Genomic DNA, 57,671 nt, shown 5'->3' with positions numbered 1-57,671 from the left:
GCGTGGGGGAGTGCGGGCGGCTCATGTCGAGGCGCTTGATACCAGGAACGTTCCGTCCAGTTCGAGTCGTCCATGGTCCCCGGGCGGGGGGCCCGGTGGAATGAACGTTCCGTGCGCTCAGTGTGAGCCGCGTTCCAGCGTGCGGCGTGCCTCCTTGAGGATTTCGTCCTCGGAGAGCTGGTCGGTGCGAATCGCGGAGCGGTCCGCCTTCAGTTGCTGGACCTTCCCCTCGCGCAGGACGTGGAACTGGCCCGGCTTCTGGCTGGGGAGGCGGGTTTCGGCGTCGATGCGGGCCTCGGTGAACATGGGCTTGAGCTTCTTCAGGGCGTTGTCTTCCTTCACCCCGCCGACGAACCAGGTGCGCACGTTCTCCCGGCACTTGTAGTCCAGGTCTCCCGGGCTCTGCGTACCCAGCATGACGCCCACGCCCGCTGAGCGCGCGCGCTTGAGCAGGTTCTCCATCGGCTGCTTCGTCGCGGGCTTGCTCGTCGCGGGCAGATAGATGTCGGCTTCGTCGAAGAGCATGACAGCCTGGAGCTTGGATGCGGGGTGCTGGCTGGTCCAGCGGTTCGCCTCCAGCAGCAGTTGAGACACCCAGAAGCGGACGCGGCTGAGGTCTCCCAGGTACTTGGTGCTGATGATGCTCAGTCGCGTCTTGCCCGGTGTGCTCGCGGCGCCGAGCCCCAGCAGTTCGCTGATGTCCAGACGTTCTCCACCCGTTGCCAGCAGGGGGCGGAGGTCGAGCCGGAGCACTTCGAGGTCCTGGGCGAGCTTGGCGAACGTCTTGGTTGGCAGGCCCCCCGTTTCCTGCCGGAGCGACTCGTCCTGCTCCGCGACGAACTTCTGGACCATCTCCAGGGTCAATTCAGTGCCCGGAGGCCGCTGGACCAACAGGCGCAAGGCCTGCGTGAGCAGCGCCCGGGCTGCCTTGTCATTGGGGCTGGTCTTGTATTCGAGCATGCCCGCGATGGCGTCCGCGGCCTGCTGCACACCTTGCTCACGCTCCTCCGGCGACAGGCTTTCAAGGCCGCGTGGAATCACAGGGATGGCCAGCGGCCGTCCGTCGGAGCGGCCCGGCGTGTAGAGCGCGACCTCGACCCGCTCGCGCAGCAGGCGGCGGCGCTCGATGAGGGCGGGGTCGTCCAGATGTTCCTCCCAGGAGAGGTCCCGCGCGTACGCGGCGAGGTCCCCCTTCCGGTCGACGAGGATGGCGGGCACGCCGCGGAGGAGCAGCTGCTCCAGGACGTTGAGCGCCAGCGTCGTCTTGCCGCTCCCCGTGGTGCCCAGGAATGCGCTGTGGCGGGTCAGCTCGGAGGGGTCCACGGTCACCACCTGGCTGAACACACCTTCCGAGGCGCCAATCCGCAGCGGCCCTGTGAGTGTTTCCGAGGGCCGTGGGGAGGGCAGCGGGGCGGAGGGGCTCGCGTTGCCCCTGAAGCCGATGGGGGGCTTCATGCCCTGGGGCGGTGTCATGGTGCGGCCCGTCAGCATCGGCGATTCGATGGTGATGTCCTGCAACGGGTCATCCGAAAGGGATTGGGCCCGGCCTTGTCTGGCCCCCTGGGAGACGATGGGCTCGCGCGCGGAGCGCACGCTTCTCGCCTCCAGTGCGCGCGTTTCGGCATGGGCCGGAGGGGTGGACTTCGCTCCCGAGAGGACTTCGGCCGGGACAGGCGTTCCATAGGGCAACGTCGGTGGGCTGTTGAACAGCTCTGTCTGTGCCTTGGTTGCGGTGCTCCGGGCTCCGACATTGCCCATCGGGACACCGGTGCCACCCTTGGGCGGGGTCTCCGGTTTCTCCAGCCCCAGGATGTCGCTCACGGACTTGAGCCGGGTGATGGGGCGAGCCGTCCGGCTCCATTCCAGGAGGGCGGCTTCACCCGCATGCCTCTCACGGAAGGTGCGCAGGGCCATGAGGTCCCGAAGCTCCGTGTCTCCGACGACGACCCGGCGTCCGCCCTTGCGGAGCAGCGCGCCCAGTTGCTCGGCGACGACCCCTCCGGGGCGGGCCGGAGGGAAGTCGGTGGTCCGCACCACCACTGGTGTCTTTCCCGAGGCCTTCTTGAGGGCTTCGGTCATCTGCCTGCCGAGGCCGCCGCCACGCGAGTCCCGCTCACACAGCGCGACGAGGAGCTTGCTTCCCTCCGGGTGGACCTGGACGTCCAGCATCTCCTTGTCCTTGGGCTTGACGTCGAAGCGCTTCGCGTCTCCCAACTCCTTGCCGCCGGCTTCAATGGCCCAAGCCAGCAGTTCCGCGACACGCGCGGGCTCTTCGGGCGGGTCAATTCGCAGGGTGGCGCGGAAGTCCGTCCACAGCTGGTCCATATCCAGCTTGGAGCCTTGCGGCTGCTGCGCCACAGGTGGCGTCGCCACGCCCGGGTCCTGGGGACGTTGCAGCGGGAAGCTGGCGGGCAGCTTGCCGTCCTGGATGGCGCGGTCGCGGTAGCGGCGGCACTCATCCAGGACATCACGGGCGCGGTGTCCGCCCAGCACGTCGAAGCCGTTCGCTGGAATGGGCCAGGTCGGGTCCGCCGGGGAGACCGTGAAGCCTCGCTGTTCGAACAGGTCTTGAAGTCGCCGCGCCGCGAGGTCCCTGGCCGTTTCGGCCGTCACGGTCCGCTCCAGCGTCACGGGCTCGGGGTCGTTCTCGATGCGATCCACCGTTCCCTGGTTGAGCAGGGGCTTCATCTTCGCCCAGTAGTCGGCGAGGCAGCAGAAGACCACGACCGCGCGAGGCACCTTGCTCGCGATGGCAGCGAGGCTGTTCATCGCGCGCCGGAAGGAGTTCTCCATCTGCGGGCGCTGTTCGAAGTCGCTGACGTCCTCGACCTGGTCGACGCAGAGCACGAGCGCCTGGCCCAGGCCGCCCATCAGCCGTCCCAGGTGCTCCACCATCCGCGCCGGCGCATCGTCGGCGGTCCGCGGGATGAGGTTGCCAATGACGCGCTGGTCCGCCTCGGACAGTTCCTCGCAGCGCAGCCAGTGGAAGATGCGGCGGTTGAGCCGAGGGTCTCTTCGATGCAGATAGATGAGGGCGCGCAGCAGGTCGACTTCCACTTCCCGGAAGCGAGGGTCCAGCAGCAGCTCGTCCGCCACGGCCCGGATGGTGCCGTGCAGCTCCTCATCCTCCAGAATCTTCTCGTCCTGCAGGTGCAGCACGAACGCGCTGTTGCACTGGGCCATGAGCGCGTCCGACAGGTGCATCAGCCCGCTGTCGTCATCGCCTCCCGCCCGAATGAACGGCTTGTCCAGGGAGTCGATGAGGTTGGACAGGATGTAGCGGTCGTACTGGGTCGCATCGACGGTCATCGGCATGTAGCCGACGAAGCCCTTCCGCTGACCATGCGCGAGGTTGCGGAAGGCGCGCACCAGGTGCGTCTTGCCGCTGCCTGATTCGCCGAGCAGGAGCAGCAGCTTTCCGGCGCTCGGGGGCGTGTCTGAGGAAGCCTTGTCGAGCAGCCGCTTGAAGGCGCGGCGAGCCGGCGCGTTGAGGGCCTCCACGTCGAACGGGTCCGCCTGCCAGATGTGCTGGCCCTGTTCGACGCTGGTGAAGACCTCGCGAGAGTCATCAAGGAAGATATCGAGGCGGGGGTCGTTGGCCACGGGGCGCTCCTGGGGTCGGGCTAGACGACGACGAAGTGGAAGCTGGCGCCGAAGGACCGGACCTCGGACTCGGCGACGTCTTTCGGGTCCATGGCGGACACGAGGTCCGCGCGCGTCAGGGACAACAGGCGGGTTCGGTTGGCCTCCAGGAGCGCCGCGTCGAAGGCCTCACGGGTGCTCCACTCGGGCTGGAGGGCCTTCCACACGTGGGAGATGAAGACCTTGTTCTCGCCGAAGCGGCCCGTGGGAAGGGCGCGGGCGACCGACAGCACGCGCTCGGCGAAGGCGGCCGGAGCGGGAGGCGCCCCCGGATTCGTGGATGCACGGTCCGCCGGCGCGTCCTCGGAGGCGCCGGCGTCCTGCGCGACAGCCCACCGTCGCATCAGTGACAGGCGCACGGCCTCCGCATCCACGCGGGGGGCGCCCGCCGCACGGGCCGCGAGCTGCTCCACGCCCTTGCGCGGGTCCGTCGTTTTCGCGTCCAGCATCTGCCCGAGCAGGTGGGCCTGCACCGCGCCCAGGGTGAAGGGCCGGTCCGTCTCGACACCGAGCTGCCGCCACAACAACCGGTCCCGCGTCTGCGCCAGGGTGAGGCCTTCCTCGGTGTCCAGCCCATGCTGGCGCTGAAGCGCGGCGGCGCGCACGCCGTCGGCACCCTTCATCCTCGCCATCACCGCCTTCGATGGCCGCAGGTCCAAGCTGCGCGCCACCAGGTGCGTGGCCTTCAGCCTCTTCCACGTCAGCCCGCGCGGCGGCTGGTCCAACTGGAGGAAGCGCAGCACCTCTGTCCGGCCCTTGGGCGTCAGCTCCAAGCCGCTGCGCCCGCGTACCGCCACGGTTTCTCCGCCCAGCAGCGCCTCCATGAGCGCCTCGAAGCGGAGCTTCCATTCCGCACGGCTGAGCTGATGCTCCACGAAGGGCCGGAGCGCATCCTCCAATTCCTTGCGCGTACCGCGCCGCTCGCTGCGCGTCATGAGCCAGGACAAGGCAATGCCTGACAGCCGGTGGTCAGCGCTTCCCATTCGATGCTTCCTTCCCGGTGAGCTCACCCCTGCGGGTGGCAATCAACGTGTCGAGGGTTTCAAGAATCTCTTCCAGTCGCGTCACCACGTCGTCCGCGAGGAAGCGGACCACCCAGTAGCCCGAGCACTGGAGCGCAACGTCCTTGCGCCGGTCCCGGCGGAAGCCGTCGGGGCTGCGGAAGTGGAAGTAGCCGTCGATTTCCACAGCCAGCTTCAGCTCCGTGCAGAGCAGGTCCACTTCGAGCCTCCGGCCACCTCCGACCGGGTCCACATGGCCATTGAGGACGAAGAGGCCTCGAGTGGAGGCATGGTCCTGGAGCCGGGCGTGCAGGAACTTCTCCGCCTCGCTCCGGGCGCGGCCATTGGCGTCCCGGTAGGCCGAGGCGATGGTGCGCACCGCCGAGTCGTAGAGCGCGACGACCTGTTCGGATGAGCCTTCCTGCCGGAGCCGGACGCGCGTGGACGCCACCGCGGCCTCGGGGAGCCCGCGGGTGTCTTCGTCGAGCTCCGGCTCGGGCAGGTCCAGCCGGCCTTCCCGCAGCATGGCGAGGACGTGGGACTCCTCCCTCCGGAGGTGCTCGGCGAGTGCCTCGGCGGTGAGCACGCAGCCCGTCGTGAGCGCGGGGGCCGCGGTGCACAGGGCCGCGGCGGTGCGGAGCGCCCGGAAGTCAGAGGGGCCGGCCCGCACGCGCAGGGCCGGCGTGCTTCCGGCGGGGACCAATGCCATCAGCGTTTGGAGCGCCGGCAGCGGCGCGCGCGCAATGGCCTGGCTCACCGCGTCTGGAAGCACACCGGACGGCGGCGGGGCCGGGCTCTCCAGCAGGGCCCGGCACAGCTCCCAGGTGGCGGACTGTCCCTGCGGGGGCGTGAGGCCTTCCAGCAACACGCGCCGCTGGTGCGCCGTCTTGCCTTGGAACTGGAGCGTCCGTGCCGGGTTCTGAGGCTGGGAGCGAACGACGAACACCTCCGCGTCACCCAGCAGGTCCCGTTCCCTGGCGAGCGCCGCCGCCCACGCGGAGACGACGGCGCGCACGTCATCCCCATCCACGATGACGACACTCGAGCCCCGGCGCTGAATCCACTCCGTCCAGACGGTCAGCGCCCGCTCCGGCGGCCCGACGAGCGTGCTCAGCGTTGCAATGCCTTGCGCGCGTCTCCGGGCATGCCGGTCCAGTGAGCCGAGAAGCGCTGCATCCAATGGTGGGTGCAAGCCATTTCCCCCGAGGTCGCGCGATGGTCTGCCTTCGCGGAGGGTTGGAAGCCTGCTCCTCTCACGGACCTCGATGCAACCCCCTGGGGAGGTGTGGACAGCTGAGAGTGATTGTGCTTGGGCGAGTCAGGGATTGCATCCCGAGGTCTTCCTGACCCCGTGCTTGCAATGTCTGTCGTCTGTGCAACGGCTCACGCCTCTTCCACGCCCAGCGCCGCGCGCAGCTCGGGCATCCGGGCCAGGGGCACCGCGCCGAAGACGAAGCGGTCCGGCCGCACCACGGCCACGTCCGCGCCGTGCTCCCGGAACCACTCGGACAGCCTGCCGGTGTGGTCCTCCACGCTGTCGTCGCCCAGGCCCGGGACACCCGCGGAGCGCACGGTGACAGCGCGGGCACCCAGGGATTCGGCCAGCTCCCGGGCCACCTCCGTCCCTGGGCTGCCGCCCCGGCTCAGCACGGCGAAGCCGGAGCCCAGGCTGTCATCCAACAGGTGTTCCTCACCGGACGCACGACGCACGCGCGGTTGGGGAAGGTAGCTGCCTTCCGCGGCCTTCCGGCCCGAGCGGCGGCCGCCCAGCAGCCAGCCTTCCTCGATGGCGGGCGCCGGCTTGAAGCGGAATCCCTCCACGAAGCGGCGCGCGGCCGGAACGGCCTGGAGGCCCCGGAGCACGGTGTCGCGTACCCAGGCCATGGGCGTGCTGCGCGCGGTGAACACGGAGCCCAGCCGCGCGGTGGCTTCCAGCAAGGCGCGCACGTGCGGACGGCGCTCCACGGCGTAGGTGTCCAGCAGCGCCTCGGGGGCGCGGCCCTGGAGGACCCACGCCAGCTTCCACGCGAGGTTCGCCGCGTCGCGCAGCCCGGACACCAGCCCCTGACCCATGAAGGGTGGCAACAGGTGGGCCGCGTCTCCCGCCAGGAAGGTGCGGCCCACGCGCCAGCGCTGCGCCACCACCGAATGAAAGCTGTAGAGCTGCGCTCGCTCCACCGTCACCCGGTCTGGATTCACATAAGGCCCAATCAGGCGGCGAATCGTGCCCGGCTGTGTCATCTCCTCGCCCGTCTCGCCCAGCCGCAGGCGGAACTCCCAGCGGAACCGCCCCACGGGGCCGCGCCCGACGAAGCCGGGGCGGACCGGGTCGCAGACGACATGGCATTCGGCGGGGGCGTCTTCCTCCGCCACGGTGCCGGAGATGGCAATCCACGGCTCCTGGCCGCCGCGGCCTTCCATGGGGATGCCCAGCAGCGCGCGCACCGTGCTCCGCCCACCGTCACAGGCCACCAGGTAGCGGGCGCGCACCCCGTGCCGGACTCCAGACGTGTGGTACCGCACGGTGACGCCCGCGCCGTCCTGTTCCAGTGATTCCACCTCGGTGCCCGTGCGCAGCTCGGCGGCGGGGAAGCGTGAGAGGCCCTCGCGCAGCGCCTTCTCCAGGAGCGGCTGGTGGAAGAACCAGATGGGCGCGTGGCCGTAGCCGAGGTCCACCTGGCCCAGTTGGACCTGGGCAATGGGTTGGCCGCGCACGCCGGTGAAGGTGACGTGGCGGCCCTGGCGCAGGTCGGGCTTCAGCGCGTCGAGCAGCCCCGCGGCCTGATAGATGCGCAGGGCCTCGTCGTCACAAGAGAAGGCCCGGGGTTGGCCGTGCGGCGCGGCCTCCCGTTCGAGGACGAGCACGCGCACGCCCTGGAGTCCCAGGAGGTTGGCGGTGAGCACACCCACCGGCCCGCCTCCCGCGATGACCACATCCACTTCCTCGATGTCGGCCGACATGGACTTCCCCCCGGAAGCAGGTCCGCTGCGGGGAGAAGTCTAACGTCCCTGGCCCCCCGCAGGGAGGATGGGCGAGGATTCGCGGAAGATGCGCAGCGAGTCCGCCACGCTGTGGCGGTATTCGAAGCCCGTGGCGTCCAGGAAGCGGCGGTTGTCCACGACGATGGGGAAGCGCAGGTGGTCCAGCGCGCCCATTGACAGGCGGGGGAGGCCGGCCCGGCCCAGCAGCATCGATAGCAGCGGCGCGGGCAAAGGCACCGCCCTGCGCCCTGTCTCCCGGACGATGACGGACAGCGGAATCGGCGGAGGGCCCGCCACGTTGAAGAGGCCCCGGACCTGCTTCTCCAGCGCCAGCGTCAACGCCGTCACCACGTCTTCCTCCTGGAGGACGTGGAACAGGGGGTCGTACCCGAGCACCAGCGGCACGCGACGGCCCTTGAGGAAGGAGGACAGCGTGCCGGTACCGGGAGCCCCCAGGGTGTAGGGCAGCCGCAGCACGGCCGTCGTCATCTTCGGCAGGCGCCACAGCGCGGTGGCCGCGTACAGGTCGGCGGCCACCAGGTCCGCCAGCTCCGGAATGGCCTCCAGCGCGCGAGGCGGCTCGTCCTCGGAGTGGTACAGCGGCGAGTCCGGCGCCGCGCCGTAGAAGGTGTGCCGCCCCACGAAGAGCACCTGCTTCACGCCATGGGCCGCGCAGTGGTCGAACACCGCCTTGGTGCCGTCCAGGTTGATGCGCCCGCGCTCCTTGCCCGGCACCGTGAAGGCGGTGACGGTGGCCATGTGCACCACGGCTTCGGGACGCCAGCGGCGGAAGACGTCCTCCGCGGCGCGCTTGCGCACATCGCCCCGGTAGACCTGGATGCCGGCCTCCTTGGCCTCGGCCCAGGGGCGCGTGTCGATGCCCGCCACCTGATGCCCGCGCGCGTGCAGGTGCAGCGCGAGCTGGCGGGCAATGCCTCCGGAGATGCCTGGAATCAGCACCCTCATGGCAGCAGGTTCCTCCCAATCCGCCGGCTGTGCCGCTGCGCGCGGCCGCGCTCGATGAGCCCCGCGATGCGCTGCTTCACCTTCTCCACATAGCCCTCGATGACGTGGTCCTCTTCGTCCCCCGTGCCATGAAAGACGAGCGGCTCGCCGTAATGGATTTCCAACTGCACCGGCAACGGCAGCGGCAACAGGTAGGGCGTCAACGGGACGTAGGGCACGCCGAGCAGCTTCCCCAGCGTGTATGCGTTGAACACCGTGGGGACGGCCGAGCCGCCGCCCAGGAACGCGAAGGGGATGATGGGCGAGCGTGTCTGCAACGCCAGGCGGACGAAGCCGGTGCCGAAGTCCACCAGCGAGTAGCGCTCGTTGTAGAGCTTGGCCGTGCCTCGCGCGCCCTCGGGGAAGATCATCAACAGCCGGTCATCCTCCAGCAGGCGCTTGGCGTGCTCGGGCAGCCCGATGAACTGGCCGGTGCGGCTGGCCCACAGCGAGGACACGGGGAAGTTGTGGAGGAAGCGCTCCACCATGCCCTGCGCCAGCCGGGGCGGGTCCATCTCCAACATGGTGGACGTCAGCACCATGGCCCCGTCCACCGCCACGCCGCCGGAGTGGTTGCCCACCAGCATTCCGCGGCCCCGCGGGGGGATGTGCTCCACCCCGTAACAGCGCACGCGGAAGTAGTAGCGGTAGATGGCGCCAAAGACGCGCAGCGCATGTTTTACGTGAGACTTGGAGATGCCGTACGGGTCGACGCCGTATTCGTTGAAAGGCAGTTCCAGCCGGTCCACCCGGGCTTCCAATGAGTCGGTCAGGGCCACGGGGGCACCGTACCACCCCGACGTGCCCAGCCCCGCCGCTTTCCACACCGGGTTGGTTGGGCACCCGCCGGGTGTTGAGCGATACTCGCCCGCGCGCCCCCCAGCCCCCCATCCATGACACACCAGGACGAGCTCGCCATCGAGGTGAAGGGATTGGTCAAACGTTTCGGCGACGTCACCGCCGTGGACGGAATCGACCTGGACATCCGCCGTGGCGAATGCGTCGGCCTCCTGGGCCCCAACGGCGCGGGCAAGACGACGACCGTGGAAATCCTCGAGGGTCTCCAGACGGCCACCTCGGGGGAGGTGCGGCTCCTGGGTTTGCGCTGGGAGACGGACGCGCCGGTGCTGCGGGAGCGCATTGGCATGACGCTCCAGGAGACGCGGCTGGTGGACCAGCTCACGGTGGAGGAGATGGTGCGTTTGTTCACTTCCTTCTACCCACGCCCCCTGGAGGTCGAGGCGCTCATCGGGCTGGTGCAGTTGGGCGAGAAGCGCCATGCCCGGGTGGGCAAGCTGTCTGGCGGACAGAAGCAGCGGCTGGCCTTGGCGTTGGGGCTGGCGGGCGACCCGGACGTGCTCTTCCTGGACGAGCCCACCACCGGGTTGGACCCCCAGTCGCGCCGCGCCTTGTGGGACGTGGTGGCGCAGCTCAAGGCGCGCGGGCGCACCGTGGTGTTGACCACGCATTACATGGATGAGGCCGAGGTGCTGTGCGACCGGCTGGTCATCATCGACCGGGGCCGGGTGATTGCGCGCGGGACGCCGCGGGACATCATCACCACGCTGGGCGCGGAGCAGGTCATCGAGCTGGAGGCGGAGCCCTCGCCGGACCTGGAGCGGTTGCGCCCGCTGCCGTCGGTGGTGGCCGCCCAGCGGCACGCCGGCCGCATCACCCTGCGGGTGCGGGAGCTGCACCGGGCGCTGCCGGAGGTGCTGCGCGAGGTGGCGGCGGGGGGCGGCCAGTTGCTGCACCTGTCCACCCGGCGCCCCACGCTGGATGATGTCTTCATCGACATGACGGGCCGCTCCCTGCGCGAGTCCGCGGAAGAGAAGGCGGCCTGATGAACGCCCTGGGCCAACTGGTGTTGATGCGGCTGCGCATGTTGATGCGGCAGCCGGAGGTGCTGTTCTGGACGTTCATCTTCCCCGTCGTCACCTCGCTGTTCCTGGGGCTGGCGTTCCGGAATGACTCCTTGGGCCCGGTGCGTGTGGCCGTGGCGGAGGGGCCGGGCGCGCCGGCGCTGATGGCGAAGCTGGAGGGCGTGCCTGAGCTGTCCGCCGAGGTCGCGGACGAAGCGTCCGCCCGGCGGCGGCTGGCGCGCGGGCAGCTCTCCCTGGTGCTGCTGCCGGGCGTGGTGCCCGAAGCGCTGGTGGACCCCAGTCAGGCGGAGGGCCGCACCGCGCGGCTCCTGGTGGAGCAGGCGCTCGCCGCGCCGGAAGACGCCGCGCGTCCCGCCGTGGTGAAGGCCACGCCGGTGTCGGAGCCGGGAAACCGTTACGTCGACTTCCTCATCCCCGGTCTGCTGGGCCTGTCGTTGATGTCCAGCAGCCTGTGGGTGGTGGCGGGCTCGCTGGTGGCGATGCGCGGAGGCAAGCTGCTGAAGCGGCTGGCCGCGACGCCCATGCGGCGCTCCCAGTTCTTCGTGTCCTACATGCTGGCGCGCGCGGGGTTCGCGATGGCGGAGGTCTTCTTCTTCTGTGCCTTCGCGCGCTGGCTCTTCGGCGTGCCGATGTTCGGCAGCTACTTCACGTTGACGCTCGTGGGGCTCGCGGGTGCGCTGTGCTTCGCCGCGCTCGGCGTGCTCGTGGCCATCCGAGCGCGGACGGAGGAGGCGGTGGGCGGGCTCGTCAACCTCGTCTCGCTGCCGATGATGTTCGTCTCCGGCGTCTTCTTCGCGTCCGGGAACTTCCCCTCTTGGTTGCAGCCGGTCATCCGCGCCTTGCCGCTTACGGCCATCAATGACTCGCTGCGGGCTGTCATGCTGGAGGGCGCAAGCCTGGCTTCGCTGGGTGCGCCCATGTTGGTGCTGGCCGCGTGGACCGTGGTGCCACTGCTGCTGGCCCTTCGTTGGTTCCGCTGGACGTAAAGGAGCGCTGCTTCGTGTCACAGCCCGTTTCCGCGCCGTCCCCCGCCTTCGTTCAGCAGCTCAACTTCCACGCGCGAGACGCCAGCAACGAAGCAGCGGCGCTCCAGGCCGCCTTCGCGCTCGGCCTCTTCGGCCACCTTCCGGAGACGGGCTCGGGCGAGCCGGTGTCCTTGGAGGTGCTCGCGAAGCGGGTGGGCGGCACCTGGCGGGGGACGCGCTCCGTCGTCGAGCCGCTGGTCGCGTTGGGCTTCGTCCACCTGGAGGAGGGGCGGGGGTATTCGCTGCCTGCGTCGACCGCGGCCTTTCTCCGGGATGAGGCGTTCATCGCCGGGCTGCGGGAGGCGCGGCGGTGGTGGCATCCGCTGGCGCTGCTGCCCCAGGCCGTGCGCGCTGGCGGCCCCGTGGCGTGGGGCGGGGCGTCGTGGGACGTGCTCGGGTGGTACCGCGCGCTGTTCCTGTCGCCCGCGCCATCCACCCCGAGCGCCGAGGCCCGGGACTTCCATGACCGCTTCGCCCGCAACCCCGCGCGCACGCTGGCGCTGGTGACGGCCGCGGAGCTGGACGTGCTGGTGAAGCTGGTGCGCGGTCCTGTGACGCTGGACGCGCTGGCGCGGGAGGTGGGTGCGTCGGCGGAGGCGCTGGAGGTGCTCCTGGGCGCGCTGGCGGCAATGGGCATCGTCCAGGCACGGGAGGCAGGCTGGGGCTTCACGGAGGCGGCGGGCCGCGCGCTGGACGCCCAGAGCCTTCCGTACTTCCAGCGGGCGCTGCCGGCGACCATGGCCTACTGGGAGGCGCTGGGGCACCTGGACGAGGCGGTGCGCGAGCAGCGCTTCCGGTTGGACCTGCGTGACCCGGAGACGGCGCGGCGCATCTACCAGGAGAACGCTTCACGCATCTCCAGCATCTTCGCCTCGCACCTGCGGCTGAGCCGGCAGGCCGCGACGCTGGTGAAGTCGATGCGGCCATTGGCACAGGCGCGCGTGTTGGACGTGGGCACGGGCTCGGGCGTGTGGGGCGCGGCCTTCGGGTTGGCGGACCCCACCACGCACGTCACGTACCTGGATTCGCCGCACGTGCTGGACGCGGTGCGCCCCCACCTGGCGAAGCTGAAGCTGGAGGCCCGCTCCGAGCTGTGGGCGGGGGACTGCCTCTCGGTGGACTACGGCGAGTCCCGCTACGACGTCATCCTGCTGCCGCAAATCATCCCCGCGTTGCCGCCCTCGGAGCTCCCGAGCTTCTTCGCTCGGCTGGCTCGGGCGCTGCGTCCCGGCGGGCTGCTGCTCATCTCCGGCTACCTGCTGACAGACCGGCGCGACGGCCCGCTGGACGCGCTCTACTTCGCGCTGCGCCGGTACGTGACGAACGAGGGGGACGTGCTGTCCCTGCCGGAGTTCCGCGCGCTGCTGGGGCCGGTGGGCCTCACGGACGCCCGCGGCTTCGACATGCCCATTCAGCAGGTCGTCATCGCTCATCGGGGGGACGTCGCGTGGCCGGACGTCGCCCCCTCCGCCTGATTCCTTTTCGGGAGCATCATGGAACCGCTGCGCACCTTCTTCATGGAGGACTACCTGGAGGGCTCGCGCTTCACCGCGCGCTTCAACCTGGGGGAGTCCGGTGGACGCCCCGTCACCGTGGGCGAGCTGCTCCTCGGCTCGGGCGTCAGCGCCGAGCGCGCCGCCGAGGTGTTCCTCTCCACGCCCTTGAATGACAGCCCCAACTGGGGCCGCGCGGACCTGCGCGACGCGGTGGCGGCCATGCACCCGGGCGCCACGCGGGACAACGTCCTCATCACCACCGGCACCAGCGAGGCGTTGCTGCTGCTGTTCCGCCAGCTCCGCCCGCGCAAGGTGGCCCTGGCGTGGCCGGCGTTCCAGCTCCTCTACGAGCTGCCCCAGCGTCAGGGCGCGGAGGTGGTGCGGTTGCCCGTGACATGGGACGCGAACGGCGTGCCGTCCGTGGACGCGGACCTGTGGCTGGAGCGGCTGGAGCGCGAGCAGCCCGACACCGTCATCATCAACAACCCGCACAATCCCAGCGGCCTGGTGCTGACGGCGGAACTGCTGTCGGCGGTGGAGCGCTGGGCGGAGCGGACGGGCGCGACAGTGGTGGGGGACGAGCACTACCGCTTCCTGTCCTCGGAGACGTCCGTGCTGGGCGCGTCCGTGTACCGGCCGGGCTCGCGGCACTTCGTCACCGGCTCCTTCATCAAGTGCCTGGGCTGCCCAGGGCTGCGCATCGGCTGGACGGTGGGCGACACGGCCATGCTGTCGCGGATGCAGAACGAGAAGAACTACACGACGCACACCGTGAATCCGGTGACGGAGTGGGTGGCGCGCGAGGTGCTGCGGGACTTGGACAGTCCTGCGTTGCGCCGCGCTCGGGAGGACTGGCTGCGCAATCGCGCCACGCTCTCTGCCTTCCTGGAGCGCTCGCGCGGTGTCTATGGCGTCGCGCCCCAGGGAGGGCTCGTCACCTGCATCGGCCTGCGGGAGGCTCGGGACGACGCCAGCGCGGAGACGCTGCTCAAGGCCCTGTCGGACGCGGGCGTGTTCGTCCTTCCACTGAGCGCCATGGAGGCGGGCTCGCCGGACGGAGCGCATCCGCTGGAGCGCGGGCACGGTTTCCGATTGGGACTGGGCATCGCGCCGGAGCGCTTCTCCGAGGCGCTGGACGCCATCGAACGCGCCACCACGCGCTGAGCTACCGCGTCAGGGACGAGAAGGCGTGGTCGCGCGCGGCATAGTCCGCGTCGCGCAGCAGCAGCTGATGCACGCGCCCCTGGAAGGGCGTGGGCACCGCGGGAAAGAGGTGGTGCGTGAGGTGGTACTCGTCGTTGCGCGGGAAGACGAGCCGGTTGAGCCAGCCCCACGCGAAGACGTGATTGCGGGAGCGGTGGAACTCGTCCGCGGAGGAGATGATGCCCGCGTGGTCCACCGCGTCCGACCAGTAGCGGATGACCTGGTAGGCGACGAAGTAGGGGATGACGTAGGCGCGCAGGAACACGTCCCAGCCCACGACGAAGTGCGCCACGGCGAGCAGGCCGCCGATGAAGCTCCAGCGCAGCAGCGTCACCCAGACCGGGTCCTCGCGGTGGAACAACACCGGGCGGATGAAGGCGGGCAGGTGGACGAGCAGCAGGGGCCGCAGCAGGTGCGACTTCACGAAGGGCCGGTCCGGGTCCGCGAAGCCGAAGCGGCGGCGCGGCTGGAAGTCCAGGTCCTTCTCCGCGTCCCCCAGGTGGAGATGGTGGCTGAAGTGGTCCCTTCGATACGGGTCCAGGGCCGTCAGGTCGAGCACCGCCAGCAGGTGCCCCAGGTTCCGGTTGTGGCGCTTGCCGCGCACGAGCATGCCGTGACACGCCTCATGGAGCATGTTTCCCACCGCGCGAAAGCGCGTCGCGATGAGGAAGGCCATCAGCGGGTACAGGAGCCAGGCGGCGCGCGGCGCGTGTGGCAGCAGCAGCTCGAACGCCGCCGCCATGGCCACGGCCAGGCCCAGGTGCAGCGCCAGATGGGCCAGCGCGCCGGGCACGGAGTGCGCGTGGTAGCCGAGCGCGGCGACCTCTCGTGCGTATTCGGCGCGCAGCCTCGCGGCGACGGAGGTCGGGCGCACGCCACGCACGGGCCGGGCGGCCGGGGACGGCAGGGCGTCGCTGTCCTCCTGCGGCGCGGCGCTCACGGGAGACCTTTCGGGGCGAGGGGGGCGGACAGGGGGAACGCTAACCGGGCACCCTTCTCCGGGCAAGGCGAGGGGCCGGAGATGTATCGCGCTGTGTCAGACAGAAGGCGGCCGGGGCGGTGGGGCCAGCGCGGTGGGCAGGGCCACGCCGTCTCGCGCGGCGAACACCAGTTCCTGGGTGGGAAGGGGGATGCAGACGGACGTGGTGAGGCCCACGTCCGCGAGCAGCTTCGCGTACTCGGACGCGGACAGCAGGTCACCCTCGTTCGTCATGAAGCGACGGAAGCCGAAGTAGAGGTGGTCCAGGGGGCCGTCGCGGCGCTCGTTGAGCACGTACTCAGCGATGACGAGGATGCCGTCCGGACGCAGTGCCCGGGCCACGCGCGCGAAGATGTCCGGGACGTCCTTCGGGCTCAGCACGTTGAGCACCTGCGGGAGGATGATGACGTCGAAGTCCGCGGCGCCGAAGTCCTGGGTGAAGAGGTTCCCTGGCCAGAAGCGCGCCCGGTCCGCGACCTCCAGCTTCGCGACGTTGCGGCGCACCTGCTCCAGCACGATGGCCTGGTCGAAGTACGTGACGTGTGTGGAGGACGACGCGCGCGCGAAGGCCGCGCCCCACACGCCCGAGCCGGTGCCGATGTCCAGCACCGCGGCGCCCTCCAGCGGACGCACGCCCGCGAGCGTGGCCGCGGCGCGGCGGCTGAGTTGGAAGTGGGTGGCGAACACGGCGGTGATTTGCTGGGAGTTGTCCGCGTAGAAGCGCCCGCTCACCTCGGGGTCCTTCAGGTCGAGCACGTAGCGCTCGTGGCGCACCGTCTCGTCCAGGCGTCCGAGGGCCTCCCAGTACCGCGCGGACACGGACAGCGAGCGCACCAGGTAGGCCAGGGCCTTTCCTTCCAGCAGCGCCTTCGCCTCAGGTGTCAGCACCCACCCATCCTCCTGACGCCGCGTCATTCCCAGCACGGCCAGCGCTTCCAGCAGCACCCCGGGGGCACGCGTGGACGTGGACTCGCCCAGCGCCTGCTCCGTGCGGACGTCCTCGGCGAGCGCCGCCAACAACCCGCTCTGTCCCGCGGCCAGGAGAACCTGGGTACGCAGGCCGCTGCGGGTGAAGCGGTCGAAGAAGTCCTCGTGCGCGGGAGTGGCGAACGGCGTCGGCGCTACCAGTCGCTCGCGCAGGTGGCTGAGTACGTCCCAGCGCTGGCCCTCGAAGTCCACCGGCTCGCCGGACTTCACGGCGTCGGCCAGCATCCCCATGGGGCCCCACCAGGGGAGCTCGGCTTGAAGCTGCTGGCGGAAGGCCGCGTCGCCCAGGAGGGTGGCGGTGTGGGGCGCGAGGCTGAAGCGGCGCGCGTCGTCCATGCGGACGAAGTCCAGGCACACCAACAGCTCCAGCAGTGAGCGGAGTCCTCGCGCGGAACAGCCGAGCCGCTCCGCCAGCGTCTCCACTGGCAGTGGTTCACCACGGCCCTCCACGGTGAGTGCGTCGAAGAGCCCCACCCGGAGCGCTGTCTGGAAGAGGGCGGACTCGTTGGAGGCGTTGCGCGCCCAGAAGTGGAGTGACTGTGCGAGGGAGGCGGGCTCGTGGGGGGCGGCCATGGGCCCTCAGCTTGTTCCCACCCGTCCTCCGGGTGCAACCCGGCTCCCTCGCGGCAGGGCCAGGAGCGGCTCTGATACGCTTGAGACATGGAATCACGCGCGTCGATGGTGCAACTCGTCGAGGAGTTCTTGCGTGCGGAAGCGCGCGTCCGTGACGTCTGGGTGTCGCCCGAAGTGGCCTGGGTGGTGCCTCGGCGCGCGGTGCGAGCGGCTGAACTGGACGCACTGCTTCACGAGCGCCTGGGGCCGGCCGTGCCCGCCGTGGCGCTGGTGGATGCGCTGCCCCGGCTCGATTCCGGCGACGTGGATGCGGCGGCGCTGCGCCAGAGCATGCCGCCCGTGCCCGCGAGGCTTCAGGCCCTGGAGGACGCGCTCCGGCAGCAGGGCATCGAGGCGGTGGCGCTCGTGGGAGCCCGACGGGACGAGGAGGTCCACACGCCGCTGGACGCCTTGCTTCCCGCCGCACTGCGACTGAAGGCGGGGGGCGTGGCGCCCGTGTCTTCGGCCCAGGCTCCGGCGCGGATGGACGCGGGAGGCCGGCCTTCCCTCATCGATTCAGGACCGCGCAGCATGCCCGCGGGAGCGCCGCGGACGCTCGTCGAACTGCTCCAGCAGGCCGTGACGCACGCTCCCGAACATGTCATCACCTTCATCGACGTCCAGGGGCAGCGGGAGACGCTGACGTTCGCCGGGCTCTGGGACGAGGCGCTCCGGCTGTGGGGCGGTCTGCGGGCGCGGGGCGCGAAGGCGGGTGACAGGGTGATGCTCGCGATGGAGCGCCCGGGCGACTTCGTGCGTGGCTTCTGGGCCTGCACGCTCGGCGGCGTGGTGCCGGTGCCGCTGGCGCTGCCGGCGTCGCTGGAGCGCTCGCAGCCTGGCGTCGCGCGGCTCATCTCGGTGTCGGAGCGGCTGGGGACACCGTGGCTGCTCACGGAGGCGAAGGCCACGGCGCCGCTGTCGGAGGCGGGGCTGCGCACCCTGTCGCTGCAATCCCTGTCGGGCGCGGAGCCGGGGCCCCTCGCGGCCGTGGACCCGGAGGCGCCCGCCATCCTCTCCTTCACGTCTGGGAGCACCGGACGTCCCAAGGGCGTGGTGCTGAAGCACGCCAACCTGATGGCGATGGGCGAGGGGATGGTGGCCGGCGGTTGGTACTTGCCCGGGGATGTGGGCGTGAGCTGGATGCCCTTGGACCACGTAGCGGGGACGAGCTACCCCCACCTGCTCGCGCTGCGCACCCGAACGCCCCATGTGCTGGTGGCGCGCGACTACGTCCTGGCGGACGTGCTGCGCTGGCTGGATTTGCTCACGGAGTTCGGCGGGACGATGAGCTGGGCCCCCAACTTCGCCTACGGCCTGGTGGCGGACCGGCTGGAGCGCGAGGAGCGCCGCGCGTGGCGGCTGGAGCAGGTGCGGGTGCTGGCCTCTGGTGGCGAGTCCGTGTTGCCCGCGACGCTCCGGCGCTTCTCCGAGCCCCTGCGCGACAGCGGACTGCGCGAGGACGCGGTGTGTCCGGCCTGGGGCATGGCGGAGACGTCGTCCTTCTTCTCGATGACGCGGGGCGTGCGGACCCATCCCGTGGAAGCGGCGACGGAGCTGGGGCCGCCTCCAGTGGGCGCGGCCCTGCGTGTGGTGGACGATGCCGACGCGGTGGTTCCCGAAGGTCAGGTCGGCCACCTGCAGGCCCGGGGTGCGCAGGTGCTGTCCGGCTACCTGGATGACGCGGAACTCAACGCGCGCTCCTTCACGGCCGATGGCTGGTTTCGCACCGGGGACATGGCCGTGATTCAGGACGGGCAGATGTCCATCGCGGGGCGCCAGAAGGAGGTCCTCATCCTCCACGGCAACAACGTCTACCCGCAGGACATCGAGGAGGTGGTGGAGTCGGTTCCTGGCGTGCTGCCGTCGTACACCGTGGCCTGCCCGACGCGGAGCGGTACGGCACAGACGGATGAACTGGCTGTCTGCTTCGTGCCTACGCCGGATGCACCGCCGCTGGCGGAGTTGCTGCGGAGCATCCGGGAGAAGGTGGGCCGGGTGCTCGGCTTCCATGTCGCGCACCTGTTGCCCCTGGCGCGCGAGCAGGTGCCGCGCACGGAGCTGGGGAAGCGGGGCCGCACCGAATTGCGGCGCCGTTTCGAGGCAGGCGAGCTGGGGGCCGAGTATCACCGCGCGCTGAGCGTCCTGGGCGGACCCGCCACGATGCCGCCGTGCCTGGCGGTGTCCCGGTGGGTGCCTCGGCCGCTGGCGACCAGGGCGGGAACACGCGGTGCCGTGGTCGTCATCGCGGACGAAGCCTTCACTGAGGCATTGCGCGAACAGGCCGATGGCCGCGAGGTGGTGCGGGTGGCGCCGGAGGCGAGCGGTGAGCTCGTTCGTGCCATTGAGGCCCTTGCGGAGCGCCGTGTGCCCTGTGGCGACGTGGTGGTGCTGCTGCCGGGGGCGCAGGAGACGCCCGCGGTCCGCGAGTCTTTGCTTCGCGGGGAGATGACGGCTCCGGATGAGCGCCATCAGGACGCTGCCTCCAGAGCGCCTGGCAGAGGCGTGTCCGGGGGCGTTGCCGCACCTGACCAGGGCACGGCCCCGGACGGCGCGATGCAGGCGGCGCCGGCCGCGCATCGGGCCGCACCTGCCCAGGGCGCGGCCTCGAATGCCGTGCCGCAAGCGGCGCCGGCCGCGCATCTGGCCGCACCTGCCCAGGGCACGGCCTCGGATGCCGTGCCGCAAGCGGCGGTGGCCTCTCGCATGGCGCCACTGCTTCATGCGCTCCAGTCCCTGTCCAACCGAGGCGAGGACGCTCCGGTCGTGCGCGTGCTCGCGGTGCTTCCGGAGTCGGGAGGGGACGACGCGGCTTTGCTGGCCGCCTTGCTGACGCCGGGCCTGCTCTGGAGCGCCGTGGCGGAGGTTCCGGGGCTGGAAGCGCGGGTGGCATGGACGCCACCGGATGCATCCGCCACCGCCCATGCTGTCGCCCGCGAACTCTCCTCCCAGGATGCCGCGCGCGAGGTGGCGTGGCGGGAAGGCACGCGGTGGGAGCGCGTCTTCACCCCATGGACGCCGCCACCGCTCGCGGCACCCCAGCGCCTCAATCGGGGAGGACTCTACCTGGTCACAGGCGCGCTCGGTGGCCTGGGACGTGAATGGGCACGTCAGCTGCGGCAGGGGCTGGACGCCCGGCTGCTGCTCGTGGGGCGGCGCCCTCATGGGCCCGAGGCGAGGGCGCTGGAGTCCGAGCTGGGCACCTCGAAGTATGTCTCCGTGGACGTCACGGACGAGGTCGCGCTTCGGAATGCCGTGCGCGACGCGGAGGCGCACTTCGGTCAGTCGCTCGACGGCGCCTTCCACTTCGCGGGCACGCTGACGCCCGTCGCGTTGGAGCACGAGACGCCGGAGACACTGGTACAAGGCGCCGCCGCACATGCACTGGGCGCGAGGGCCATCGCGACCGTCTTGAAGGACAAGCCCCAAGCCGTCTGCGTCTTCGCGGCGTCGTTGATGGGGACGCTGGGCGCGGGCCGCCACGCGGCCTACTGCGCCGGCACGGCCTTCCTCGAACGGTTCGCCGAGCGGCTGACCGCACAGGGCCGCCACGCGGTGGCGGTCTCACTGAGCCAGGTGCGGGAGACGGGGCTCGCGCGCTCACTAGGGGCCGCGCCGCCGGGGTACCGGGTGCTGGAGCCATCCCAGGCCCTGGCCTCCGTGGCCTTGGCGGTGGAGCACGCGCCCGCGCACTTGCTGTCAGGCGTGGTGGGGGCGGCCTGGCCCTGGCGTCAGGCGGGATTGGGCGAGGGGCAGCGCCTGGACACGGCCCATGTCTTCCTGGTGCAGCGGCCGGGAGACGTCCCGCCCGTGGGACTCTCCGACGCGGTCCTTCATCCCCTGCCGGAATGGCCCCGCCGCGCGGACGGCGCGGTGGACCGTGATGCCCTGGCCGCTGACCTCTCCGGGGTGGGGGACGGCGCCGCCGCCGGGCCATTCGAGACGGTGGTGATGGACGCCTTCCACGAGGTCCTCGGAGCCCAGGGCGTGGGCGTCGGTTCTGACTTCTTCACGCTGGGCGGCAGCTCGCTCCAGGCCACCCGGGTGGTGGCGCGCATCAATGAGCGCACCGGCCTGCAACTGCGCGAGGTGGCCCTGTTCGAGCACCCCACGGCCACGGCGCTGGCGGAGCACGTGCGGCGCGTGGTGGACCTGACGCAGTTGGACATCTCGGTGCTCAGCGACGCGCAGGTGGACCTGCTCCTGCGCGTGTTGGAGCCCACGTGAGCGAGGCGGTAGTCCCTCCGTCCCGTCCGTTGTAGCGTCCACCTACCCGGGCATACGTCTTGCCCGGGCATGGCACCGGACCGAGGAGTCTGCGTGACGCTGTGGTCGCTCACCGTTCAAAGTGTGCTGGCCCGCCCCCGAAGCTGGGTGGTGGGGCTGCTGGCGGCAGGCGCGGCGGCGCTGCTGACGCCGGGCGTGTCGTTGATGGGCAGCATCCATGACGGCACGCGGCGAAGTCTCATCGAGAGCGGCGCGGGGGACCTCCAGGTCTACGCCGCCGCCTCCACGGGAACGCCCCAGGTGGTGGTGGGGCCCGGGGGCGTCCCGGACCTGCAACCGATTCCGGACTACGGCGCCCTGGAGCCCCGGCTGCGCGACCTCCCCGGCGTCCAGGAGGTGGTGCCGCTGGAGCTGGGCATGGGCGCCGTGTTTCGTGGCAACGCCCTGGATGAAAAGCTGGCGGTGTTGCGCGAGGCGGCGCGGGCGCCGGCCTCCGAGGAACGGGACGCACGGCTGCGCCGTCTGGGCGAGGACCTGCGGCTGACGCTGGCGCGGGTGGCGCGCAACGCGGATCGCCGGAGCGAGGCCTTCGCGGAAGAGCCTGCCTTCGCGGATGACCTGCGCGTGCTGCGGGACGCGGCCGAGCCCGCCTTCTGGGAGCGGCTGACCGAGGACCCACAGGGCCTGCTGGAGGTGTTGGAGAACCGCGTGGCGCGGCAAGCGGGCGAGGGGGAAGAGCTTCCGGTGGACTACCTGGGCACGGACGTGGCGCGCTTCGCTCGGGCCTTCCCGCGCTTCGAGCTCGTCTCCGGGCAGCTTCCTCCGCCAGGGACGCGGGGCCTCGTCATGGGGCACGCGACGTACGAGCAGCACTTCAAGCACCCCATTGCCGTGCGCATGGACACGCTGCGCCGCGAGCGCGAGCGGGGCCTCACGTTGGCGGAGGACGAGCAACTGCGCACGCTGGTGGAGCGCAACGTCGCGGAGGTGCCGGACCTGGTGGCTCGCCTGGACATCGAGCGCGCCACGGCGCTCCAGGCCGGACTGGCCCGCGTGCTGGGAGAGCCGGGCGAGCTGGAGGCCCTGCTGGCGCGCTTCCTCTCGGTGGACGACGCCAACTTCGACACCCGCTTCGGACAGTTCTACGGGGAGCTGGCGCCCTCGCTGCCGCTGTACCGGCTCAAGCCCGGGGACGTGCTGTCACTGAAGACGCCGCTGGAGAGTGGCACCGCCGTGCCGGTGCGAGTCTTCGGCACCTTCCGCTTCCGGGGCCTGGGCGGCGACGACGGCCGGGTCAACACCATGAGCGTGGTGGACCTCGTCACGGCGCGGCACCTGTCTGGCCGCTTCACCCAGGCACAACAGGACGAGGCGCGGGCGCTGTTCGAGACCTTTGGCATGGAAGGGGAGGCCATGGCGCCCCCCGAGTCCCTGGACGCCTTCCATCCGCCCGACATCGTGGACGCGGAGGCGCAGACGGCGCACACCGAACAAGCCCCGGTCTTCGAGCGCGCTCGGGCCCTGCCGGAGACCTTCTCCGAGGACGAGCTCTCACGCGGCACGGTGTTGCAGGCCGCGGTGGTGCTGGCGCCCGGCGCCTCCGCCGAGGACGTCGCGGCCCGCATGCGCGCGCTGCCCGGTGGTGAAGCCCTGGCCACGGTGGGTTGGCAGGAGGCGGGTGGGCTGCTGGGCGGTCTGGTGGTGATGCTCCAGGCGGTGCTGCTGCTCTTCGCGCTGCTGATGACCTCCTTCGTCGCGCTGGTCGCCGCTGGAACGCTGCTGCTGCTGGCGCGGGAACGCGTGGCGGAGGTCGGCACGCTGCGCGCGGTGGGAATGCAACGTCGCGAGGTCTTCACCTCGCTGCTGCTGGAAGGGTCGCTGCTGGGCGGTATCGGCAGCGTCCTGGGCGCGGTGCTGGGCGCGGCGCTGCTGTCGCTTGCGACCGGGGATGGCGTGGCGGTGGAGGATGGCTCCCTGCAGTTCTTCCTGGGCGGGCCGGTGCTGCGTCCAGCGCTGTCGCTGGGAGGAACCGCGGCCGTGGTGGTGGCGGTGACGGCCGTGGTGCTGCTGGCGACACTGGTACCGGCGTGGCGAGGCAGCGCGGTGGCGCCCATCGAAGCCATGCGGAAGGGCGAGGGCTGAACCGATGCGCGCACTTCTCCAGATTGCCTTCCGAAACCTCCTGGCCCACCGAGAGCGGGGCCTGTTGCTGCTCATCGTGCTCGCGGGCGCCAGCGCCGTGCTGGTGGGCGTGATGTCCGTGAGCGCGGGCGTCGCCCGGGCGCAGCGCGAGGCGGTGAGGACCTTCCTCGCGGGCGACCTCAACGTCGGGGGTTACTTCAAGGAGCATCCCGACTCCATCTTCCCCGTGGTGGGTGACACCTCGCGGGTCCGCTCCGTCCTCCAGCCGCACGTGCCCGCGGAGTGCCAGGTGCGCGAGCGGGGCCGGGGCTCGGCCACCGCGGGCGCGGGACGGCACCGGGTGCGCTCGTACCTGATGAGCCTGGACGTCGCGGCCGAGGGCAACGCGGGCTTCCGGGTGCGCACCGGTTCGCTGGAAGCCCTCGCGCAGCCACGCACGGTGGCGCTGTCCACGTCGCTGGCGGAGCGGCTCCAGGTGGAGGTGGGCGAGCTGGCCACGCTCTTCGTGCAGATGCCCGGTGGCAAGCGCAACGCGGTGGACGTGGAGGTGGTGGCCCTGCTGGAGCGCGCGGGTGTCCTGGGCGAGTCCGCGGGGTTGCTGGTGTCCAACGCGATGCTGCGCGAGCTGTATGGCTTCCGTCCGGACTCGGCGAGCGTGATTCAGCTCCTCTGCGGCGACGGCACGGAGCTGGAGCCGCTGGCGGGGACGCTGCGTGGCGCGCTCCAGCAGGCCGGCTACGAGGTGCTGCCGCCCGCGCACGAGGCCTACGGCGACAAGCTGGGGCCCCTGCTGCGCGAGGGCTGGGCGGGCCAGAAGCTGGACGTGAGCACCTGGGAGGACGAGGCGGCCTTCCTCGACTTCGTGGGCCAGGGCCTGGGGCTGCTGCTGGTGCTGGTGGGCGCGGTGGTGTTCGGCGTCGTGGTGGTGGGGCTCTTCGTCTCGCTCAACGTGTCGGTCCGCGAGCGCACGCGGGAGATTGGAACGCTGCGCGCCATGGGCATGCAGCGCCGCTCGCTGGTGGCCGCCTTCATGCTGGAGGGGCTGCTGGTGGGGTGGGCGGCCTCGCTCGTGGGCGCTGGCATGGCGGCGGGTCTGGGGGTGCTCCTGCGTGACGTGCTGCCAGTGCCGGACGCGCTCTCCACCCTGTTCTTCAGCGGCACGTTGCCGCTGGCGCCCACCCTGGGGCACGTGGTGGCCGCGGTGCTCCTGGTGACGCTGGGCGCGGGCCTGGCTTCCATCGTCCCGGCTTTCCGGGCCGCTTCGCTTCCTCCTCGTTCCGCCATGGAGTCCTTGTGATGAACGCACGACGCCCGCTGTCCGTCCTGTTGCTCGGCTGGACCCTGCTGCTCCCGGCGGTGGCGCTCGCGGAGGCCCAGCCCAAGCTGGCGCCCGATGCCCTGCTGCGCCACATCGACGAGAAGATGTCCTTCACCAGCGACTACAAGGGCGTCATCCGCCTCTATGAGACGCGCAAGGACGGCGCCAAGCGGGCCATGGAGGTCCACGTCTACCGGCGCGAGGCCGACAACGACCTGCTCTTCCTCTCCACCAAGCCGCGGCACCTCGCGGGCATGGGGACGCTGCGCATCGGCCGCAACCTGTGGGACTACGAGGCGACGACGGGCTCGTGGCGGCGCAACACCCAGCGCACCAACCTGCTCAACACCTTCACCTGCGAGGCGGACTTCGACCGCTCGCGGCTGGCCGAGGACTACGCCGGCAAGGACGAGGGCGACGACACCGTCAACGGCGTGGCGTACCGCAAGCTGCTGCTGACGGCGAAGAACGACCAGGTGACGTTCCCGCTGATGCGCATCTGGGTGGACCCGCAGAACAACATCGTCAAGAAGGTGGGCTACACCGCGTCCGGCCGCACGCTGCGCACCGACATCGTGCGCAGCTACCAGCGCATCAAGGACCCGCTCTCCGGCAAGCATGTCCTCCACTACAAGGAAGTGCTGGAGACGGAGGAGCAGGAAGGCACGCAGATGGTGGTCCGCTACGACGAGGTGGTGTTGGCGCCGCTGGACGCCAACATCTTCACCAAGGCGTGGCTGGAGAGCCGCCTGCGCTGATTAGCCTCCCTGCCGCTTCAGCACCTCCAGGAGGTGGTTCGCCAGCTCCTGGACGCAGGGCTGCTGGAGCGTGCCGAAGTGGGAGCTGGCCAGCGGCACCACGTCGAGCTGCTCGCGCGTCAGGTGCCGCTCCCATCCCAGCGTGTCCCCGTGCAGGGCCCGTGACGGCGCGCTCGTGAAGAGCTGCACCCGGGCGCGCACGGACGGCACCTTCCAGCCCACCACCTGCGGCACCAGCACCTCGCCCAGCACGTGCCAGATGCGGCGCAGGTCGGCGGCGCGCGAGTGGGGGGCCAGCATGCCCAGCTCACGGCCCAGCGCCGTCACCCGCTCCCAGCGCGCGGCGTCGTCCAGCGGGGCGAGTTCCGCCTCCAGCGCGGCGTCCAGGACGCCGAACTCCTCCGCCATGGAGCGCACCGGGTCCTCCGCCGAGCCCTGAGGCCCTTCCACCGCGGGCAGGGCATCCACCAGGGCCAGCAGCTCCACGGTTTCGCCCTGCGCCTCCAGCGCCGCCGCGACGCCCAACGCCGGGTAGCCGCCGAACGAGTAGCCCGCGAAGCGGTAGGGGCCGTGTGGCTGCACCTCTTGGATGTCCCGCACGTACGCGGCGATGCGCGCGTCGAAGGTGGCGTGGCCGTGCTTCGACTGCGTCTCGGGGGCCTGGACGCCGTAGCACCGCAGGCCGGGCTCCAGCAGCGGGGTGAGGTTCCGGTAGTAGTGCAGCTCGCCGTCGGCGGGGTGGAACACGAAGAAGGGCGGCGCGGACTTCGGCGTCTGCTTGCCGGAGAGGGACACCACGCTGGAGCGCGGAGGGCCCTCGGCCAGCAGCTCATGCACGGCATCGGCCGTCTCACGGAACACCGGGTACTGGAAGAGCGTGGCCAGGGGGACGGGCACGCCCAGCTCCTCCTCCAGCCGGCTCAGCAGCCGCATCGCGAGGATGGAGTCGCCGCCCACCTGGAAGAAGTCATCACCCGCGCTGACGTCCGTGCGCCCCAGCACCTCGCGCCACAGCCGCTCCATCGCCATCTCCAGCGTGGTGCGGAAGGGCGTCTCCAGGTGCTCGCCCGGAGCCTCCTGCGCGGGCGGCACCGCGGGCTGCGCGGACAGGTCCGGCAGCGCCTGCCGGTCCACCTTGCCGTTGGCGTTGATGGGCAGCGCCTCCAGGACGACGAGGGCCGCGGGCACCATGTACGACGGCAGCCGCGCCGCGACGTGCTCACGCAGGGCGTCCGCGCGCACATGCTGGGGCGGTGCCTGGAGGAACGCCTGGAGCTGCGTCTGCCCGGAGCCGCCGGTGCGCGCCAGCACCACGGCTTCCTCGACGCCTGGGAACTGACGCAAGCAGGCCTCGATTTCGGCCAGCTCGACGCGGAAGCCTCGAATCTTGATTTGATGGTCCGCGCGGCCGAGGAAGCGCAGCCGCCCGTCCGGCAGCATCCGGGCCAGGTCACCCGTGTGGTACATGCGCGCGCCGGGCTCGGTGGCGAAGGGGTCGGGGATGAAGCGCTCGGCCGTCAGGTCCGGAGCGCCCAGGTAGCCCCGGGCCGGCGCCGCGCCGCCGATGTACACGCGCCCGGGCAGCCCTGGCAGCACCGGCTCCAGGTGCTCGTCGAGCAGGTGGATGCGCACGCGCGAGATGGGCCGGCCGATGGGGAAGGTGGCGTCGGTGCCCAGTCCCTCGGCGCCCGGGATGTCACAGGTGGCGGAGGTAATCGTGCACTCGGTGGGGCCGTAGACGTTGAGCCACGGGGCATGGCCACCGCCCACGCGCACCCAGGCTTCATACGTCTCGCGCTTGAGCACGTCGCCACCGGGCGCCAGCAGGCGAAGCCGCGCGGGCACTCGCTGGCCGTGGGACTCCATCTGGCGAATCCACTCCTCGATGTACGTGGGGGGCAGGCTGATGAGGGTGATGTCCGTCTCCTCCAGGTACGGCGTCATGACGTGCGCGGGCACCAGTCCGCTGCGCATCACCACCGTGGCGCCCACCACGAGCGGCGGGTAGAGGTCCTCGGCCGCCGCGTCGAAGCTGAGCGGCGCGAACTGGAGCATCCTGTCGCCTGGGCGCAAGCCGAAGCGCGCGGCCAGGGCGACGTTGTGGTTCACCACGCTGCGGTGCTCCACCATGACGCCCTTGGGCTCGCCGGTGGAGCCGGACGTGAAGACGATGTACGCCACTTGTGAGTCCGCGACGTGCCGGGGACCGGGCTCCAGGTCCTCGGCGATGTGCGCGGGCTGGGGCGGCACCTCCACGTCGGGCACCAGGCCCGCGTGTGCCTCCAGCGCCTCGGCATCGACCCACAGCCGCTGCACCCCTGAGCGCGTCAGCACCGAGCGCTTGCGAGGCTCCGGCCACCCCGCGTCCAGCGGGACGTAGGCACCGCCCGCCTTGAGGATGCCCAGCAGCGCGGCCATGCCCTGGTTGGAGGGCTCCATCACCACACCCACGCGCTCCTCGGGCTGCATGCCCCGGGAGAGCAGGCGCGCGGCCAGCGCGTTGGCGCGGGCGTTGAGCTCCGCGTAGCTCCACGTCGAATCGCCATGGGCCACGGCGGGGGCGTGTGGCGAGCGGCGCACCTGCGCCTCGAAGAGCGTGTGGATGCAGGCGCCCTCTGGAATGTCCTGCGGGCCACCATCCAACGTGGCCAGCACCTGCGCGCGCTGCTGCGAGGACAGCAGCGACAGCCGGGTCAGCGGCGCGTCCGGTGTGCGCACGGCCTCGGTGAGCAGTTGCTCGAAGGCGCGGGCCATGCGCTGTGCCGTGGCGGAGGTGAAGAGGGCGCTGTCGGTGGCGAGGAAGCCCAGCGTCCCGCCCTCGGGCCGTTCGATGAGGTGCAGCACCACGTCGTAGGCGGGGAAGATGCTCTCGCCGTCCAGGTACGTGGTACCCAGTCCGTTGAAGGACAGGGACGCGGGGCTGTCCAGCAGCAGCAGGGCCTGGGCCAGCGGCGGGGCGGTGCGAGGCGCATCCGGCTGCACCGCGTCCGCGATGCGCTTGAAGGGGACTTCCTGGTTCGCCGTGGCGTGCCCCACCACATCCCAGGCGCGGCGCAGGAGCGCGCGGAAGGACGGCGTGCCCGCCACCTCGGTGCATAGCGGCAGCACGTTGGCGAAGTAGCCCACCTGCCGCTCGGCGCCCGGCAGCACGCGGCCCGAGAAGGGTGACGCGACGACGACGTGCGGCTGCGAGCTGAGGCGGTGCAGCCACAGCTGCATCAGCGCGAGCACCGCGGTGAAGGGAGACACGCCCTCGCGCCGGGCCAGCGCGTGGAGCGCCGACATCGCCTCGGCGTCGAGGGACAGGGGCTCCGGCCGCATGTTCGCGTTCAGCGCGGGCGCGCGGCGAGGGAAGTCCAGCGGCAGGTCGAGGACGGACGGCGCGTGTGCCAGCGCGGCCTTCCAGGAGGCCACGGCGGCGTCCACCTCGAGCAGGTGCTCGGGGCTCCGCTGCCAGAGCGCGAAGTCCGCATACGTCCGCGCCGCCGGAGGCAGCAGCGGCGTGGTGCGCGCGTGTGCCGTGGTTCCGGCCCAGGCCTGGGCGAGTTCCTCCAGGAAGGCCCCCATTCCGATGCCGTCATTGACCAGATGGCTCATGGACGCGACGAGCACATGGCGCGTGCCACGGGTGTCCAGCCGTGCCAGCTCGAAGCGGTACAGCGGGCCCTGGTCCACGGCGAAGGGCTCGCGGTCATGCCGGGTGGCGATGGCGCGCGCGGCGTCCAGGGCCTCGGCGGCGGACAGGTGGGACAGGTCCGTCTGGACGAGCACCGGCCGGGTGATGGGATGCTCCTGGGTGAAGACGGCTCCGTGCTCCAGTCGGAAGGTGGTGCGCAGCGTGGCGTTGCGCTCCAGCACGGCCTCCAGGGCGGCCTCCAGACACGCGATGTCCAGCGTGCCGTCGAGCACCAGCGCAGCGACGACGACGAAGGGCGGCGCCTCCGGGAGCTGCATCGCGTACCAGAGGCGCTCCTGCACCAGGGACGCGGGGATGCGCTCCGGCCGCGCCTGGGGCATGGACTCCACACGCTCCGAGACCTTGGGGGACGCATCGATACGGGCCGCGAGCGCCGCCAGCGTGGGCGTGGCGAACAGCGTGGCCACGGGCAGCTCGACGCCCAACCGCTCCCGGACACGCGAGGCGAGCTGGACGGACAGCAGCGAGTGGCCTCCCAGCTCAAAGAAGTCGTCCCGGGCACCCACTCGCTGCACGCCCAGCAGCTCCTCCCAGAGCTGAGCCAGGGCGTGCTCGGTGGGCGTGGACGGTGAAACGAAATCCTCGTCCGAAGCCGCGGGGGCTTCCGGCGCGGGCAGTGCCTCCCGGTCCACCTTGCCATTGGCCGTCAGCGGAAGCCGAGCCAGCGCGACGAGCGCGGAGGGCACCATGTGTGCGGGCAGTCGCTGTGCCAGTGCTGCGCGCAGGGGCTCCGTCTCGGGCACCGCGTCGTGGCTGGTGACGTACCCGACCAACCGGGGGCCCGTGGTGCTGTCCTCACGGAGGACCACCACCGCGGCAGCGACACCCGGCAGCTCGATGAGCGCGGCTTCCACCTCGCCCGGCTCCACGCGGTGGCCACGCACCTTCACCTGGAAGTCCACGCGGCCCAGGTACTCCAGCACGTCCGACGGACGCAGACGCACCCGGTCGCCGGTGCGGTACATCCGCGCGCCCGGAACGGAGGAGAACGGGTCCGGCACGAAGCGCTCGGCGGTGAGCTCGGGCCTGCGCCAATACCCACGCGCGACGCCTTCGCCTCCGATGTAGAGCTCGCCAGGGACACCCGCCGGCACCGGCCCGAGGGCGGCGTCCAGGACATAGAGGCGCGTGTTGGCGATGGGACGGCCAATGGGCACCGCGCCTTCCACCGGCGTGTCTGCCTCCACGGCGTGGACGCAGCAGCCGACCACCGTCTCCGTGGGGCCGTACTCGTTGATGAGCCGCGTGCCCGGTGCGTGCTGCCGCCAGGGCTCCACGGTGGCGGAGGTGAGCGCCTCGCCACCGATGACGAAGGCGCGGGTACGGCCCGCGCGCGCCTCGGGCGGAAGCTGCGCGGCCAGCATCTGCAGGTGGGCAGGCGTCAGCTTCACCAGGCTGAAGTCCGCGCTCGTGCGGAGCGCAGTGGCCAGGCCTTCCACGCCGTCCTCTTCCGGAACGAGCGTCACGGACCTGCCCGCGGTGAGCGGCAGCAGCAGGCTGGTGACAGTGAGGTCGAAGGCCAGTGAGGAATGAACGGGGGCGCCCGCGCCGTCGTCGACGGCATACGCCTTCCGGGCCCAGTGCAGGTAGTTCACCACGCCCCGGTGCTCCACCATGACGCCCTTGGGCCGCCCGGTGCTGCCGGAGGTGTAGATGAGGTAGGCGAGGTCCTCCGCCGAAGAGGCGGATTCGAGCGTCACGTCCGACTCACGCCCGGCGGTGCGCTCCCATTCGGAGTCCAGGCACAGCACGAGCGCCTGCGAGACGGGCAGCGTGTCCGCCACCGCGTCCTCGGTGACGAGCACGGGCGCGCCGGTGTCCTCCAGCAGGAAGCTCAGCCGGGCGGGAGGCTGGGACGCATCCATCGGAACATAAGCGCCTCCCGCCTTCAGCACGCCGAGCACCGCCACGACCATGTCCACGGAACGGCGGAGGCACAGGCCCACCAGTGTCTGGCTCCGGACGCCCATCCGCCGCAGGTACCGCGCGAGCCGGTTGGCACGTGCATCCAGTTGGCCGTAGGTCATCACCTCCGCGTCGTGCAGGACGGCGGGGGCATCTGGCGTGCGCGCGGCCTGGGCCTCGAACAGCGCATGGACGGTGTGCTCGCGCGGGAAGTCCGCGCCCGTGTCGTTCCACGTCCGGAGCAGGTGCACTCGCTCACTCGCGGGCAGCAGCTCCAGCGCGGATATCGCGGTGTCCGGCGCTTCCAGCGCGTGCTGGAGCAACCGGACGTAATGTCCCATGAGTCGCTGTGCGGTGGTGGGCTCGAACAGCTCGGTGCCGTAGCGCAGCGCCAGGGTGTAGCCGGTGGAGGATTCAGCGACCCACAGCGACAGGTCGAACGGACTGGTGAGCAGCTCCGGCTGGAGCGGCCGGGCGCGCAGGTCCGGGAAGGCGTCCGCCAGCGTGCGGTCCGCGCGCACCAGGTCGAACATCACCTGGAACAGCGGCGAGTGCCCGGCGGAGCGCTCCACGCCCAACGCCTGGACGACTCGGTCCAGCGGAACGTCCTGGTGCGCCAGCGCTTCCAACGTGGTGGCGCGCACGCCGGCCACCAGCGAGGCGAAGGACACATCCGGCGCCACGGGTGTGCGCAGCGCCACGGTGTTGAGCATCAGCCCGACCACACCCTCCAGCGCTGGATGCGTGCGGCCGGAGACAGGCGTGCCGACGCAGAAGTCCTCCTGGCCGGAGTAACGGTGGAGCAGCGCCGAGAACGCGGACAGCAGCACCATGTACGGCGTCGCCTGGTGCTCGCGGCAGAAGGACTGGAGCGCGCGCACCGTGTCGGTGGACAGGGCGTGGCCCTGGGTGATGGCGCCCGTGAGCAGTGGCGATGCGGGCCGAGGTTTGTCCGGGGTGAGCCGCAGCAGGCCGGGCACGCCTTCGAGCTTCTGCTTCCAGTAGGCGAGCTGGGCCTCGTCCCGTTCCCGAGCAGGAGGGGTGCGCAGCCACGCGGCGATGTCCGCATGCTCCAGCCGGGGCGTCGGCAGCGTGGGCGTGCGGCGTTGATGGAACGCCGCGTAGGCTTCGCCCAGCTCGCGCACCAGGACGTCCAGTGACAGCCCGTCCACCACGAGGTGATGGAAGGCGAGCAGCAGGACGTGCTGCTCCGGCGCCGTGCGCAGCAGCCGGAATCGATAGAGCGGGCCGCGCGCCAGGTCGAAGGATGCGTGAACCGCGTCCCGGGCCCACTGCGCCGCGGACGGCGCTTCTTCCACCTCCAAGACGCGTGGAGGCACGGGGCACAGCACGGGCGCCGGAAGGCCGTCGCGCGCCGGCACGGCGAGCCGCAGCACCGGATGCCTTGTCACCAGCCAGCGCAAGGCGTCTTCCATCGCCGCCACGTCCAGAGGACCGTCCAGCTCCACCGCCTCCGCGAGGTGATAGGCGCTGGTGCCCGGATGGAGCTGCTGCACGAACCACAGCCGCTCCTGCGTGGGAGACAGGACCAACGCGGCGTCCGCTGGACGCGGCACGGGCGCGGGGAGCGGGGCCGCGCCGTCACGCCGCGTCTCCAACTCGCGCGCGAGGCCCGCGACGGTGGGCTCGGTGAAGAACGCCTGGAGTGGGAACTCCACGTCGAACGCCTGTCGCACTCGCGCCACCAGTCGCGTGGCGGCCAGCGAGTGACCTCCGATGTGGAAGAAGTCGTCCTCGCGCCGCACCTGCGGCAGGCCCAGCACCTGGCAGAACAGCAGGGCGAGCAGCTCCTCGACGGCGCCACGGGGACGCGCTTCGGGCGCGGCCTCCGGCTCGATGTCCGGGATGGGCAGGGCCGCCAGTGCCTTGCGGTCCACCTTGCCACTGGTCGTCATCGGCAGGGCGGTCAGCACCGTGAAGCGCGAGGGCACCAGGGCTTCGGGCAGCGCGCGCGACAGCCCTTCGCGGAGCCGGGACTCGACGCCGGCAGCCGTGTCTTCCAGCACGAGGAACGCCTCCAGGCGTGCATCTCGCTGAGCGCCGCGCACCACCACCGATGCCTGCCTCACACCGGGCTGGCGCAGGAGGGCGGCCTCCACTTCCTCCAGCTCTACGCGGACGCCGCGCACCTTCACCTGGAAGTCGGTGCGCCCCAGGAAGCCGAGCGAGCCATCCCCGTTCCACCGCACCCGGTCACCCGTGCGGTACAGGCGGCCACCCTCCCTGCCGGAGAAGGCGTCTGGGATGAAGCGCTCGGCGGTGAGGTCCGGCCGGTCGCGGTAGCCACGGCCCAGGCAGGTACCGCCGATGTAGAGCTCGCCGGGGACTCCCGGCGGCACCGGAGCGCCGTTCGCATCCAGGACGTACAGCCGGCACCGGTCCAGCGGACGGCCCAGGCGCACGGGACGGTCGGGCAGCGTGATTTCCGCCGCGACGTTGATGCTCGTCTCCGTGGGGCCATAGGTGTTGACCAGCCGCGTGTCGGTGAGCGCGAGCTGCCGCACCAACGGGTCTGGCAGCACCTCGCCGCCCGTCACGAGCACCTTGAGCGAGCGGAACGCATCCGCGGCACCGGGCTCCTCCAGCGCGGTGGCCAGCGAGGACGGCGTGATGACGACATGGGTGATGCCGTGGCCGAGGATGTCGCGGCCCAGGCCCAGAGGGCCCACTTCGCGCAACACGGTGCGCGCGCCACGGGTGATGCTGAAGAGCAGCTCCTCCAGGTGGATGTCGAAGGAGAGGCTTCCCGACGACGCCCAGCAGTCTCCCGGCTGTGTGGCGTAGTACGTGTCGAACGCCGCGAAGCAGTGGACGACGTTGCGGTGGGTGAGCTCCACGCCCTTGGGCTCGCCCGTGGAGCCGGACGTGTAGAGCAGATAGGCGAGGTGCTCGGCGCGCGGGGGGCGGGGGACGGCCACGACGTCTCCACGCACGTCGGGCGATACGAGGGGAACCCCAGGCTCCACGCCCGCGAAGAGTCCCGGGCGGCTGACAACGAGCCGTGCACGGGCCTGGCGCAGCAGCGCCGCGCGGCGAGCGGGTGGATGCGACGCCTCCAGGGGGAGGCAGCCCGCGCCACTGATGAAGATGGCGACCAGGGACACCACCGCGTCCAGTGAGCGCTCCAGGCACAGGCCCACCACGGTTTCGGGCCCCGCGCCCGCGGCGGACAGGTGTGCCGCGAGCCGCGACGCCCGGGTGTGCAGCTCCCGGAACGTGAGCGTACCTTCCGGCGCCACCACCGCTGGCGCGTCCGGCGTGCGGGCCACCTGGGCCTCGATGAGGGACACGATGGTCCCCTCCGAGTCGAAGGGGCGCTCGGTGGCGTTAAAGCCTTGGAGCACCTGCTCGCGTTCGGTGGCGGAGAGCAGGGACAACTCACCCACGGACGTGCGAGGCGCGGCCACCGCGTGGGCCAGGAGCTGCACGTAGTGGTTGCGCAGTCGCTCCACGGTGCCGGGCTCGAACAGGTCGGTGCTGTACTGGAAGTAGACCTCGAAGCCCTCGCCCACCTCGATGGCGGTGAGGAAGAGGTCGACCTCGCACGTCCATGTCTCGATGGGGACGCGCCGTGCACCCAGGGCATGGAAGCCACTGGCGGCGGACAGCTCGGTGCGATGCAGGTCGAACATCACCTGCACGAGCGGCGCGTGCCCCGGGCTGCGCTCCACGCCCACGGCGCGCACCAGTTGCTCGAAGGGCACGTCCTGATGCGAGAGCGCGTCCAGCGTGGTAGCGCGGACCTGGGCAAGGAGCGAGGCGAAGGAGGTGGACGCGTCCACTTGCGTGCGCAGAGGCACGGTGTTGGCGAGCAGTCCCACGACGCCTTCGAGTGAAGGGTGGGTGCGGCCGGAGACGGGCGTGCCGACGCAGAAATCGTCCTGCTGGGAGTAGCGGTACAGCAGCGCGGCGAACGCGGCGTACAGCACCATGAACGGCGTGACCTGCTGTTGCCGGCACAGCGCTCGCAGGCTCTCGGAGAGAGACGGCGGCAGCGGGTGGTAGCCGGTGTTGTCGCCCCGGTGCGTGAGGACGGCGGGGCGCGGCTTGTCGGTGGGGAGCTGAAGCAGCTCCGGCGCATCGGAGAGCCGTTGCTTCCAGTAGTCGAGCTGAGCCGTGTCGCGAGCGCGGACAGGCTTGGAGCGCTGCCAACTGGCCACGTCCGCGTAGTGCAGCGCCACCGGGGCCAGCGTGGGCGCATGGCCCTGCTGGAAGGCGGCATACGCCTCGCCCAGTTCGCGCATGAGCAGGCCCGCGGACAGCGCGTCGCTCACCAGGTGGTGGAAGACGACGACCAGCACATGCCGCGCTTGCTCGGCTTCGAGCAGCAGGAATCGATACAGCGGACCGTGCTCCACATCGAACGGCCGATTGCCTTCTTCCGTCAGGCGCCGAGCCTGACGGGCCTGGGCGTCCGCCCCCGGCGTCAGGGGCTCCACCTGAAGCACGCTGGCGGGGACCGGGGACACGTTCGCCTGCGGCTGACCCTGTCGTGAGGACACGGTGGTGCGCAGCACCGGATGGCGCTCCAGCAACCACCGCGCCGCCGCATCCAGCGCGGCCACGTCCACCGAGCCCGTCCACTCCGCGGCCTGTCCGACGACATGAGCACCGGAGTCCGGCTGGAGCTGGTGGATGAACCAGAGCCGCTCCTGAGCCTGGGAGAGCGAAGGCGCCGAGTCAGAAGGCGCCGGAGGCGGAAGCGAGGAGGAGTCGCGCTGAAGCGAAGCGACTTCCAGCGCGAGGCCCGCGACGGAAGGGGAGGTGAAGAGGGCGGAGAGGGGAAGCTGGACGCCCAGGGAGTGGCGGACGCGAGCTACCAGCCGGGTGGCGGAGAGCGAATGGCCACCGAGGTGGAAGAAGCTGGCCTCCCGCTCGATGCGCTCGAGGCCGAGGACCTGGCAGAAGAGCTGAGCAAGCAACTCCTCGAGGGGGCCGCGAGGAGGCCCACCTTCGGAGAGGGAAGGGGCCTCGTCGAGAGGAAGCGCGGCGAGGGCCTTGCGGTCGAGCTTGCCGGTGGAGGTGAGAGGAAGCTGGGCCCGAAGGACCCAGCGAGAGGGAAGCATGAAGGCCGGGAGGAGACGAGCGAGGGCGGCCTGAAGGGAGTGGACGTCGGTGTCGGGAGAAGCGGGGACGACCCAGGCGGCGAGCCAGGAGTCGGAGGGCCCGCGTCGCTGGACGGTGACGGCGGCGGAGCGAACGCCAGGGAGCGAGGCGAGGGCGGCTTCGACCTCGCCCAACTCGATGCGCATGCCGCGCACCTTCACCTGGAAGTCGACGCGGCCCAGGAAGCCCAGGGTTCCGTCGGCATTCCAGCGGCCCCGGTCTCCCGTCCGGTAGAGGCGCGCGCCCGGCGTGGTGCTGAAGGGATGCGGGATGAAGCGCTCGGCGGTGAGGTCCGCGCGTCCCACGTAGCCACGACCGACGCCCGTGCCGCCGATGTAGAGCTCCCCTGGGACACCCGGAGGCAGCGGCTGGAGCGCGTCGTCCAGGACGTACACCTCCATGTTGGCCTTGGGCGTGCCGATGGGCGTGCTGGCGCTCGCGGGCGGAGCGTGCATGCGCCAGAGGGTGGCGGTGTCCGCGCACTCGGCGGGGCCGTAGGCGTTGACCAGTGGCAGGCCGGGGTGGCGCTCGAACCACGCACGGCAGATCGAAGGCGGCAGGGCCTCGCCAATGGTGAGCATCTGGCGAAGGGCGGGCAGCGGCGCCTCTCCAGGCTCCTCGAGCAGGGCCTGGAGCAGCGAGGGCACCAGCTCCACGGTGGTGGCCCCCGCTTGCTGCAAGGCCGCGATGAGCCGGGCGGGCTCACGCACCACGTCGTCATCCACGACGCAGGTCGTCCCTCCGGCGGCCAGCGCTCCCAGCATCTGCCAGATGGAGATGTCAAAGGAGAGGGGCGCCGTCTGCGCGAGCACGTCGGACGCGCCAAGTTGCAGCGAGTGCTGCATGCCCAGCAGGTGGTTGAGCATGCCGCGGTGGTCCACCATGACGCCCTTGGGCGTGCCAGTGGAGCCGGAGGTGAAGAGGACGTAGGCCAGTGAGTCCGGCGTCGCGAAGGAAGGCAGCGGCGCGTCAGATTCGGCCTCCAGGTTCTGGAGCGACAGCACGCGCGGCCGATGCTCGAGCGGAATCTCCGCGAGCACCTCGGTGAGCAGCGCCTCGACAGGGCCCAGGGGAAGGACGAAGGGCGCGCGGCTCTCCAGCAGCAGCCGTGCGAGGCGCGCCGCGGGCAGTTGAGCGTCCAGCGGGAGGTAGGCGGCACCGGCCTTGTGCAGCGACAGCAGCGCGCGGACGGTGGCCTCGGAGCGGCGGCCGAGGACGGCCACCACGGACTCGTGCCCAACGCCCTGGGCGCGAAGCGTGCGCGCGGCGCGAAGACTCAGGGCCTCCAGTTGCGCGTAGGTCCACTGCGCGTCGGCGGAGGCAAGCGCCAGCCGTTCGGGCGTGTTGCGCGCATGGGCGCTGATGCGCTCAGGCAGGCAGGTGTCCAGGTCGAAAGCCAGCGGCGCGGGACGGGCGTGGCGAAGCACCAGCGCCTGCTCGTCGGACGATAGCAGGGACAGCCGCGACAGCGGCAGGTTCGGTTCGGCCAGCGCCTGGGTGAGCAGACGCTGATAGTGCTCCATCATCCGTCGAGCGGTCTCCGGCTCGAACAGCTCGCCGCTGTAGCGGAGGAAGAGCTCGAAGCTCCCTGCCTGCTCGATGACGCTCAACGCGAGGTCGAACGGGCTGGCGCGAATGTCGACGGGGACCGGGCGCGCATCCAGCTCCGCGAATGCATCCGCGAGTGACCCCTGCACCCGGTGCAGGTCGAACATCACCTGGTACAGGGGCGCATGACTGAGGCTGCGCTCCACGCCGAGCGCATGGACCAGTTGCTCGAAGGGTACGTCCTGATGCGAGAGCGCATCCAGCGTGGTGGAGCGGACCTGGGCAATGAGCGAAGCGAAGGAGGTGGACGCATCCACCTGCGTGCGCAGAGGCACGGTGTTGGCGAGCAGACCGACGACACCTTCGAGCGAAGGGTGGGTGCGGCCGGAGACGGGCGTGCCGACGCAGAAGTCGTCCTGTTGGGAGTAGCGGTACAGCAGCGCGGCGAACGCGGCGTACATCACCATGAACGGCGTGGCTTCGTGTTCACGGCAAGCGCGCTGCACAGTGTCCGTCAGCGCGGCAGGCAGTGCCTGGGTCCCCGTGGAGGCGCCCTGGTGCGTGAGGACGGCGGGGCGCGGCTTGTCGGTGGGCAGTTGGAGCAGCTCCGGCGTGCCGGAGAGCCGCTGCTTCCAGTAGTCGAGCTGGGCCGTGTCGCGCGCATGGACAGGTTCGGAGCGCTGCCAGTTGGCCACGTCCGCGTAGTGCAGCGCCACCGGGGCCAGCGTGGGCGCATGACCCTGCTGGAAGGCGGCATACGCTTCACCCAGCTCGCGCAGCAGGATGTCCAGCGAGAGGCCGTCCACCACCAGGTGATGGAACACGGCCAGCAGCACGTGCCGGTCCTCCCCTACGTCGAGCAGCAGAAAGCGGTACAGCGGTCCCTGCTCCAGCGAGAAGGGCCGCCATGATTCCTGCTGAAGCCGAAGCTCCAGTGCCTCGGGGGCCGCGCGCAGGGCTTCGACTTGAAGCACACGCGCGGGAACGGAGGACACCTCGACGCGCGCCTGTCCCTGCTGTGACACCACGGTGGTACGCAGCACGGGATGGCGCTCCAACAGCCACCGCACCGCCGCATCCAGCGCGTCGGCGCTCACCGTGCCGCGAAGCTCGACGGCCTGGGGGATGTGGTAGGCGCCCGAGCCCGGCTGGAGCTGATGGATGAACCAGAGGCGCTCCTGGGCCTGGGAGAGCGAAGGCGCCGAGTCAGAAGGCGCCGGAGGCGGAAGCGAGGACGAGGAGCGCTGAAGCGAAGCGACTTCCAGCGCGAGGCCCGCGACGGAAGGGGAGGTGAAGAGGGAGGAGAGGGGAAGCTGGACGCCCAGGGAGTGGCGGACGCGGGCTACCAGCCGGGTGGCGGAGAGCGAATGGCCACCGAGGTGGAAGAAGCTGGCCTCCCGCTCGATGCGCTCGAGGCCGAGGACCTGGCAGAAGAGTTGAGCAAGCAGTTCCTCAAGGGGGCCGCGAGGAGGCCCACCTTCGGAGAGGGAAGGGGCCTCGTCGAGAGGAAGCGCGGCGAGGGCCTTGCGGTCGAGCTTGCCGGTGGAGGTGAGAGGAAGCTGGGCCCGAAGGACCCAGCGAGAGGGAAGCATGAAGGCCGGGAGGAGACGAGCGAGGGCGGCCTGAAGGGAGTGGACGTCGGCGTCGGGAAAAGCGGGGACGACCCAGGCGACGAGCCAGGAGTCGGAGGGCCCGCGTCGCTGGACGGTGACGGCGGCGGAGCGGACGCCGGGGAGCGAGGCGAGGGCGGCTTCGACCTCGCCCAGCTCGATGCGCATGCCGCGCACCTTCACCTGGAGGTCGGCGCGAGAGACGAACTGGAGCACGCCGTCCGGCAACCAGCGCCCCAGGTCTCCCGAGCGGTAGAGGCGCGCGCCCGGCGTGGCGCTGAAAGGGTGCGGAACGAAGCGCTCGGCGGTGAGGTCCGCGCGTCCCACGTACCCACGGGCCACGCCCAGGCCGCCCAGGTACAGTTCGCCCACGACGCCGACCGGAACAGGCTGGAGGGCGTCGTCCAGCACGTACACCTCCATGTTGGCCTTGGGCGTGCCGATGGGGGTGAAGCTGCCTTCAGGGGCCTCGTTGATGAAGTGGAGGCTGGCGACGTCCGAGCTCTCCGTCGGGCCGTAGGCGTCCGCCATCCGGCAGCCCGGGCAGCGCTCCAGCCAGGTCCGGCACAGCGCGGGCGGCACGGGCTCTCCGCCGAGCACCACCCAGCGCATGTCTGGGAAGTCCTGCTCCGGACGAGCGCCCTCCAGGATGGCCTGGAGGACGGAGGGCACCATCTCCATGACGGTGGCGCGGCCCTGCTCCAGCGCGTCGGCGAGCCGGGGCGGATCCCTCATCACGTCGTCTTCGATGAGGTACGTGGTGCCGCCACCGGGCAGCGCGCCCAACATCTGCCAGATGGAGATGTCGAAGCTGAGCGCGGCAATCTGGGCCACGACGTCATACCCGTCCAGGCCCAGCGCCTCGCGCATGCCCAGCAGGTGGTTGAGCATGCCGCGGTGGTCCACCATGACGCCCTTGGGCGTGCCGGTGGAGCCGGAGGTGAAGAGGACGTAGGCCAGCGAGTCCGGCGTGGCACGCGGCGACAGCCGCTCCGCGCTCTGCGACTCGAGTCCCTCCAGCGACAGCACCCGAGGCCGCCGGGCCTCGGGCACGCCCGCGAGTACCTCCGACAGCAAGGCCTCGTCCGTGCCCAGCGGGAGCACGAACGGCGCGCGGCTCTCCTCCAGGAGTCGGGCCAGCCGAGCCGCGGGGAGCTGCGCGTCCAGCGGAAGGTACGCGCCGCCCGCCTTGTGAATCGACAGCAGCGCGCGCACGGTGGCTTCGCTGCGGCGCCCGAGCACGGCCACCACGGACTCCAGGCCGACGCCCTGGGACACCAGCCGTCGCGCGGCGCGGTTGGTGTGGGCTTCCAGCTCCGCATAGGTCCACCGGGCGCTGGAGGACGCCAGGGCCACCTGGTCCGGCGTGCGCGCGGCCTGGGCGGAGAAGTGCTCGGGGAAGGCGGCTTCCAGCGGGAAGGGCCGGCGCGGCGGGTTCGAGTCCGCCAGCACGCGGGCGCGCTCCGCATCAGGCAGCAGCGACAGCGCATCCACGCGCGTGTCCGGCGCGCGCAGCGCATGCGTGAGGAGCTGGAGATAGTGGCCCAGCATCCGCCGCACCGTGGCGGCCTCGAAGAGGTCGGTGCTGTAGCGGGCGAACAGCTCGAAGCCGGACGCGCTCTCGAAGAGCGTGACGTGCAGGTCGAACTCGCACGCGCCCGTGTCCATGGGGAGGTCGCGGGCCTCCGGGAAGGCGCCCGCCAGGGAATGCTCCACGCGGTACAGGTCGAACATCACCTGGAACAGCGGGGAGTGGCTGAGGCTCCGCTCCACGCCCAGGGCCTGCACCAACCGCTCGAAGGGGAGGGCCTGGTGGCCCAGCGCATCCAGCGTGGTGGCGCGAACCTGGTCGAGCAGCGCGGTGAAGGCATCCGCCGCGGTGACGCGCGTGCGCAGCACCACCGTGTTGACGAACAGGCCGACCAGCCCCTCCAGGGACGGGTGCGTGCGCCCGGAGACCGGCGTGCCGACGCAGAAGTCGTCCTGCCGCGAGTACCGGTACAGCAGCGCCGCGAAGGCCGCGTACAGCGTCATGAACGGCGACACCTGCCGTTCCCGGCTGAAGGCGCGCAGCGCGCCCGTGAGCGAGGCGGGGAGGGCGATGCGCTCCGTCAGCGCCCCCCGGTCCGACCGCCGCACGGGCCGAGGCTTGTCGGTGGGCAGCTCCAGCCCCTGCACGGCGCCTTCGAGCTGCCGCTTCCAGAAGGCCATCAGCTCCGGTTCATTCGCGGCGGCGTCGGGCGTGTGCTGCCAAGCGGCGGCATCCGCGTACTCCAGCGGGAGCGCCGTCAGCGCGGGGACTTCACCCCGGGCGTGCGCGGCATGGAGCACACCCAGCTCGCGCATCAACACGTTGATGGACGCGCCGTCGGTGACCAGGTGGTGGAACACCAGGACCAGCACCTGCCGCTGGCTGGAGAGCTTCAGCAGCCGGAAGCGGTACAGCGGCCCCTGCTCCAGGTCGAACGGCCGGGAGGCTTCTTCGCGCAGCCTGCGCGACCACTGGGCCTCGCTCGCGCCCGTCGCATCCTCCACGTCGAGGACGCGCTCGGGCAGGTCCAGGTAGCGTACCTGGGGACGGCCGCCCTCGGCGGGGAAGCGGGCTCGCAGCAGGGGATGGCGCGACAGCAGGGCCCGCAGCGCCGCGTCGAGCGCGCCCGCGTCCACGGGGGACTCCAGCATCGCGGCCCACGGCACCACGTAGGTCGCGGTGTCCGGGCGGAGCTGGTGCAGGAACCACATGCGCTCCTGCGCGGGCGACAGCACGTCGGCCGTCCCCGCCGGGCGGCGCGAGGGGCCCACCACGTTCCGCTGTGGCGAGGAGGGCGCGGCGCTCCCCGTGCCGGGGTTCTTGCGCTGCTCCAGCAACTTGCGCAATTGCTCGCGCTTCGCGGCGGCGAGGGAGTCGGAGTCGGATCGCGAGGTCATGAAGTCGGATTCCGGAAGGCCCGGTGGGCTAAATGCGAACGTAGAGGCTCACGCCCGCGCGGAAGACGCCCAGCCCCGAACCGGAAACGGTGGGGTCCGCGGGGATGCTCTCGAAGCGGAACTCGCTGCCACGCTCGCCGTAGGGCACCTCGACGAAGGTCTGGACGAAGATGTCCCGGATGTCGAAGGGCGAGGAGTTGAAGGCCAGCCGTGACAGGTACGACGCATCCTGCACGTTGGCGATGGTGGTGAAGATGAGCGACAGCTGGGACACGCCACGCCGGCCGATGTTGACCTGCCCCAGGGCGTAGTAGCGGCCATGGAAGAGCGGCCGGAAGTCCCCCTGCGAACTCAGCCAGGGCAGGAAGGCGCGGTCGTCGTAGCCCAGCGGGTTGTGGAAGCCCTCCACCCGGATGACGGCGCGGTAGAGCTCGGCGAAGTTGAACGTGGCCGAAACGCCCGCGCTGACCAGCAGCTTGCGTCCCTCCAGCGTGCGCTCCACGAAGCTGTCGCCATCACGGGCCCAGAGCCGCGTGTTGCCGTCGCCCACCCAGGCCACCTCGGCGTTGAAGTCCAGCAGGCCCAGCGCCATCGTCGCGTCCAGGCCGTACCGGGGCCGGCGCGACTGGTCGAACACCGCCGTCGCGGCGATTTCGCCCGTGCCCACCGCCATCTCCGCGCGCACGCCACCGCCGTAGCGCACCCGCCGGAGGTCCTCGCTGACGTCCTCCACGTTGGCCGTGCCCAGGAGCGACAGGTTGGCGGCCATGGCCTCCCACGGCACCGTGAGGCGGACCATGTCGACGCCCGTGCGCAGGTCGAAGATGTTGAGCGGATCCGGGTTGGGCACCTGCAGGAAGTCGGTCGGGTTCCAGATTTGCGAGCTGCCCCAGCGAATCTCCTGGCGCCCGGCGGTGACGAACAGCCGCTGGGCGACGTCGAACTTCAGCCACATCTGGCCCAGCACGGCGGCGGGTCCGTTCGCCTCCGTGGACAGCGGGTCATACGCCAACCGGCCCATCATGAAGCCGCGCACGTGCTTCGACGGCGTCGCGTCCAGGTAGATGTCCGCGAGCGCGGGCAGGACGGGCTGGTACGACGTCTTCCCCTGGGAGCGCAGCCCCGTCACCTCCGCGCGCTGGAAGTAGATGCCGCCCACCGCGAGCACGTCCTGCTGACGCTCCTGCGCCGTCTCATGCCAGGGGTCCGCGGCCTCGCCTTCCGGGCCCTGCCAGCCCTCCACGATGGCGCCCGATGGACCGGCCGGCCGAGGCGCGGGAGCGGGAGCGTCCAGCAGGTCCTCGAAACCGTCGGGCGCACCGGCCCCGCTCGGGTCCACGGCGGCGGTGGCGAGCCCGGAGGCGGAGTCCGTGTCGGGCGGCAGCGTCCCCGTGGCGGGCGCCGCCCTCGGGGCATCCAGCGCCGCCGCCGCGGCCGGCACGGTGGCGCCTTCACTCCCGGCCGAAGCCATGGCGCCTCGTGCCGGGGCCGGGCTCTCGGAGGCCAGGGGCTCGGTGTAGCGCATCGACTTCACGCGCCGCTGCTTGTCGAGGAGCACGCTCAGCCCGCGCGCGCGGTAGTGCCACCAGCGCTGGCGCGCGGGCGCGGCTTCCTCCTCGTGACAGTCCGGGCCTGCCTCCGAGGCCTTCGCCGCTCCACAAGCGGGGCCGTACAGCGCGACGAGCCCCGCCAGCGTCGGTGGCTTCGTGGGCACCACCTCGATGCGGCGCAGCACGCCCTGCCGGGCGTCGAAGTGGAAGCGCGTGCTCCGGGTGCCTCCCGGCGCGGCCTTGCGCTGGTACGTCAGCACCACCGCGCCGTCCTCGTGGACCTGCCGGGTGGGCGGGCCAAAGGAGAGCAGGACCTGCTGGAGCGTCGTCGTGCCCGGCTCCGTGCCGTTCCAGGGTTCGGCGGACGCGGCAAGACTCCAGAGCAGGATGGCCGCGGCCAGGGCTCGAACGGGCAGGGGGGGCATCATCACAGGGGCCCCTGAGCGTATACGAGTCTCAATCAGCGATACATGTGTCGAAAATTTCTTAAGAAAGGGGACTCCGGATTGACAGGCCCCCCAGACAGCCGGACACAATCGCGCCCCCACCCCCCGACCCAGGAGGCCTCATGGCTTCGGAAGAGACCCTGTCCGCAGCGCCCGCCCACTCCGAGCCCGCCACTTCCGAGGCGGCGCACAACGAGGTCTCCACCGCGCCCGAGAAGCTGGATGAGATCGAGGAGATCGACTTCCTGCTCGAGGAGATCGAGAGCAAGATTGCTCCGCTCGCGCTGGCTTAAGGGTCGTGCGTTCCTACGTTGACGCCTTCTCTCCGTACTGGCACCCGGTCGCCTTCTCCAGCGCGCTGACGGCCGTTCCGCTCCCCGTGCAGTTGCTGGGGACGGAGCTGGTGCTGTGGCGGACGGGCTCGGGCGTGGCCGTGACGCACCGGCGGTGTGCGCACCGGGGCGCCGACCTCAGCCTGGGCGTCGTCACCCCGGAGGGGCTGCGCTGCGGCTTCCATGGCTGGACCTACGGCACGGACGGACGCTGTGTGCGGGTGCCGTCACAGCCCGCCGCGCCCATTCACGCCCGGGCACGCGTCCCCGCCTTCCAGGCCACGGAGCGGTACGGCCTCGTCTGGGTCTGCCTGTCCCCGGAGCCCGCCGCGCCGCTGCCGGAGTGGCCGGAGCTGGAGGACGGTGCCCTGGCCACCGTGCCTCTGCCGGTGCTGGAGTGGGACGTCGCCGCGGGCCGGATGATTGAGGTCGTCCTGGACGTGGCGCACCTGTCCTTCGTGCACGAGGGCACCTTCGGCAACCCGGAGCAGCCGGAAGTACCTCCCTATGAAGTGGAGCGGCGCGCCACCGGCGTCGGCGCGCGCATCGTCTATCCGGCGCTGGCTCCGGCGACGGATGGCCTGCCGCCCCGGGTGGATCGCACCACGCTCACCTACGACGTGACGCTGCCCTTCGCCGCGAGGCTGGCCTTCAAGCCCACGCTCTTCTACGTCCACACCGTCTACGCCATCGCCTCTCCGCTCTCCGAGGAGAAGATGCGGTGCTTCTACTTCGCCTCGTACCACCCCCGGCTGCGCAACCACTTCCCGGACATGTTCGTGAAGAGTGAGCTGGCCATCCTGGAGCAGGACCGGCGCACGCTGGAGGGCGTGCGTCCCCGGGCCCAGCCCCTGGACTTCGCCAGTGAGGTCCACACGCCCGCGGACCGCCTGCCCATCGAATACCGCCGGGGCGTCATCGCCCTGCGGCTGGGCAGGCCCGTGGACGGACCCGCCCCGGAATGAGGACCCACACCCCCATGCGCTCCCATCTCCTGTTCCTGCTGCTGGCGCTGAGCGCCTGTCAGCGCAACGAATCGCCGCCGCCACCCGCGAAGGCTCCGGCCGCATCCGCGCCGGCACCTCGTGCTCCCGCCGTCCCGCCCGTCACCGCGTCCGCGGACGCCGCGAAGCTGGAGCGGGGCCGGTACCTCGTGGAGAACGTGCTCGCCTGTGGCTCCTGCCACACGCCGCGCGACTGGGCTCGGTATGGAGGCCCCGCCTCCGGGCCCGCGCTCTCCGGCGCCTGCTGGGACGACCCGGCCTGGGAGCTGCCCGGTCGCGTCTGCGCGCCCAACATCACCTCCGATCCCGAGCACGGCATCGGCCGCTGGACGGATGAGGAGCTGATGCGAGCGCTGCGCGATGGCACCGGGCGCGACGGGAAGACGCTCTTCCCGCTCATGCCGTTCCTCCTCTACCGCGAGATGTCGGACGCGGACGCCCAGGCCGTGATTGCCTGGCTGCGTCAGGCCCCGGCCACCCCGCGCGCTTCGGCCCGCTCGGTCATCCCGGACGAGGTGTACGCGCAGTACAAGGACATGGCCGCGCCCATGAAGACGGCCGTGCCGGAGCCCGCCGCGGATGACGTCTCTCGCGGTCGCTACCTGGCCACCATGGCGCAGTGCGCCGCGTGTCACGCGGGCATGGACGAGGCGGGCACGCCCTTCGTGGGAGGACGTCCGCTGCCCACGCCGCACGGCCCGGAAGTCGTTTCCAATCTCACGCCGCATGCACGCGGACTGGGCGCCGTGGACGAAGCGGCCTTCGTCGCCCGCTTCACCGCCTTCAAGGACCTGGCACCCGCGCCCGCGCGGGCGGGCCAGGTGAACAAGCTCACCATGCCCTGGGGCTTCTTCGCCGGACTGGCGGAGGCGGACCTCAAGGCCCTCTACCGTTACCTGCGCACGGTGCCCGCCGTGGCCCCCGCCGCGCCGTCCGCGTCTGGCAAATGACCCATTCTGGCGCCACCTGGGAGCGTCCGGTAGACTCCCAGCGCGTCCCCTGAAAGCCCATCGTTGCGCGCCCTTCCCCCATGGTCGCGCGTGACGCGTGCCCCCATGAAATCTCTTTTCAAGCGACTGCTCCTGTCCGTGCTGGCGTGCTCCGCCGGCTGCGACGTCTTCAACATCGGCGACGCCGAAGGGACCCGTGGCCGCGGCGCGAGGGCGTTCGACCCGTATTCGAGCTCGGCCTCCGGCGCCATCTCCCTGTCCCTGCTGTACTTCAATGGCTGCGCCATCCTGCCCACCGGTGAGCCGGTGTCGGCCGGCTCGCTGGACCTGCCGGACTATCCGGCCACCTGCGAGGCCATGAACAGGATGGGCCAGCAGGTGCCGCCTTCGGCGCGGTTCGAGGTGACGCCGGGCGTCAGCTACTTCATCCGCGAGTTCACCGCGGTGGACGCCGTCTCCGACGTCCACACCGACTTCAAGAACCAGCACGCCCCGTCCTTCTGGATGCGCAAGGAGTCGCGCTTCAAGGACCTGGACTGGTCGGGCGTGACGGTGGGCCGGGACGAGTGGACGAACGACTTCGACTCCACCTTCCAGCGCGAGACGTACTACGAGAACGCCGCGTGGATGCGCTCGCTGGACGACACCTTCCTCATCGAGGTGCTCGACGCGGACGGCGCCGTGCGCACCTCCATCACCTACAGCCGCCGTGACTTCATGGGTGAGGGCGCCACCACGGGCCGCACGCGCGCCAGCTGGCTGGTGGCGGACCTGGCGCGGCCTCGCTTCCCGGGAGACCCGGAGGTGAGCCTGCTGCCGGACGGCACCGAGCCCACCTACAAGACGATGGTGAAGGCGTCCTTCTCCGGCGCCACCAACCCGTTCAAGACGCTGACCATGCCGCAGCTCTCCGGCGAGGGACTCATCCGCGTCACCTGGAGCCTGCTGCCCCTCAAGCCCTTCCTCTTCCCCATCGTCTTCACCCCCGAGGCGGAGCGTCCGGCCACCTGCTACCGGCTGGATGAAAGCGGGCTGGCCACCGACGAACAGGTGCCTTGTGGCTTCGGCCTGACGCAGGCGGTGCGCGTCAACCGCCCGGCCAACGGCAGCTACTTCATGCCCGGTGACTCGGTGGACTTCATGGTGTCGCTGCGCGACGGGGACGGCAACGGCCTGCATCCGCGCAACCGGATGCCCAGCTACAACGAGTACATGGGCGAGTCCTCCAACGGCCTCGCGTATTTCAACGAGGAGATGCTGCTGACCTACCGCGAGGCCAGCTCCTCGGAGTCCGGCTTCAAGGTGGTGGGCCCGCTGCAGGACCTGCAGGTGTCGCGCGGTTCCTACGCGCTGCCGTACTTCTCCTTCCCGCTGTTCAGCGAGCCGCACTTCTACCTGCCGCCCGGCTCCAACCTGCTCGCGGGTGGCGGTGATGCCCAGCCGCCCACGCACTACTCGGTGACGCTGCCGCCGAACGCGAAGGCGGGCACCTACGCCATCCTCCTCAAGGGGCACCGCACCTTCATGGGCGAGCGCCTCAACCGGCTGGACCCCTTCTTCTTCCAGGTGGGCCAGGCCCAGCCCACCACGTACCCGGGCCGCGTGGGCAACTGCCAAGTGTGCCACAACGGGGTGAACTCGCTGTCCAACGTGCACCACGGCATGTCCGTGGACCACGTGGAGGCGTGCAAGACGTGCCACATCGAGGAGGGCTACGGCTACCTGCCGGACATCATCCACCGCATCCACAACAGCTCGCGCAAGTACAACCAGAACAAGGGTGACTGCACCATGTGTCACCTGACGCGGGAGAGCACGCTGTGGCCCAGCCTGATGAGCTGCAATGGCTGCCACGTGGCGTCGCACGGCACGGAGTACTTCGACCTTCGCTTCGAGCCCATGCAGAACACGCCCAACGGCTACGGCAACTGCGCCGAGTCGTGCCACGTCACCACGCCGCCGGCCGAGCACATCCTCCCGCCCCGCTGAGCCCTCAGAGGAACGCCATGAAGGTTCGCTCTCTCATTGCCTCGACCCTGTCCGCCGCCGTGCTGAGCGCGTGCGCTGATAGCAGCGCACCGCCTCCGCCCAAGCTGGACGCCGAGGCGCCCTACACCGACCTGCCCGGCCGGCGGGTGCCCGTCTCCGGCGTCGTCTTCGATCCGGAGGCGATGTTCTACACCTTCGTCATGTGGCCGCCCGACCCGGAGGACCCGGAGGCCGGGCCGCCGCTGCCGGCGCTGCTGTATGGCATGCCCACGGTGATGCGCGCGTCCGTGTGGGGCGCGCAGGTCAGCATGGTGGGGCCCACCGGCGAGGTGGTCGACACCAGCGGCCCCGCGATGCCGCCCTGGGGCAACTTCCAGACGGAAGGCATTCCCTCCGACCCGACGGTGCCGTACCTCATGCGCGCCGAGCCCGCGCCCGGGCTCTCCGTGGGGGCCGCCGACATGTTCCCGGAGGAGGAGGGCCACGCGCCCATCCCCGCGGTGCCGTACTACGCCACCACCAGCCTGCGGCCCATCGCGGCCACCGGGACGCAGTGCCTCATCCAGTCGCCGGCCATCGTGGGCGAGGCGGGCGCGCTCGGCGCGCTGGCGCAGGTGATTTCCGAGGAGACCGGGACGTCCGTCTCCCCGGCCAGCCTGGCGGATGCCTCGTCGGGCCGCTCGGTGGCGCTGCTGTGGGTCTACTCGCCCAGCCCGGTGCTGGACGCGTTCCTGTTCCCCAGCGGAGACATCGCGGCGGAGACGACGGCGGGCACGCTGTACGCCATCGACTGGGCGCCGCCGGGCTCGTTCCCGGGCCAGACGGACATGGGCTACTTCGCGGTCCCCGACGGCATGAGCAGCCTGGGCTACTACGCCCTGGTGGTGCAGCCGGGCGCCCCGAGCGCGCTGACGGTGAGCTTCGTGGACACCCTGGAGGACGAGGAAGAGGGCCGGCCCTGGGAGGTGCCTCCCTTCTTCGTCGAGGGCCTGCCGCCGGGCGTGTCCTTCACGCGCCTGTTCGCCATGGAGGCCTCGCCGCCCGTGGAAGAGAACCCCTACGAGGAGCCCGCGCCGCCGCCGGACTTCGGCTTCCTCTGCTACCCAGAGGGGTGACGCACCCAGGCGCCCACGGCGCTCACCGCGAGGGCTCCACCGCGAGCCCGCGGAAGCGCACCGTGGGCTGCCCGAAGGACACCGGAAGCGGGCCGTGGTCCAGCTTCCGGCAGCCGCGCGTGGCGAAGAGGTTCTTCGTGTCCGCGCCCACCGCGTCGATGGCGGCCAGCGCCTCCAGCCCGTTGCCCCGGAGGATGCCGGGGCCCACGCGGCGCCCAGGCCGTCCGTTTCGAATCTCCCGCGCCTCCACGATGTAGAAGCTGAAGTCGCCCGACAGCAGGTCCATCTGCCGGGGCGTGAGGTGCTGCACCAGCAGCCCGTGCGGAATGTCCGCCATCAGCGCCTCCAGGTGGCCCTGGTGCGCGTCCACGCGCGTGTGGGCCATGCGAGGCAGGGGCGGGTGCCGGTAGCTGACGCGCCGTCCGTGTCCGTTGGGCAGGCGGCCCAGCGCGGCGGCGCTGCGAGCATCCAGCAGGGGCGCGTCCACCCGGCCCTCGCGGATGAGTGTCACCGGGAGCGCGGCATGGCCTTCATCGTCCCAGGCGAAGCCGAGCGCGCCGTGGCCATCCGTCGGGTCGTCCGAGACGCTGAGGTGCGCGCCGGCCACCTGCTGCCCCAGCCGTCGCGCCAGGTATGAGCCGCCGCGCGCGACGACGTCTCCCTCCAGGGGATGTCCGCACACCTCGTGGAAGAAGCAGCCGGAGGCGGCGCCCGGTGGAAAGACGATGGGCAGCACGTCGCGGGGGCAGGGCACCATGGGCGTCGTGTCCCACAGCTCCCGCGCCATGCCCTCCACGAGCGCTTCCAACGCGGGCAGCGCGGTGCGGGCCCCCGTGACGTCCGGCCAGGCGGCGCAGCGCCACAGCTCCGCCATGCCCGCGCCAGTGTCGTGGAAGGCCTTCACTTCGAGCAGGGCATGGCGCTGGTGGTCTTCTCTCTGGTGCGCGTCGCTGGCGGACAGCGTGCGCCGCTCCACTTCGCGCAGCAGCACGTCCAGGTGCTGGGCGCCCGCGGCCCGCGCTGTCGCCTCCAGTTGGCGGACGAGCGACACCATGGCCTCCGTGTCGCTCGCGAGCCGGGGCTCGGCGTCGAGCAGGGGGCGGGCCTGGTGTGCCAGCGCCTCCGGCATGAGGCCGTGCTTCCATCGGGCGCCGGCCACCTGGGCCCATCTCCAGGTCATGCTGTCCGGGGTGGCCTGTCCCATGGACCAGCCCTGGTCGAGCACGGGGGGGATGACGCGGAGCCCGGAACGCTGGTGGAGGACCTCGGTGACTTCGCGCCGCTCCACGAACCAATCCAAGCGAGTGTCCTCCGGCCGGGCACCACGCGGGCTGGCCGTGGCGTCGGTGACGCCCACCGTGAAACGGCGGGCACAGGTTCAGGAGCATACGCCAGACGGCGAGGTGGACCCATGCACGTGCCTGGATTGCGTGCACGCACGGACGGTTGAACCACCGATACGGATTCCGCGCGACAACGCGGAGCGTCCCCACGCGAGGACGGAGACCGGTATCCTCGCGAGCAGTCCCAGTGTGTGTCGGCGGAGGCAGTGGATGCGGGGCGGTTCCGGTTCCGAGGAGGACAGCGGGGTGGCGGCATGCGCGGGCCTTCAGCCTCGCGAATGGCTGACGTCCGCTGGCGAAGCGCTGGAGGCCTTCACGCGGCACCACGCTCCCTCGCAGGCCGAGCTGTTCCTCGCCGCGGAGCGCAGGCTGTCGTTCGAATACGACGCGGGGACGGGGCGCTCCATCGTCAACCAGGGGGAGACCCTGGATGCCATGGCGCGCGTGAGCTGGGACGCGCGGCAGGGCATGCTGACCGCGCCGGTGGGTGAGGCAGGCGCGCTGCCGTTGCTCCTGGAGCGCACCGCGAGGCAGGCCACTTCAGGACGTGCGAGTCCGCTGCCAGCGCTACCAGCTCAGAGCGATTCCCCGAGTGTCTCGAATCCTCCTCCGCTCCAGCCGGAGCGCGCGGCGCGCCGGATGAAACACTTCATCGAGACCGCCGTGCCCCCTGGCAGCGTCGTGCAGGCCGCGCTGCTCACCCAGGTGTCCACGTGGCGCGCCCTGGTGCGCGCCAATGGCGCGCGCCGTGCTCGCACGGAATGGCGCGAGGAACTGTTCGTGCGTTGTGAGACGCCGCGAGGCGCCGTGGTGGACGCGGTGGCGTTTCCCGAAACAGCGGCGGACGACACGGTCATCATTATTCCGCTGCGCCATCGACTCGCGGAGGCGGTAGATGCCCTCACGGGCCCCGCGGAGTCGCTGGACCGCGACCTCCCCCTGGTGCTGCGGCCGGCGGTGGCCGCGCCGCTCGCGGCGGGGCTCATCTGGTTGCTACGGGGCGACGTGGCCGCCGCCACGCCCGCGCTGGCCCGGGCCGTGGGGCGCAAGGTGTTCCCCTCGGTCCTGAGCGTGGTGGATGACCCGAACCACCCCACGGGCACGCGGCGCGTATCCATGGATGACGAAGGACTCTCCACGGACACGCTGTCGCTGGTCGACGCGGGCGTGCTGCGAGGCTTCCTTCACGCCTCCGACACCGCATCGCGGCTCGGCGCGCCGCTCAACGGGCGCGGCTTCCGCACCACCCTGTCACCCCCCACGCCCGAAGCCGTGAATCCCTCCCTCGTGCCCGGAGAGATTGCCGTGCTCCCCGCGCACTACACGGAACTCGTCGCGCGCGTGGAGACCTTCACCACCATGCCGCGTCCCGGCACCGTCACGTTGGTGGCGGGCGGCTGGGAGGTCCGCGACGGCCGTCGTGTGCGCCGCATCGCTCCGGTGGAACTGGAGCTCCCCGTGCTGGAGACCTTCCGCGCGCTGCGCGGCGTGGGGACGGACCTGACCTTCTTCCCCACCGCCGAGGGCTGTGGCACGCCGACGCTCGTCTTCCCGCCCCTGCTATCGGGTGCCCAGGGAGGGCAGGCGGCCAGGTGATGCCCACGTCCCTGGGGGCGGCGCGGGGCCAGCCAGGCGACGCCCGCCCGCTCGCCCTGCGAGCAGGACGCGCGCGGCCTCCGAATCCGGTGCATGCTGCGCGCACGACGCTGGGCCGCCGGTACGAGGCCCCCGGGCCCAGGGAGGCGGCGTCACGGGAGGACACGGATGTCGGGTCAGTCGCTGGCGGCGAAGATGCTGGAAGGGGCGCGGGAGTGGGCGAAGCGATTGCCGAATGCGCTCTCCAACGACATGGCGGTGGACGTGAGCCGCAGGCGGGTGCGCCTGTCGCATGCGCGCGTGGAGACCGTGGTGAGTCAGCTGCTGGCCCGGCTGAAGAACTTCGAGCTGCGGGAGTGGTCCTCGCGGGAGAACGTCTATGACATCCGCTTCTCCGTGCACGGCTGGAAGCTGCGCGTGGAGACGGCGCTGGAGCGCGTGGAGCTGGCCTCCGGGCGCTACCGGCTGTGGTTGAAGACGCCCGGCGTGGTGGAGCTGGAGGAGTCCCGCACGGCGTCGTCGCTGATGATGGGCGTGCTTCGCGCGGGGGCGGGCCGGGCCGCGATGCGGGTGTTGGCGGAGCGGCTGCTGCCGCCCGGCATTCGTTGGGATGGTCAGGTGTTACAAGTGGAAGGGCCGTTGCCCGAAGAGGGCGTGCTGCCCGCCCGGCTGTTCGACTCGGCCTCCCTGGCCATGACCGCCGAGCATCAGTCCGAGGGCTTGTGGCTGGCCGCCGAGGCCTGGCCCGGGCTCATGGACCTGCTCCAGGTGGTGTTTGGCACGGAACTTCCGCGCACGCCCCCCGGCGCCTAGCGGGTCAGGCCAGGAAATCAGCGCCTGGCTGCTCCTCGTTCCGGGAGGGCGGGGGGCCAGTGGTGTCCAGGAATGTGCCCTCCAGGGCGCTCCCCAGGGGCCGCGGGCGCCCCCACATTGAAGGAACGTCCGGCGATGAAGGGGCGTCAGACGATTTTCGGGGCGTGGTGCCACGAGTCAAGGGGCTGGAATTCTTCGGTTCTACGCCACGTTTCCTTCACGCGGCGAACAGCCGGTGGAGATTCGGGGCCTTCCACATTCGACATTGGCCCCTCGACAGGCTAGAGGCTGCCTGTCTCGCTCTATGGGACGGGCTGCGGTCTCGCGCCGCACGCAGAAAGAAGAAGAAACATGGCAACTGGCACCGTGAAATGGTTCAACGACGCGAAGGGCTTTGGCTTCATCGCCCAGGACGACGGTGGGGCCGACGTGTTCTGCCACCACACCGCCATCCAGACGGATGGCTTCCGTACCCTGGCCGAAGGCCAGAAGGTGGAGTTCGAGACCCGGAAGGGCCCCAAGGGCCTCCAGGCCGAGAACGTCCGCGTCGTCGGCTGAGAGCTCAGGCTCAGCACCATCAGCCCGGTCTCCTCACTGCGAGGCCGGGCTTTTGTTTTCAGCGAGGGAGGCTCAATGCAAGGCAGATCCACGAAGCGCCAGAAAGAGCAGGCGCGCAAGCAGCACCAGCAGGAGAAGAACGCGAAGCGCGAGGAGCGCAAGAAGGTCAAGTCCGAGCGCGGGCCGCGCCAGCCGGGTGAGGTCGACCCCGATATCGCGGACATCATCCCCGGTCCCCAGCCGCCGCTGGAGATTTGAGCCCAGTATCGTGCCGCCTGGGCTTGCCACGTCGTCAGTGGTGCCCAGGGCAACCTTCCGGGACGGCGCCTCCGCCCCCGGGAGGACGCAGTATCCACTTCCCCTCACGTCAACGCAGCCAGCGCTCCTGGGCCGCCTTCACGGTCCGGCGGCGCGCAGCACCTCGGCGCGGGTGATGTGGTCCAGGCGGAAGTGGCGGCGCTCCCCGGTGGTGAGGTCCTCCCCGTCGACGCGTGTCTCATGCCGGTTCATGATGACGGACATCACCCGCACGTCGCGGACCGTCTCCAGGAAGTTGCTGTCGACGTAGGTGATGCGCAACGGCTGCTGTTCGAACCACGCCCGCTCCAATGCTTCCCGGACGGGCTTCTTGCTCGGCAGTGACGGCACGCCGATGAACGCCAACTCCCTCAGCCGGGTGAGCAGCTCGCGCTGGGCGGAGGTGGAGAGCGCCGCGCGCACCTTGTCCAGCGCCGACTCCAGCGTGCCCGCGAAGGGCATCAGCCGCATGTCGATGGCGAAGCGCCCCAGCGCGACGATGAGCGCCGCCTCGCGCGCGGTGAAGTTCACCGGCGGCAGGCTGTAGCTGCGATCCAACGCGTAGCCACCGCCACGGCCGCGCTCGGCGGACACCGGCATCGACGAGGCGCGCAGCGAATCCAGGTCCCGGTAGATGGTCCGCACCGTGACGCCGAACCGCTCGGCGAGCACTTCCGCCGTGACACCGGTACGGCGGCCCCGGAGGTATTCGGCGAGGGCGAAGAGACGCTCGGTGCGCTGCATGGAGAGGAAACCTGACATACCACTGTCACTCCCCTCCCTCAAGCTGACGTGATGTCCCTGGAGCAACGTGCCTTGCATCCCACGCCGCGAGCGGCTTGCATCGCGCGCGTTCGCGGCACTTCCGCCCGGAGGGACTCCATGGAGGACGAGTGGCTCTGGGGCTGGGACCCCACGCCGGGCATCGTCTCCGTGTGGGCGGAGCCCGACGGCCGCGCCTTCGTCTGGCGCCGCGTCCCGAAGACGGGGGAGCTGCTTCGCGAGGACGTGCGCTTCCGCCCGTGGCTGCTGCTCGCGTCCCTGGAGGACCTGGCGCACCTGGGGCCTCGGCTGCGTCCGGAGTCGGATGGCCCCGCGCGCTACCGGGTGACGTGGCAGGAGCTCGAAGGGCCCGGGGCGTTGCGCTACCTGGTCCGCGGAGATGACGGCCGCGCGCTCACCAGCGCGGTGCTGGAAGGCGCCTCACGTCGCCTGGGCCAGCCGGTGAGTCACCTGAAGGAGCTGGGCGCGAACACGGTGCTGGCGCTGCCTCCGGAGGAGCAGTACCTCACGATGTCGGGCCGCACGTATTTCCGCGACCTCGCCTTCGATGCGCTGCGCCGCATGCAGTTCGACCTGGAGACCACCGGGTTGGACCCGGCGCACCACCGCGTCTTCCTGGTGGCGCTGCGAGGCCCGGACGGCGCGACGGAGACACTCGAAGCCCAGGGGGATGACGACTCGGCGGAGGCGGACCTGCTCTACCACCTGGCGGAGCGCGTGCGCGCCTGGGACCCCGACGTCATCGAGAACCACAACCTGCACGGCTTCGACCTGCCGTTCCTCGCGCGGCGAGCCAGACACCTGGGTGTGTCATTGGCGCTGGGGCGCGCGGGGGCACCGGGCTTGCGGCACCGCCCGTCCGCCAGGGGGGCCGCGCTGGGGCGGCCCGTGCCCGGCGCGCCTCCGGATGCGATGCGCCGCGCGCGCTACACCGTGCCCGGCCGTGAGTTCATCGACACGCTGGACGCGGTGCTGCGGCATGACTTCTCCACGAGGGATTTGCCGGGCCATGGCCTCAAGGCCGTCGCGAAGCACCTGGGTCTGGCGGGGCCCGAGCGCGAGCACATCCCCGGTGCCCGCGTGTATGACGTCTTCCGCACGGACCCGGCGCGCGTGCGGCGCTATGCGCGTGATGACGTGACGGAGGCGGGCGGCCTCGCGAGGATGCTCGGGGGCGCGGCCTTCGCGCTCGCGCGCATGGCGCCCCGCCGCTACGAGCGGCTGGCGGACGCGGGGCCGGCCACCGGCGTGTTGGACCCGCTGCTCGTCCGGGCCTATCTCCGGGAGGGCGCGGCGCTGCCCTCGCACCAGGAGGGGGATGGCACGTCGCACAGCGGCGCGGCGCTCCACCTGTTCGCCACGGGCGTGGCCCGGCGCATCGTGAAGGCGGACGTCGCCAGCCTCTATCCCTCCCTGATGCGCCAGTACCGGATTGGCCCCAAGCGGGACCGGCTGGGCGTGCTGCTGGCGTTGGTGGACCGCCTGGTGGACCAGCGGTTGGCGGCGAAGGGCAGGGCGCGTGTCGCGGCGCCTGGCTCGCAGGAGCGCTTCACGAACGAGGCGCTGTCGGCGGCGATGAAAATCGTCGTCAACTCCGCCTACGGCTATCTGGGCGCGGTGGGGCTCACGCGCTTCTCGGACGTGCACGCGGCCAACGAGGTGACGCGCCAGGGCCGCGAGGTGCTCGGCCTCCTCTGCCGGGAGCTGGCTCGCCGGGGCGTCACGCTGCTGGAGGCGGACACGGACGGCGTGTACTTCGCCGTCCCGGAGGACTGGCGGGAGGCCGACGAGCGCCGGGTCGTCTCGGAGGTCGCCGCGCTGCTCCCGCCCCGCGTGCAGTTGGAGTTCGACGGGCGCTACGCCGCCATGTTGTCGCACGAACCGAAGAACTACGCGCTCCAGCCGTATGACGGACCGTTGGTGCTCCGGGGCGTGGCCTTCCGCTCCAGCCGCGCGGAGCCCTTCGGCGAGGCCTTCCTGCGCCGCGCGCTGCGCTGTCTCCTGGCGGGAGACATCCCGGGCGTGCGTGAGGTGTACGTCGCGACGGTGATGGCCCTGCGCCGCCGGGAGCTGCCCACGCCGGAGGTCTGCGCGCACGTCCGCCTGACGAAGACGGGCGCCCAGTACCTCGCCCTCCGGCCCCGCCGGCGCGAGCTCCCCTACGAGGCCATGCTGGCCAGCGGCCGGAAGGAATGGCCCTTGGGTGAGCAGGTCCGCGTCTACCGCGCCGTGGGCGGCCGGGCGGGTCTGCTCCCCATTCCGGAGGCGGATGACCCGGGCACGGCGCGGCCCCTGTCACGCGAGGAGGACCCGCGCGACTACGACGTGGAGTACTACGTGCGGCTCCTGCGAGAGACGTTCGCCGCGCGGCTGGTGCGCGCGCTGACGCCGGAGGACTTCCGGACGGTGTTCGACGACCCTGGTCAGCCCTCCCTCTTCGCGCCCTCGCTCGAGGACGCGAAGCCCATTCTCACGGTGCTGACGGAGCCGCCGGCCGCGCCGGAGGGGGCGTAGCCGCGCGCGGGATGGCTCAGGACACCCCGGCGTGCGTCTGGGCGGAGGACTCGGCCGCGGGGACCTGCTGCGGCGCCAGGGCGGTGCGCTGCAGCCAGCCCGCGAGTCCCAGGAGCACCAGGCCCGACGTGCGCAGCGTACGGAGCAGCTCCGCGTTCTGCGCCGCGTCTCCGGGCAGCAGGGGCCCCAGCCACATGCGGGCGTCGTAGAAGAGCCACATGGCGCCGGAGATGCCCATGGCCCACCACACCCAGGCCAGCCGTCCGCCGCGCAGCATGTACGCGACGCCCAGGATGGGGGCCACCAGCA

General features: G+C 71.1%; 32 protein-coding genes (2 of these 32 only partly in view). 18 read left to right on the top strand and 14 right to left on the bottom strand.

The genetic code is table 11. The annotated features are described in order from the left end of the window. The 7 genes from BLU09_RS00405 to BLU09_RS00375 form a co-directional block, all read right to left on the bottom strand. On the bottom strand, positions 1-25 hold the beginning of the coding sequence (locus tag BLU09_RS00405; RefSeq protein ID WP_090484230.1) for an anthranilate synthase component I family protein. 1,430 nt of this gene lie to the left of the window's left edge; 25 of the gene's 1,455 nt are visible here — the first part of the coding sequence; it begins with the start codon at positions 23-25; its stop codon lies off the left edge, out of view. Positions 26-117: 92 nt separating this feature from the next. Beyond that, positions 118-3,603, bottom strand: a complete 3,486-nt coding sequence (locus BLU09_RS00400) for an AAA family ATPase (RefSeq protein WP_090484229.1) — start codon at positions 3,601-3,603, stop codon at positions 118-120. A 20-nt stretch (positions 3,604-3,623) separates the two neighbouring features. Then, complete coding sequence (locus BLU09_RS00395; protein ID WP_090484227.1) at positions 3,624-4,625, bottom strand: hypothetical protein; 1,002 nt, start codon at positions 4,623-4,625, stop codon at positions 3,624-3,626. Then, a complete protein-coding gene (locus tag BLU09_RS00390; RefSeq protein ID WP_090484225.1) occupies positions 4,612-5,835 on the bottom strand; it encodes an endonuclease domain-containing protein in 1,224 nt (407 codons plus the stop codon). The genes BLU09_RS00395 and BLU09_RS00390 overlap by 14 nt, the downstream gene beginning before the upstream one ends. Before the next feature lie 191 nt (positions 5,836-6,026). Then, positions 6,027-7,604 (bottom strand): bifunctional 3-(3-hydroxy-phenyl)propionate/3-hydroxycinnamic acid hydroxylase MhpA, encoded by a 1,578-nt coding sequence (gene mhpA, locus BLU09_RS00385; protein WP_090484223.1) that lies wholly within the window; start codon positions 7,602-7,604, stop codon positions 6,027-6,029. Between the two features lie 39 nt (positions 7,605-7,643). Continuing rightward, positions 7,644-8,591 (bottom strand): SDR family oxidoreductase, encoded by a 948-nt coding sequence (locus BLU09_RS00380; protein ID WP_090484221.1) that lies wholly within the window; start codon positions 8,589-8,591, stop codon positions 7,644-7,646. Further along, positions 8,588-9,409 carry a lysophospholipid acyltransferase family protein gene (locus BLU09_RS00375; RefSeq protein WP_141590145.1) on the bottom strand — a complete coding sequence of 274 codons (822 nt, stop codon included), beginning with the start codon at positions 9,407-9,409 and terminating at the stop codon, positions 8,588-8,590. The genes BLU09_RS00380 and BLU09_RS00375 overlap by 4 nt, the downstream gene beginning before the upstream one ends. A 114-nt stretch (positions 9,410-9,523) precedes the next feature. On the opposite strand from BLU09_RS00375, the gene BLU09_RS00370 reads away from it, so the two are divergent. The 4 genes from BLU09_RS00370 to BLU09_RS00355 are packed head-to-tail and all read left to right on the top strand — an operon-like array spanning position 9,524 to position 14,198. Continuing rightward, positions 9,524-10,474, top strand: a complete 951-nt coding sequence (locus BLU09_RS00370) for an ABC transporter ATP-binding protein (RefSeq protein ID WP_090484217.1) — start codon at positions 9,524-9,526, stop codon at positions 10,472-10,474. Next, a complete protein-coding gene (locus BLU09_RS00365) occupies positions 10,474-11,499 on the top strand; it encodes an ABC transporter permease (RefSeq protein WP_090484215.1) in 1,026 nt (341 codons plus the stop codon). The genes BLU09_RS00370 and BLU09_RS00365 overlap by 1 nt, the downstream gene beginning before the upstream one ends. 14 nt (positions 11,500-11,513) lie before the next feature. Further along, positions 11,514-13,013 (top strand): class I SAM-dependent methyltransferase, encoded by a 1,500-nt coding sequence (locus BLU09_RS00360; RefSeq protein WP_090484213.1) that lies wholly within the window; start codon positions 11,514-11,516, stop codon positions 13,011-13,013. A gap of 18 nt (positions 13,014-13,031) precedes the next feature. After that, a complete protein-coding gene (locus BLU09_RS00355) occupies positions 13,032-14,198 on the top strand; it encodes a pyridoxal phosphate-dependent aminotransferase (RefSeq protein ID WP_090484211.1) in 1,167 nt (388 codons plus the stop codon). A 1-nt stretch (position 14,199) separates the two neighbouring features. On the opposite strand, the gene BLU09_RS00350 is transcribed toward BLU09_RS00355, so the two are convergent. Together BLU09_RS00350 and BLU09_RS00345 are read right to left on the bottom strand one after the other, a co-directional pair. Next, the gene (locus BLU09_RS00350; RefSeq protein ID WP_090484209.1) at positions 14,200-15,177 is read right to left on the bottom strand and encodes a fatty acid desaturase; all 978 of its coding nucleotides are present in this window, start codon (positions 15,175-15,177) and stop codon (positions 14,200-14,202) included. A 96-nt stretch (positions 15,178-15,273) separates the two neighbouring features. After that, positions 15,274-16,776 (bottom strand): class I SAM-dependent methyltransferase, encoded by a 1,503-nt coding sequence (locus BLU09_RS00345; RefSeq protein ID WP_090484207.1) that lies wholly within the window; start codon positions 16,774-16,776, stop codon positions 15,274-15,276. 105 nt (positions 16,777-16,881) lie between these two features. Between BLU09_RS00345 and BLU09_RS00340 the strand changes: the two genes are divergently transcribed. The 4 genes from BLU09_RS00340 (at position 16,882) to BLU09_RS00325 (ending at position 25,257) form a co-directional block, all read left to right on the top strand. Further along, positions 16,882-21,039 carry an SDR family NAD(P)-dependent oxidoreductase gene (locus tag BLU09_RS00340; protein ID WP_244171322.1) on the top strand — a complete coding sequence of 1,386 codons (4,158 nt, stop codon included), beginning with the start codon at positions 16,882-16,884 and terminating at the stop codon, positions 21,037-21,039. 93 nt (positions 21,040-21,132) lie between these two features. Then, positions 21,133-23,181 (top strand): FtsX-like permease family protein, encoded by a 2,049-nt coding sequence (locus BLU09_RS39760; RefSeq protein ID WP_261770654.1) that lies wholly within the window; start codon positions 21,133-21,135, stop codon positions 23,179-23,181. A gap of 4 nt (positions 23,182-23,185) precedes the next feature. After that, positions 23,186-24,478: an ABC transporter permease gene (locus BLU09_RS00330; protein ID WP_090484203.1), complete on the top strand. Its 1,293-nt coding sequence runs from the start codon at positions 23,186-23,188 to the stop codon at positions 24,476-24,478. Beyond that, complete coding sequence (locus BLU09_RS00325) at positions 24,478-25,257, top strand: outer membrane lipoprotein-sorting protein (protein ID WP_228557938.1); 780 nt, start codon at positions 24,478-24,480, stop codon at positions 25,255-25,257. Before BLU09_RS00330 ends, BLU09_RS00325 begins: the two co-directional genes overlap by 1 nt. Here BLU09_RS00325 and BLU09_RS00320 read toward each other — a convergent pair whose 3' ends face one another. Then, positions 25,258-42,072 carry a non-ribosomal peptide synthetase gene (locus BLU09_RS00320; protein WP_090484199.1) on the bottom strand — a complete coding sequence of 5,605 codons (16,815 nt, stop codon included), beginning with the start codon at positions 42,070-42,072 and terminating at the stop codon, positions 25,258-25,260. It abuts the gene before it with no gap. Positions 42,073-42,100: 28 nt separating this feature from the next. Then, entirely contained in the window at positions 42,101-44,050 is a 1,950-nt protein-coding gene (locus BLU09_RS00315; protein WP_090484197.1) for a hypothetical protein, read from the bottom strand. A 140-nt stretch (positions 44,051-44,190) separates the two neighbouring features. On the opposite strand from BLU09_RS00315, the gene BLU09_RS38070 reads away from it, so the two are divergent. From BLU09_RS38070 to BLU09_RS00295, 5 genes are all read left to right on the top strand, one after another. After that, positions 44,191-44,361, top strand: a complete 171-nt coding sequence (locus BLU09_RS38070; protein WP_143043095.1) for a Xan family putative trans-acting RiPP leader peptide — start codon at positions 44,191-44,193, stop codon at positions 44,359-44,361. Between the two features lie 5 nt (positions 44,362-44,366). Next, entirely contained in the window at positions 44,367-45,365 is a 999-nt protein-coding gene (locus BLU09_RS00310) for an aromatic ring-hydroxylating dioxygenase subunit alpha (protein WP_090484195.1), read from the top strand. Positions 45,366-45,379: 14 nt separating this feature from the next. Beyond that, positions 45,380-46,354, top strand: a complete 975-nt coding sequence (locus tag BLU09_RS00305) for a c-type cytochrome (RefSeq protein WP_090484193.1) — start codon at positions 45,380-45,382, stop codon at positions 46,352-46,354. A 105-nt stretch (positions 46,355-46,459) separates the two neighbouring features. Beyond that, the gene (locus BLU09_RS00300) at positions 46,460-48,343 is read left to right on the top strand and encodes a hypothetical protein (protein ID WP_244171321.1); all 1,884 of its coding nucleotides are present in this window, start codon (positions 46,460-46,462) and stop codon (positions 48,341-48,343) included. Between the two features lie 17 nt (positions 48,344-48,360). Next, positions 48,361-49,458, top strand: a complete 1,098-nt coding sequence (locus tag BLU09_RS00295; RefSeq protein ID WP_090484190.1) for a hypothetical protein — start codon at positions 48,361-48,363, stop codon at positions 49,456-49,458. 22 nt (positions 49,459-49,480) lie between these two features. Here the strand turns inward: BLU09_RS00295 and BLU09_RS00290 are convergent, their stop codons facing one another. After that, complete coding sequence (locus BLU09_RS00290) at positions 49,481-50,758, bottom strand: TldD/PmbA family protein (RefSeq protein WP_244171320.1); 1,278 nt, start codon at positions 50,756-50,758, stop codon at positions 49,481-49,483. A gap of 253 nt (positions 50,759-51,011) precedes the next feature. Between BLU09_RS00290 and BLU09_RS00285 the strand changes: the two genes are divergently transcribed. The 4 genes from BLU09_RS00285 (at position 51,012) to BLU09_RS00270 (ending at position 54,026) form a co-directional block, all read left to right on the top strand. Then, positions 51,012-52,397 (top strand): metallopeptidase TldD-related protein, encoded by a 1,386-nt coding sequence (locus tag BLU09_RS00285; protein ID WP_244171319.1) that lies wholly within the window; start codon positions 51,012-51,014, stop codon positions 52,395-52,397. A 168-nt stretch (positions 52,398-52,565) separates the two neighbouring features. After that, positions 52,566-53,210 (top strand): hypothetical protein, encoded by a 645-nt coding sequence (locus BLU09_RS00280; RefSeq protein WP_090484184.1) that lies wholly within the window; start codon positions 52,566-52,568, stop codon positions 53,208-53,210. A 351-nt stretch (positions 53,211-53,561) separates the two neighbouring features. Next, positions 53,562-53,768, top strand: coding sequence for a cold-shock protein (locus tag BLU09_RS00275; RefSeq protein ID WP_011551728.1), 207 nt, complete (start codon positions 53,562-53,564; stop codon positions 53,766-53,768). 75 nt (positions 53,769-53,843) lie between these two features. After that, positions 53,844-54,026: a hypothetical protein gene (locus BLU09_RS00270; protein WP_011551729.1), complete on the top strand. Its 183-nt coding sequence runs from the start codon at positions 53,844-53,846 to the stop codon at positions 54,024-54,026. 138 nt (positions 54,027-54,164) lie between these two features. Here the strand turns inward: BLU09_RS00270 and BLU09_RS00265 are convergent, their stop codons facing one another. Continuing rightward, positions 54,165-54,809: a helix-turn-helix transcriptional regulator gene (locus BLU09_RS00265; protein ID WP_090486903.1), complete on the bottom strand. Its 645-nt coding sequence runs from the start codon at positions 54,807-54,809 to the stop codon at positions 54,165-54,167. Positions 54,810-54,947: 138 nt separating this feature from the next. On the opposite strand from BLU09_RS00265, the gene BLU09_RS00260 reads away from it, so the two are divergent. Further along, positions 54,948-57,362 (top strand): DNA polymerase domain-containing protein, encoded by a 2,415-nt coding sequence (locus BLU09_RS00260; RefSeq protein ID WP_090484181.1) that lies wholly within the window; start codon positions 54,948-54,950, stop codon positions 57,360-57,362. Between the two features lie 16 nt (positions 57,363-57,378). On the opposite strand, the gene BLU09_RS00255 is transcribed toward BLU09_RS00260, so the two are convergent. Continuing rightward, a protein-coding gene (locus BLU09_RS00255) for a hypothetical protein (protein WP_090484179.1) crosses the window boundary here: on the bottom strand, positions 57,379-57,671 show its 3' end. 601 nt of this gene lie beyond the right edge of the window; only the last 293 of its 894 coding nucleotides appear in the window; its start codon lies off the right edge, out of view; its stop codon occupies positions 57,379-57,381.

This window comes from Myxococcus virescens (assembly GCF_900101905.1).
Taxonomy (GTDB): domain Bacteria; phylum Myxococcota; class Myxococcia; order Myxococcales; family Myxococcaceae; genus Myxococcus; species Myxococcus virescens.
The sequence above is the reverse complement of the archived record's forward strand: the minus strand, read 5'-3'. Positions and strand labels throughout refer to the sequence as shown.

Coding starts and splice junctions, on each gene's coding strand:
- BLU09_RS00395 (WP_090484227.1), bottom strand. CDS start 4,625: ATGGGAAGCGCTGACCACCGGCTGTCAGGCATTGCCTTGTCCTGGCTC.
- mhpA (WP_090484223.1), bottom strand. CDS start 7,604: ATGTCGGCCGACATCGAGGAAGTGGATGTGGTCATCGCGGGAGGCGGG.
- BLU09_RS00380 (WP_090484221.1), bottom strand. CDS start 8,591: ATGAGGGTGCTGATTCCAGGCATCTCCGGAGGCATTGCCCGCCAGCTC.
- BLU09_RS00370 (WP_090484217.1), top strand. CDS start 9,524: ATGACACACCAGGACGAGCTCGCCATCGAGGTGAAGGGATTGGTCAAA.
- BLU09_RS00365 (WP_090484215.1), top strand. CDS start 10,474: ATGAACGCCCTGGGCCAACTGGTGTTGATGCGGCTGCGCATGTTGATG.
- BLU09_RS00355 (WP_090484211.1), top strand. CDS start 13,032: ATGGAACCGCTGCGCACCTTCTTCATGGAGGACTACCTGGAGGGCTCG.
- BLU09_RS00345 (WP_090484207.1), bottom strand. CDS start 16,776: ATGGCCGCCCCCCACGAGCCCGCCTCCCTCGCACAGTCACTCCACTTC.
- BLU09_RS00340 (WP_244171322.1), top strand. CDS start 16,882: ATGGTGCAACTCGTCGAGGAGTTCTTGCGTGCGGAAGCGCGCGTCCGT.
- BLU09_RS00330 (WP_090484203.1), top strand. CDS start 23,186: ATGCGCGCACTTCTCCAGATTGCCTTCCGAAACCTCCTGGCCCACCGA.
- BLU09_RS00325 (WP_228557938.1), top strand. CDS start 24,478: ATGAACGCACGACGCCCGCTGTCCGTCCTGTTGCTCGGCTGGACCCTG.
- BLU09_RS00320 (WP_090484199.1), bottom strand. CDS start 42,072: ATGACCTCGCGATCCGACTCCGACTCCCTCGCCGCCGCGAAGCGCGAG.
- BLU09_RS00315 (WP_090484197.1), bottom strand. CDS start 44,050: ATGATGCCCCCCCTGCCCGTTCGAGCCCTGGCCGCGGCCATCCTGCTC.
- BLU09_RS38070 (WP_143043095.1), top strand. CDS start 44,191: ATGGCTTCGGAAGAGACCCTGTCCGCAGCGCCCGCCCACTCCGAGCCC.
- BLU09_RS00305 (WP_090484193.1), top strand. CDS start 45,380: ATGCGCTCCCATCTCCTGTTCCTGCTGCTGGCGCTGAGCGCCTGTCAG.
- BLU09_RS00300 (WP_244171321.1), top strand. CDS start 46,460: ATGAAATCTCTTTTCAAGCGACTGCTCCTGTCCGTGCTGGCGTGCTCC.
- BLU09_RS00295 (WP_090484190.1), top strand. CDS start 48,361: ATGAAGGTTCGCTCTCTCATTGCCTCGACCCTGTCCGCCGCCGTGCTG.
- BLU09_RS00285 (WP_244171319.1), top strand. CDS start 51,012: ATGCGGGGCGGTTCCGGTTCCGAGGAGGACAGCGGGGTGGCGGCATGC.
- BLU09_RS00280 (WP_090484184.1), top strand. CDS start 52,566: ATGTCGGGTCAGTCGCTGGCGGCGAAGATGCTGGAAGGGGCGCGGGAG.
- BLU09_RS00275 (WP_011551728.1), top strand. CDS start 53,562: ATGGCAACTGGCACCGTGAAATGGTTCAACGACGCGAAGGGCTTTGGC.
- BLU09_RS00270 (WP_011551729.1), top strand. CDS start 53,844: ATGCAAGGCAGATCCACGAAGCGCCAGAAAGAGCAGGCGCGCAAGCAG.
- BLU09_RS00265 (WP_090486903.1), bottom strand. CDS start 54,809: ATGCAGCGCACCGAGCGTCTCTTCGCCCTCGCCGAATACCTCCGGGGC.
- BLU09_RS00260 (WP_090484181.1), top strand. CDS start 54,948: ATGGAGGACGAGTGGCTCTGGGGCTGGGACCCCACGCCGGGCATCGTC.